The sequence below is a fragment of the Lysobacter sp. Root690 genome (genome assembly GCF_001427785.1).
GTDB lineage: Bacteria > Pseudomonadota > Gammaproteobacteria > Xanthomonadales > Xanthomonadaceae > Lysobacter.
In genome coordinates this window covers 414-57684 of record NZ_LMHM01000012.1, presented here as the reverse complement: position 1 = coordinate 57684, position 57271 = coordinate 414, and the positions used below count along the sequence as shown (strand labels likewise).

Below are 57271 nucleotides of genomic sequence, written 5' to 3'. Positions count from 1 at the left end.
TCGAACTCGACATTGAAATCGACCTGGCCGTAGGTGTCCTTGCTTTCGGTGGAGAACACGCCGTTGTTGCCCATCCAGCCGTTGGTCAGGCCGCCCGAGGGACCCCAGTTGGCCGGATTGCGCGCGGCGTCGGGGTTGTCGAACTTGATGCCGCGGTTGATGTCCCAGCTGAAGCCGCCGTTGTAGACCGGCTCGATGAAGTACTGCGCCAGGTTTTCGTTTTCCGACTTGCTGCTGCCGATCTGGCCCTTGAAGCCCCAGCCTTCGCCCTTGAACGAGGTGCGCAGGTCGATGCCCTTGGTGACCACTTCCGACTCGCGCACGTTGTTGTCGTAGATCACCGTGCCGCCGAGCGGATCGGCGTTGGCGTTGGAATGGCCGCTGGTGACCACGCCGTTCTTGGCGTCGCCGAGCTGGTTGACCGCGCCGACGGTGCCGTCGTTCCAGGTCAGGAAGCTGTACAGCGACTGGTTGTAGTTGTCGAAGTTTTCCTTGATGTACAGGCCCTGCAGATCGATGTTCCACTGATCGTTCGGCTGGAACTGCAGATTGACCACGGCGCTGTCGCGCTTGCGGTGCTGCTGGAACCAGGCCGCGTTGATCGAGTTGGGCACTTCCGCGTTCGGGTCGAGCCCGGCGCGCGCGGCGTTGGTGAAGGTCGAGGCCTTGGCGTAGCCGAAGATCTCCAGGCCCTGACGGTCGACCTGTTCTTCGTAGTGCTGCGCGGCGACGGAGATACCGAAGTTTTCCTGCGGGTTCTTCCAGCTGTACAGCACCGAGGCGCTCGGGCGGCCCTTGCTGCCCTGATCGCTGTAGTTGTAGCTGACCGAGCCCGCGACCGAGTTGGCGTCGAGGTCGAGCGGCTTGCGCGTGTGCATCAGCACCGTGCCGCCGAGGCTGCCTTCGGTGATGCGCGCTTCCGACGACTTGATGATTTCCAGTCGGCCGAGGATTTCCGGCGCGAGCAGGGTGTAATCGAAGCCGCGGTTGGGCTGTTCGCCGTACAGCCAGATCGCCTGCGCGACCGGGTGGCCGTCGAGGAACGACAGGTTGAGGCTCGGATCGGTGCCGTCGATGCTGACGCGTTCGCCCTGGCCGAAGCGACGATCCAGGGTCACGCCCGGAATCTGCGACATGGCTTCGGCGACGTTGGTGCTGGCGAACTTGCCGATGTCCTCGGCGGTGATCGCTTCGGACACGGTCACGTTGGCCCGCTTGGTGTCGAGCGATTTTTCCAGGCTCGCGCGGATGCCGGTGACCACGACGGTGTCGAGATCGGTGGCTTGCGAGGCGGCGGCCGGGGCCGCGTCCTGGGCGAACGCCAGGCCAGGACCCATCAACAGGGCCGTGACGATGCTGGCAGACAAGATGGTCTTGCGCGCTTTCATTTTGTTCCTCCCTCGGGCGGTGATGGCTGTGCGATCGTCCGGGGAACCGGTTCGTCGCCAAGTCCGGTGTTTTGACTGCGGGTGCGGTGATGCGATCCGGTCGCGGCGAGCGCCGTGTCCGGGGTGTTGCGGTACTGCCGCCTTCGATGCGAATCCGCGATGGCGCGCGCGCCGCGATCGGCGCGCGCGGCGGTTTCGCATTTACTGCATGGGGTGCCGCGGCGCGGGCTCGGCGTCGGCCGCCGTCTGCGCCAGGTGCTGCAGGTACCAGCTCGCCGCGCCGATCACGCCGAGCCGTTCGTTTTCGATCAGCCGCACCGGCACGCGTTCGAGCACCGGGCGCATCACGCCCTTGTCGAGCATGCGCGGGTGGAACTGGCTGTCGGGCACGAAGTCCTTGAGTTGCGGCAGGATGCCGCCGGCGATGAACACCGACTTGGCGCCGCTGATCACGGTCAGATCGCCGATCACGCTGCCGAGCAGCGCGCAGAACGTCAGCACCGCTTCGCGCGCGATCGCTTCGCCGCGACGCGCGGCGTCGGTGATCGCGGCCGGCGCGCGCAGCGAGGCGTCCACGCCGCTGAGCGTGCACAGCGCGCTGTACAGATTCACCAGCCCGGGGCCGGAGACGAAATATTCGGTCGGTACGTGGGTCTGCCCGCGTTGCTGGGCCAGACGCAACATGTCGGCTTCGCGCGCGTTGCCCGGCGCGAACGCGGTGTGGCCGGCTTCGGTCGGCAGCACCACGGTGCTCTTGCCATGCGGAATGCGCACCGCCGCGCCCAGGCCAGTGCCCGGGCCGATCACCAGCACCGGGCCGGCGGTGGCGTCGGAGTCGCCGACACCCGGCGTGAGCAGGGTGGAATCGGCCGGCGCCATGCACTGGGCGGCGTTGGCGTTGGCCTGGAAATCGTTGATGACCAGCACTTCGTGCAGGCCCAGTTCGCTGCGCAACTGCGACAGCGAGATGCGCCAGGGAAGATTGGAATTGACCACCTCGTCGTCGAGCACGACGCCGGCGGTGGCGATCACCACCCGGTCCACGCCCACGCCGTTGCCGGCGATGAACTCGGCCAGGATCGCGGCCAGCCCCGGGTAATCGGCGCACACGTACTTGCGGTGGGCGAGCACGGCCACGGTCGAATCGCCGCCGCTGCCAGGACGCACCAGGCCGACTCGGGTGTGGGTGCCGCCGACATCGGCGGCGATGAAGCTGCCCGCGGACGCGTTCACGGCCGGGGTGAGTCTGGGTGCGGCGCTCATGCGTGTCCCTTCCAGCGGCGCGGCGCGACGCGCGACGCTTGCGCGTCGATCGGTCCATTCGCGATGCGTCCCCGCGGCACGGTCGTCGTTGCGACCCGTGCCCCTAACAGCGTGTCCCACTGCATGCGCCCTCCACGGCTGCCCATCGGTTTCCCCTGGCGGCGCCGAGATTGCTCCGGGTTTGACAACGTTGTCAACAGCGCCGTCAGAAACGCCCATCCGGTCGCGCAATCGTGGATTTAAGACGCCATTTCGTGGTGCGCCGCAACATACGTCCGCGCGTCGTCGATCACGGTATGGCAGGGGTTTCGAGGCTTTTTTACCGCCCGCGCTGGCGTGGGCCGCGGACTTGTGACAACGTTGGGCGGTCGTTTGTCGTACCGGTCAAGCCGGATGACTGCGAGACGTGGCGGGCGGTCCCCGCTGCTCTGGGAGGGGAGTCACATGTCGGTTTCCAACGCCAACGCTCAGCCGCGGTATCTGGGCTCGATCGCGATCATCGGCGCGCTGTTCTTCGTGTTCGGTTTCGTCACCTGGCTCAACGGGCCGTTGATCGCTTTCGCCCAGCTCGCCTTCGATCTCGACGAGGTCGGCGCGTTCCTGGTGCCGATGGCCTTCTATCTTTCGTACTTCTTCCTCGCGGTGCCGTCCTCGGCGATCCTGCGCCGCACCGGCATGAAACGCGGCATGGCGCTGGGCCTGCTGGTGATGGCGATCGGCGCGGCGGTGTTCGGCGAGTTCACCACCCAGCGCTGGTACCCCGGCGCGCTCGGCGGACTGTTCGTGATCGGCGCGGGCCTCGCGGTGTTGCAGACCGCGGTCAATCCCTACATCAGCATCCTCGGCCCGATCGAGGGAGCGGCGCAGCGCATCGCGGTGATGGGCATCTGCAACAAGGTCGCCGGCATCCTCGCGCCGATCGTGCTCGGCACGATGGTGCTGCACGGCATGGGCGATCTGGCCGAGCAGGTCAAGGCGGCCGATCCGGCGACCAAGGCGCAGTTGCTCAACACCTTCGCCTCCAGCATCCACGGGCCGTATCTGATGATGGCCGGGTTGCTGGCGCTGCTCGCGGTCGGCGTGCTGTTTTCGCCGCTGCCCGAGCTGCGCGCGGCCGAGGCCAACCGTTCCGCGTCCGATGGCGCCGGCGACAGCGGCAGCCTGCTGCAGTACCCGCATCTGTGGCTCGGCGCGCTGTGCATCTTCGTCTACGTCGGCGTGGAGGTGATGGCCGGCGACGCGATCGGCACCTACGGCCACAGCTTCGGATTGCCGCTCGACAAGACCAAGTTCTTCACCTCGCTGACCCTGGGCGGGATGCTGGTCGGTTACGTGGTCGGCCTGATCGTGATTCCGCGCTTCATCTCGCAGGAGCGCTACCTGAGCCTGTCGGCGGTGCTCGGCGTGGTGTTGACGATCGGCGCGTTCGCGACCCACGGCTATGTGTCGGTGGGCTTCGTGGCGGCGCTGGGCTTCGCCAACGCGATGATGTGGCCGGCGATCTTCCCGCTCGGCATCCGCGGGCTGGGCCGGCATACCGAGGTCGGTTCGGCGGTGATGATCATGGGCATCGCCGGCGGCGCGGTGGTTCCGCAGCTGTACGCGGTGCTCAAGCAGCACCTGGATTTCCAGCTGGTGTTCCTGCTGCTGATGGTGCCTTGCTATCTGTACATCCTGTACTTCGCCCAGGCCGGGCATAAGGTCGGCCTGCGCGATCGCCGCGGCGCTTCGGCGGACGCGGTGGCGGCGTCTTCTTCGAATTGAGGTTGCGGGGGAGAGCAAGAGCAAATCCCCCCTGGCCCCCCTTTTTTAAAGGGGGGAACAGCCGCGGTGATCGGGATGTTCCGGCACTGCCTGGAGCGGCTCGAGGCGACGTAACCCAACGCTCCCAACGAATCCATATCGAAGAATCCCCCCTTTAAAAAAGGGGGGCAGGGGGGATTTGCTCTTTGCCGCACAGCTCAAGCAACAATTCCCGTTCAGCCAAGGCCGCGAACGAGCGGTCAACTTTTCACCAAACCGTTTCAAACGCCGGCCCCGTCGCAATCGCCGCTGGTCGCTGCGACTGCGCTTCGGTATCGTGGGCGTAATGAATGCGCCGCCTCCCCACGCCGGCGCGGTCGCGCCTACCGGTGCGCAGACCGCGCGCGCGCTGCGTTACCTCGTCCGTGTGCCCCTGTTGCTGTGGCATGTGCTTATCCACCTGCCGCTGTTGCTGCTGCTCACCTCGCCGCTGACCGCGCAATTGCCGATCGGCGCCGAAACCCTGGAACACCGTTTGATCCGCGCCTGGTCGGCCGGGCTGATGCGGATCTTCGGTTTCCGCCTGCGCCGGGTCGGCACGCCGCTGGCGGGGGCGACCCTGTTCGTGGCCAACCACGTCAGCTGGGTCGACATCGAGATCCTGCACAGCCAGCGGATGATGGGTTTCGTCGCCAAGCGCGAGATCGCCAGCTGGCCGGTGGTCGGTTGGCTGGCCGCGCGCGGCGAGACCATCTTCCATCACCGCGGCAATACCGAATCGCTCGGCGGCGTGCTGCACGAAATGCTCGCGCGCCTGCGCGCGGGCCGCTCGGTCGGCGTGTTCCCCGAAGGCGGCACCCGCGGCGGCGGCGAGATCGGCCCGTTCCATGCGCGCATCTTCCTGGCCGCGGTCGAGGCCGGCGTGCCGGTGCAACCGGTGGCGCTGCGCTACGGCGAGCACGGCGACGCCCAGGCCGTGGTCGCGTTCCAGGACAAGGAAAGCTTCTTCGCCAATTTCCTGCGCCTGCTCGGCGAACCTGGGCGGCTGGCCGAAGTGCATTTCCTGACCCCGATCGCGCCCGGCGAAGCCGACGGTCGCCGTCGCATCGCCGAACTGGCGCGGCAGCGCATCATCGAGGCGATGGCGAGCTGAGACCATGCTGACCGCTGCCGATTACGCGCCACCGCGCTGGTTACGCAATGCGCACGTGCAGTCGGCGCTGGGATCCAGCCCGCTGCGCCGGCGGCACGCGGAACGGCGGCTGGCGCAGGTCGGCGCGCATACCCAGCCGCATCTGATCGAAACCGGCGACGGCGTGCGCCTGCACGGCCTGCACAGCGCGATGCCGGGGGTGAAGGCGCGCGGTCTGGTGCTGTTGCTGCACGGCTGGGAAGGCAGCGCCGATTCCAACTACATGCGCCTGACCGCGGCGCGCCTGCTCGAGGGCGGGTTCGAAGTGTTCCGGCTGAATTTCCGCGACCACGGCGACACCCATCACCTCAACGAAGGCCTGTTCCACTCCAACCGCATCGAGGAAGTGGTCGAGGCCACCGCCGAGATCGCCCGGCGTTTTCCGCTGCGGCCGTTATCGGTGGCGGGCTATTCGCTCGGCGGCAACTTCGCCCTGCGGCTGGCGCTGCGCGCGCCGCAGGCGGGCCTGCCGCTGACCCACGTGGCCGCGGTGTGTCCGGTGCTCGATCCGGGCCGGACCATGGCCTCGATGGAGTCCGGCTTGCCGCTGTACCTGTGGTACTTCGAGCGCAAATGGCGCGAATCGCTGTCGCGCAAGCGCGCGCTGTTTCCGGGCGTGCACGATTTCGACGACCGCACCCTCGGCCTGAGCATGCGTCCGCTGACCCAGTGGATGGTCGAGCGGCATACCGACTTCGGCACCCTGGAGCGCTATTTCGAAGGCTATTCGGTCGCCGGCCCGCGCCTGGCGCAGGTCGAGGTGCCGGTGAGCATCCTGATGGCGGTCGACGACCCGGTGATCCCGGTGGCCGATTTCAACGATCTGGAATTGCCGGCGCATTCGCGGCTGGAAGTCGCGCCGTGGGGCGGGCATTGCGGGTTTTTGGAGAACGCGCATCTGGATGGGTTCGCCGAGCGCTGGATCGCGGATCGGATGGAGTCGATGGCGTCGGGGTGATGCCGCGGCGCGGTCCGGCGCTTGCCGACGGGGCCGCGTGTATCTTGCCGCCAGCCACCCGCGCCGAGCCGCGAGCATGCACGCCATGCACAGGCAGCGCGGCGGGTTTGACTATCTTTTCAGCCGTGGGGAACACACCGGTATGCGAATCGATGCTCCGAAGTGCCTGCTGTCGGCCGGTCTGGCGACGATGCTCGCGAGCGCGGCGGTCGCCGCCGCGGAACTTCCGCAAACGCCGGCCGAACGCGCCAAGCTCTACGCCGACGCGGTGGCGCAGGCGCAGCAGCGCTACGCCGAGTCGCTGCGGGCGCAGCCGCTGCTGAAGCCGCAGTCGCGGCCCTGCGACGTGTTGCTGGCGGCGACGATGCCGTCCGAGCGCACCCAATGGAACTGGAGCGGCGCGTGCAAGAACGGCGCGGCGGAAGGCAGCGGCATCGCGGACGTGTACTTCGACGGCAAACACAAATGGCGCTATGTCGGCGCCATGTCGGCGGGCGAACGCAGCGGCGCCGGCGAGATGCTCAGCGCGTCGGGTTATCGGGTCAAAGGCGAGTACGCCAAAGACGAGCTCAATGGCCAAGCCTATGTGGTCGACGTCGATTGGCAGACGGTCGGCACCATCACCTATGTCGACGGCACCCGCGAAGGCCCCGCCTGGTACGCCAGCGGCGACGGCAGCGGCTCGCAAGGGCGGCATCGCGACGGCATCCAGGTCGATGGCGTGCGTTATACGTACGAGGGCGGCGTCGAAAAAGTCGGCAAGTGAGTCGCCGTCGCTCAGGCGCTATCGGCTGAGGCAGGTCGCGCATTTCAGCGCCGGTCCGGGCCGTCGATACATCCGTCCCGTCAGGCCAGCAGTGCCGTGCCCGCGGGCCTTGGCGCCGAAGCCGGAAAAGGCGCAAATCCGCGCGCGCGCCTACAATCGCCTCTCTTATTCCCGCGCGAAGCACTTCTCATGTACGAATCCATCCTCGATGCCCTGCGCCGCGGCGCGGCGGCTCAGGCGCTGAGCGCCGCCGAACAGGCGGTGTCGGCCGACCCGCAAGATGCGACCGCGCACCGCCTGCATGCGGCCGCGCTGCGCTTGAACGGCGATCGCGAAGGCGCCGTGGCCGCGCTCGACCGCGCCATCGGCATCACCCCGGAAGACGCCCAGCTGTACCTGGAACGCGCCGGCGCCCAGCTCGACGGCCGTCAGCTCGACGACGCCCAGGCCTCGCTCGCGCGCGCGATCGGGCTCGATCCGAACCAGTTCCCGGCTTACATCATGAAAGCCCAGCTCGCGATCGTGCGCGGCGATCTGGACGAGGCCGAGCGCCTGGGCCGCACCGCCGCGCGGATCGCGCCGGAGCACCCGCAGGTCAGCACCATCGAAGGCGTGCTCGCGCTGCGCCGCGGCGACGCCGACCGCGCCCTGGCCGTGCTCAGCCACGCCTCGACCCTGGCCCCGGACGATCCGCAGGTGCTGCACGGCCTGGGCTTCGCCTACCTGGCCAAGGGCCACCTGGCGTTCGCCGAGCAGGCCTTCACCACCCTGGCCGAGCGCCATCCCGAACAACCGACCCTGCAGTTGCTGATCGCCGACCTGCTGCGCCTGCAGCAGCGTTTCGGCGACGCCGCCGACCGCATCGCCGACCTCGCCCAGCGCGACGATGCCGGCTTCGGCGTGAAGCGTTGGGCCGGTGAACTCGAGCTCGACGCCGGTCGTCCCGAACGCGCGCTGCCGCTGCTGCGCGCCGCGTTCGATCAACATCCCTACGACCCGCGCACGCTCAACGGCATCATCGCCGCCTGGCGCAGCCTGGACGACGCCGACGGCGCGCGCGAAGCGCTCGAAGGCGCGCTCGCGCAGCATCCGCAAGCCGCCGATCTGTGGCGCGCGCGGCTGGTGCTGGAACCGTTCGGCGACGCCGCCGCGCTGGCCGTGATCGATCGCTGGCAGCAGGCCATGCCCGGCCATATCGCCGCGCTGGAAGCACGCGCGGCGGTCCACGACCAGAGCGGCGAACATGATGAGGCCGTCGCCATCGCCCACCGCATCGTCGAACTCAGTCCCGGCGACGTGCGCGCCGAGATGCGCATCGTCCAGGCCCTGGCCGAGCGCGATCCCGACGCCGCCGCCGAGCGCATCGAGCGCTTGATCGGCATGGCAGTGGACCCGCAGGTCAAGCGCGAACTGCGGCAGATGCTCGGCCGCAGCCTGGATCTGGCCGACCAGCCCGAGGCCGCCGCGGCGACCTGGGCCGAGCTGCATGCCGAAGTCGTCGACCAGCGCCTGCCGTTCAACACGGTCAGCAAGCGCGGTGGCGTCGAATGGCCGGCGCTGGCGCCGGTCGCCGACGGCACCCGCGGCATCCTGCTGCTGTGGGGCGCGCCGGGTTCGCGGGTCGAACGCATCGGCCAGGTGCTCGGCGCGGTCGGCGCGCCGCTGCTGGTCGACCGTTTCGGCGGACAGCCGCCGAGCGATCCGCTGCAACGTTACGGCTCGGTCGACGAACTGCTCAGCGGCGCATTGGACCCGGCGTTCCTGGTCAAGATGTACCGCGCGGCGCTGCCCGCGCGCGGCGTCGGCGACGGCCCGGTGTTCGACTGGCTGCTGTGGTGGGACAACGCCCTGCTGCGCGCGATGCGTCCGTATCTGTCCGAGGCGCTGCTGCTGATCGCGGTGCGCGACCCGCGCGACATGCTGCTGGACTGGCTGGCTTACGGCAGCCCGACCCCGTACGCGCTGCCCTCGCCCGAACAGGGCGCGCGCTGGCTGGCGCAGACCCTGGAGCAGGTCGCCGACCTGCACGAGGGCGATCTGTTCCCGCACAAACTGGTCAAGCTGGACGAAACCGGCGACGAGCCGACCGCGATCGCCCAGGTCCTGGCCGACGCGCTGCGCGTGCAGGTGTCGTTGCCCAACGGCCTGAGCCTGCCGCAACGTTTGCCCGACGGCCGCTGGCGCCAGTACGCCGAGCCGCTGGCCGAAGCGTTCGCGCTGCTGGCCCCGGTCGCGCGCCGCCTCGGTTACCCGCATACCTGAGTGCGTTCCGGCCGCATCGCTGCAACACAGCGATGCGGCCCATCGCGATCCACGGCCACACGCGGATGCGATGCTCGCGGTCCGGGCCGATCCGCGAACCGCCCGGACTCGTTCAACCGGACTCGTTAACCGGACCCGATCCGAACCCATCGAAGGAATCTCCCGATGCGTATCCACAGCACCAGCTTCCAGCACCGCCAGCGCCTGCCGGCCGAGTTCGCCGCCGGCCAGGCCACCGCCGACGGCTTCGGCTTCGCGCCCAACCGCAATCCGCATCTGGCCTGGGACGAGGTCCCGGAGGGCACGCGTTCGTTCGTGCTGCTGTGCATCGACCCGGACGTGCCGACCGTGCCCGAACTGGTCGGCCGCGCCGACGTGCAGATTCCCGAACACCAGGTGCGCGCCGACTTCATCCACTGGGTGGTCGCCGACATCGCCGCCGAGGTGCGCGAGATCGCCGCGGGCAGCTGCAGCGACGGCGTCACCGCGCACGGCAAGCGCGATCCGGCCGGGCCGCAAGGCGCGCGCCAGGGCATCAACGATTACACCGGCTGGTTCGCCGGCGACCCGGACATGGCCGGCGACTATTACGGCTACGACGGTCCGTTCCCGCCGCCCAATGACCTGCGCCTGCACCGCTATTTCTTCCGCATCTTCGCCCTGGATGTCGAGCGCCTGCCGCTGGACGCACGCTTCACCGCCGCCGATGCCTTGAATGCGATGCACGGCCACGTGCTCGGCGAGGCGACGATCTACGGTACCTATTCGCTCAATCCTTCGGTCAAGGGCTGAGCGCATGAGCGCGAACCGCGTCGCCATCGTCACCGGCGCCAGCCGCGGCATCGGCGCTGCGATCGCGCGTGAGCTGTCGGCGCAGGGCCTGTCGCTGGTGCTGACCGCGCGCTCGCGCGCCGAACTCGACACGCTGGCGGCGCAGTTGCCGCAGCCGGCGTTGGCGATCGACGCCGACCTGTCCGAGCCGGCCGCCGCCGCGCGTATCGTCGAGGCCACGCTGGCGCATTACGGCCGACTCGATGTCGTGGTCAACAATGCCGGCGCGACCCCGCGCGGCGATTTTCTCGGCTTTTCCGACGCCGACTGGGACGCGGGTTTCGCGCTCAAGTTCTTCGGCGCGGTGCGCCTGTGCCGCGCGGCGTGGCCGGCATTGGTCGCCAGCGGCGGCGCGATCGTCAACATCGCCGGCATCGGCGGACGCACCGGCAACGCCGAGTTCGCGATCGGCGGTTCGGTCAACGCCGCGCTGCTGAACCTGACCAAGGCGCTGGCCGATCGCGGGGTCGGCGACGGCGTGCGGGTCAACGCGGTCAATCCCAGTTCGATCGCGACCGAGCGCACCCAGGTGCGGATCGATGCGATCGCCCGCGAGCGCGACCTCGAGCCCGCCCAGGCCGCGCAGGAACTCGCGCGCAAACTCGGCGTGGCGCGCTTCGGCGAACCGGCCGAAATCGCCCGGGTGGTGGCGTTTCTCGTCTCCGACGCGGCCAGCTACATGCAGGGCGCGATCGTCGATGTCGACGGCGGTCAGACCCGCACCCTGTAATCGCCGCCGCGCCATCCGCCCGCGCGTGCGCGCTGGTCCGATGAGGCGCTGGATTAGAATCGACGCCATCGACGAGGAACCGGCGCAATGGACGACAACCAGAACCCTTACCACGCGCCGCAGGCGGAAGTGCGCCGGGCCGAGCGCGTGGCGCAGTTGGTCACCGCCAGCCGCGGCCAGCGTTTCATCCACTACCTGATCGACACCCTGGCCTGCTACGCGATCATGTTCGCGGCGATGCTGGTCTACGTCGGCATCGGCGGCGAGGCCGTGGTGACCGCGATGCAGGAGCCCAACCCGCTGCGCAACGTGCTGATCAGCGTGACGATGATCCTGGTGTACTACGTGCCGATGGAAGGCATGTTCGGGGTCACCCTGGGCAAGTTGGTCACCGGCACCCGCGTGGTCGACGAACAAGGCCGGCCGCCGAGCTGGGGCCAGGTGCTCGGCCGCACCTTCGCCCGACTGATCCCGTTCGAAGCGTTCTCGCTGCTGTTCTCGCGCGACGACCGCGTCTCCGGCTGGCACGATCGCCTGCCCAAGACCCTGGTCGTGCGCAGCCGCTGAGCGGCGTGTGCCGCCGCGTGTCGGTCGCGGCACGCAGCCGGTCCGATGGCCGCCAAAGCCCCTTCGATGCCGCCGGTTTTGCGCGTATAACGCTGGCTGCATGGGGGCCGGTGCCCGCCTGTTCGCCGAGGGGGCTCGCGTCGGACAGCGGGTCGGGCCGCCGCCTGAGCGCCGGTTCGATGGCCGATCCATCCGACCCGCGAAAACCGGACGCGTAAACCGACCCGCGTACAGCAAGGAGAGCGACGCTTGAACGACAGCCATAATCCCTACCAAGTGGTCCCGCGCAGCGTCGATCCGTACGCGGCGCCCGCCTCGTCGCTCATCCATGAGGTCGAACTCGAGCCGGCCGGGCGCGGCCTGCGTTTTCTCAACTACCTCATCGATTCGCTGGCGCTCGGTTCCACTATTGGCTTCGTGTTGGGCGTGCTCGGCGCGATTCCGCGCGATCCGATCGCTTTTATGTTTCTCAACATCGGCGCGACCTTCGTGTACTACACGATCATGGAAGGCGCGTTCGGCGTCACCCTGGGCAAGCTCGCCACCGGCACCCGCGTGGTCGACGAGAACGGCGATCCGCCCACCTGGGGCCTGGCCATGATCCGCTCGCTGTGCCGCTTCATTCCGTTCGAAGCGTTCTCGTTGCTGTTCTCCGGCGAACGCCGCACCGGCTGGCACGACAGCCTGGCCGGGACCTTAGTGGTCAAGAAAATCTGATCGCCGCGTTCGATCCACCACGAGAGCCGACATGCTGGAAAATCCCTATCGCGCGCCGCACTCGGCGGTGGTCGATCCCGCCGCGCCAACCGAGCTGATCCCGGCGGAACGCTGGCGCAGGCTGCTGACGTTCGTGGTCGACTATTTCCTGATCAACCTGATCATGGCCTCGATCGAGTACGCACTGAGCTTGTGGTTGCTGCCGCCCGGACAAGTGATCGTCAATCGTCCGGCCGCGTACACGCTGGTGATGCTGTTCGTGAGCGCGTCGATCTACTACATCCCGCAGGAAGGCCTGTGGGGCGTGACCGTCGGCAAAGTGCTGACCGGAACGCGGGTGGTCGACGAACACGGCCGCCCGCCGGGCTGGCGCAAGGCGATCAAACGCACCGTGGGCCGGTTCATTCCGTTCGATGCCCTGGCGGTGCTGCTGACCGCCAGGCGCCGTGGTTTCCACGACGCCTGGCCTAATACTTATGTGGTGCGTCGTCGCTGAGGATTTGAGCGACGACTTGCGCGACAAGTCGCGGTGATGCGCCTTCGCGCGCGGCTCAGTGGCTCGGCGGCGGCACCATCTCGCTCTCGACCACCATGTCCAGCACATACGCCACCGACGGCGCGTCGGCCGGCGGATTCTTGATCTGGAACTTCTTCACCCGCACGACATTGCGTATGCCGGCTTCGTGCTTGTAGCCCTCGATGTCCTGGTACAGGAAATGCCATTCGTCGCTGGGCTTGAGCGCCACGCCGTTGGCGTCGTAGCTGCGCTCGCGCACCCACAGGCATTGGTGATCGCGCATCAACGGATGCGGGCAGGCGCGGCGCTGCGCATCGACTTCCAGGAACACGGTCGCGCCGGCGCCGCCGTAGCGGGTTTCCGCGGTCGCTTCGCCGCTGAGGTTCAAGGTGCCGCCCGAGGCGGTGGTCAGGCGCAGACGCGGCTGCGGCGCATCGCCTTCGATCGCGAAGGTGTTGCGGCCTTGCAGCTGCTGCGAGATCGCCGTGTCCATCTGCATCAGGCGCGGATCCTGGCAGGCCATCAGCGTGGTCTGGAATTCTTTCACCTCCAACTGCGCGCCCTTGATCGTGTACTGCGCGCCGACGTGATTGCAGCCGCCCGACACGCCCAGCCGATCCTTGACGAAGCTCAGGGTCAACGCGTACTTGCCTTCGCGCTGCAGCACGGCGATCGGCTTGCCGGCTTTATCGGTCGCGGTTTCCACCGTCCAGCGGTAGCCGCCCAGGTCGATCGAGCCGTTAGACGGGGCGGCGGCGGGCGAAGCCGATTCGCTGGGCATGGCGCTGTCCTTGGCGTTGGCATCGCGGTTGTGCGACGGCGCGGCGCAGGCGGCGAGCAGCGCGGTCGAGAGAGCGGCGGCGGCCCACAGGGCGGCCGGACGACGAGGGGAAAGGCGCGAGGTAGTCATGAGCGAGGATGATCCGTGCTGCGTTGCGAAGACTGGATCAACGTACCGAAACGCGCGATGGGGTCGGTGACGGGTCGGGCGCATTCAGCCGCGAGCCAGCGCGGAATTGAACTGCGATGCGGCGCGCGTCATCGCCTCGACGCGGGTCACGGCTCGCGCGGTTTGGCGAACTTCTGCGCCAGCTCGCGCTGCGCACGTTCCAAGTCCAGACCCGCATCCGAGTCCGGCTCGGCCGCTGCGTCGTCGTCTTCGCCGTCGAACTCGCCCTCATCGGCGAGCACATCGTCCAGATGCGCGAGCAACTGCGCGACATCGACCGCGGCGCTGTGCATGCGCTCGTTCGGAAACACGCCCACCACCACGCCGGCCTCGGCCATCGACGCGGCGGCGCGATCGCGCCACGCGCTCAGTTCGCGCTCGGCCGGCGCGTAGGTCTGCAACTGCGGCGCGCGCACCAGGCAGGCGCGCGCGGTCGCCGCCGACGGCCACGCCGGCAACAATTCCTGACCGTCTTCGTCGAACAAGGTCAGCACGAATTCGCCCGACACCGCGACCCAGAACTTGCCGGTGCGCGCGACCGATTCCAGGAACGCGGCATAGCGCTCGGCGCCGGACAACTGCACGTAGTCGAGCAACTGCTGTTCGGCGAGGCGGTCTTGTTCGTTCATCGATGCGGTTCCGGTGCGTGGATCAAAGGCGTCGCGCTCAGCTGCCCGACGGCATCAGCAGCAACAGCGCCGCGCCGAATGCGACGCGGTACACCGCGAACGCGGTGAAACGATGGCTCTGGATATACCGCAACAGCCACTTCACCGCGATGAAGGCGGTCACCGCCGAGGCGATGAAGGCCACCGCCAGCGCGCTCCAGTCTTCGTTGGCCGCGGCCGGCGTGCCGAGCACGTGCATCAGCTCGTAGCCGCTGGCCGCGAACATGGTCGGGATGCCGACCAGGAACGCGAACTCGGTCGCCGCCGCGCGGCTGGTGGTGCCGGCGAGCAGCGCGATGAAGATCGTCGCCGCCGAACGCGAGGTGCCCGGAAACACCCCAGCCACGACCTGGGCGATGCCGACCAGCGCCGCCACGGTCCAGGTGATCTGGCTGCGTTCGCCGAGGGCGGCGGCGCGCTTGGCGGCGAAGTGCTCGGCCGCGACCATCCACACACCGCCCAGCACCAGTGCCCAGGCGATCGGAGTGACGTGGTCGGGCAAGGTGAAACCGGCCTTCTTGACCGCGATGCCGAGCACCGCGGTGAGGCCGAAGGCCAGGCCGAGCTTGAGCAGGTAGTCGAGGTTGTCGCGCTGGGTGAAACCGGTCGCCAGCCCCCACAGGCGCTTCCAGTAGATCACCACCACCGCGAGGATCGCGCCGGCCTGGATCGAGATGTTGAACAGGTCCGAGCGGGCGCCGAGCCAGTGCTGGGCGATCAGCAGATGGCCGGTGCTGGAGATGGGCAGGAATTCGGTGATGCCTTCGATGATGCCCAGGAGCAGGGCGGCTAGCAGGTCGGTCATTGGGGCCGGGATTCGAGATTCGGGAGTCGGGATTCGCCACAGCGAGGGGCGAGTCGGCGGGCAGGATAGCTGAAACGCCATTGATCCAAGTTGGTGCGGATCGAGTTTGTAACGCACCAACTTGGATCATTGCTGCGTCGCGTCAAGATTTAGTTCTATACAAATCATGTACTTGGAGAATATGGAAACTTGGCACGCGGTTTGCATCCTGTAACGGCAGGCGGCTCCAAAGCCCTCGTGTCGCACGAATCTCCAATCCCAAATCCCCAATCTCGGATCCAACCCATGTCTCTCGAACACGTCGAAAAGCTCGTTAAGGACCACAAGGTCGAATTCATCGATCTGCGTTTCACCGACATGCGTGGCGTCCAGCACCACGTGACCTTCCCCAAGTCGATCGTCGAGCCGGCGCTGTTCGAAGACGGCAAGATGTTCGACGGCTCCTCGATCAGCGGCTGGAAGGGCATCAACGAGTCGGACATGATCCTGCTGCCCGACCCGTCGACCGCGTACCTGGACCCGTTCACCGCCGATCCGACGATCGTGCTGACCTGCGACATCCTCGACCCGGCCACCATGCAGGCCTACACGCGCGACCCGCGCGGCGTCGCCAAGCGCGCCGAGGCCTACCTCAAGTCCAGCGGCGTCGCCGACCAGGCCTTCTTCGGTCCGGAGCCCGAGTTCTTCATCTTCGACTCGGTGCGCTACGCCAATGAAATGGGCCACACCTTCTTCCATGTCGATTCGGAAGAAGCCGCGTGGAACTCGGGCAAGGAATACGAAGGCGGCAACAGCGGCTACCGTCCGGGCGTGAAGGGCGGCTATTTCCCGGTTGCCCCGCTCGACTCGCTGCACGACATCCGCGCCGAGATGTGCAAGACGCTGGAACAGGTCGGCATCGAAGTCGAAGTGCATCACCACGAAGTCGCCAACGCCGGCCAGTGCGAGATCGGCACCAAGTTCAACTCGCTGGTCGCCAAGGCCGACGAGCTGTTGACGATGAAGTACATCATCAAGAACGTCGCCCACCGCAACGGCAAGACCGCGACTTTCATGCCCAAGCCGATCGTCGGCGACAACGGCAGCGGCATGCACGTGCACCAGTCCTTCGCCAAGGGCGGCGTCAACCTGTTCTCCGGCGACGGCTACGGCGGCCTGTCGCAGATGGCGCTGTGGTACATCGGCGGCGTGTTCAAGCACGCGCGCGCGATCAACGCGTTCACCAACTCGGGCACCAACAGCTACAAGCGTCTGGTCCCGGGCTACGAGGCGCCGGTGATGCTGGCGTACTCGGCGCGCAACCGTTCGGCGAGCTGCCGCATTCCGTACGTGGCCAACCCGAAGGCGCGCCGCATCGAAATGCGCTTCCCCGATCCGATCCAGTCGGGTTACCTGACCTTCGCCGCGCTGATGATGGCCGGCCTGGACGGCATCAAGAACCAGATCGATCCGGGCGCGCCGAGCGACAAGGACTTGTACGACCTGCCGCCGGAAGAAGAGAAGGGCATTCCGACCGTCTGCCATTCGCTCGACCAGGCGCTGGAAGCGTTGGACAAGGACCGCGAGTTCCTCAAGGCCGGCGGCGTGTTCACCGACGACTTCATCGACGGCTACATCGCGCTGAAGATGCAGGAAGTGACCAAGTTCCGCGCGGCCACGCATCCGCTCGAATACCAGATGTACTACGCGATCTAAGGGAGATGCCGTGTATGTACATCGGGTCTTCGGATCGGCGGATGTCCGGCCCGGTCCTCGCGGACCGGGCGCTCACCGGGCCGGAATGCGCTTCAACGCATTCCGGAAAACTCCCGGTTCGCCCACTCGAATACCAGATGTACTACGCGATCTGACGCCATGAACCGTTTCGCCTTCCCGCCACCCGCACGCATGCCCGATCGCCCGCGCCGCTTCGATGCGGCGCGGCGGGACGCCACGCGGCGGCGCGAGACGGCGATGCGCGACATGCGATGAAACAGCACACGGCCCGGGGCTAACGCTCCGGGCCGTGTCGCTTCCAGGGACGAAAACTTCAACCACGGGCGACGCCACGCGCCCATCCGCACGACGACGCGCTTCGGCCGCCGTCGCGGGACCGTGTTTGCCTGAAAAAAGCACGACACAAAACGCAAAGCGCTTCAGCGACGCAAGCAACAAGTCAAAACACAGTCGAAACAAGCACCACACACCGCGCGAACCAGGAACGCGACCCAAGCCAAATAGAGCCCAAGCCGTTCCGACACGCACGAACACCGCAACGACGATCACGCAGGAGGAAAAACCCAAGACGCAGGCGCGGACCGCAGAGTCCGACCGCGCGTCCAGCTCCGGTTCCGGACCACGCACGAATCGCAGCGCAACACCGCAGCAATGACCGGGGAGGGGCCACCGCTTATGAGGAGCCTGCGTCATGTCGTCTCATCTCAAGACTGAATACGCTTATGCCGTCGCCAAGGCGACCACGGGCGTCAATGCCGAATCCGTTGGCGCGAACTCCGCTGGCCTGACCGTCATCGGGCTCAAGGGCGCGCTCGTCGCCGCGCTCGCGTTGTCCGCCATCGCGGCCGGCAACGCGCAAGCCGGCACCACCGGTTCGATCAGCCTGACTTCGGACTACCTCTTCCGCGGGGTCTCGCAGACCAATCAGGAACCCGCCTTGCAAGGCGGCATCGAATACGCGCACGACAGCGGTTTCTACGTCGGCGCCTGGGGCAGCAACGTGAGCTGGTTGTCGGACACGGTGGTGATCGGCGACAACATCTCCAGCAGTCTGGAACTCGACGCCTATCTGGGTTATCGCGGCAAGGCCGGCGAGATCTTCTCGTACGACCTCGGCGTGCTGACCTACTACTACCCCGGCGACTACCCCGGCGGCTTCAACAGCCCCAACACCACCGAGATCTACCTGGGCGGCACGCTAGCGCCCAGCGACACGGTGTCGGTCGGCTTGAAGTATTCGTACGCCGTCACCGATCTGTTCGGTTATGCCGACTCCGACGGCAGCGGCTACCTCGACGCCAACCTCAACTGGACCTTCCAGCCGACCTGGACGCTCAACCTGCACGGCGGCAAGCAGTGGATCGAGCACAACGAGGATTTCGAATACACCGACTGGAAGCTCGGCGTGACCAAGAGCTTCGAAAGCGGCTTCTCGATCGCGGCGGCCTACAGCAGCACCGATGCCGAAGAAGCGCTGTACACCAACGCCCACAACAACTTCCTGGCCGACGACGCCTTCACCTTGACGGTGAGCAAGGCGTTCTGACCGCGCCCGCTCCCAGACCGCATCCACCCATCACGAACCACGGAGCTGCGAGATGAAACTGATCATTGCGATCATCCGCCCGTTCAAGCTCGACGAGGTGCGCGAGGCGCTGACCGAAGTCGGCGTCTCGGGCATCACCGTCACCGAAGTCAAGGGCTTCGGCCGCCAGAAGGGCCACACCGAGCTGTACCGCGGCGCCGAATACGTCGTCGATTTCCTACCCAAGCTGAAGATCGAATGCGCCGTGCCCGACAGCCTGCTCGACGCGGCGCTGGAAGCGATCCAGAACGCCGCGCGCACCGGCAAGGTGGGCGACGGAAAAATCATCGTCCTTCCGGTCGAGAACACGGTGCGCATCCGCACCGGCGAACTCGACGACGACGCCCTTTGACTCCACGCCTGCGAGAGACGACATGAAATACGAAACGATGCTCGACCCCCGCTCGCGCGAGCGGGCGTTGCGAACCCTGGCCTGGAGCGCGCTGCCGATCGCCGCGTTGCTGGCGCTGGGCCCGGCGCACGCGCAGGACGCCGCGGCCGCCGCCGAAGCGGCCAAGCCCGTCGTCGACAAGGGCGACGTGGCCTGGATGCTGACTTCGACCCTGCTAGTGTTGCTGATGACGGTGCCCGGCCTGGCCCTGTTCTACGGCGGCCTGGTGCGCTCCAAGAACGTGCTGTCGGTGCTGATGCAGGTGCTGGCGGTGTTCTCGCTGATCGTGCTGCTGTGGGTCACCTACGGTTACTCACTGGCGTTCAACGGCGGCAACGCCTTCATCGGCAATCTCGACAAGTTGTTCCTCAAGGGCGTGAACAAGGAATCGCTGGCGGCGACGTTCACCGCCGGCGTGTCGCTGCCCGAGTACGTGTTCATCGCTTTCCAGTCGACCTTCGCCGGCATCACCGGCGCGCTGATCGTCGGCGCCTTCGCCGAGCGCATCAAGTTCTCGGCGGTGCTGCTGTTCTCGGCGATCTGGTTCACCTTCGCCTATCTGCCGATCGCGCACATGGTCTGGTACGGGCCGGACGGCTATCTGTTCGCCAAGGGCGCGATCGATTTCGCCGGCGGCACGGTGGTGCATATCAACGCCGGTGTCGCCGGCCTGGTCGGCGCCTACTTCGTCGGCAAGCGCGTGGGCTACGGACGCGAGGCGATCAAGCCGCACAACGTCACCTTCACCATGATCGGCGCGTCGTTGCTGTGGGTGGGCTGGTTCGGCTTCAACGCCGGTTCCAACCTGGAAGCGACCGCGGGTGCGGCGCTGGCGTTTCTCAACACGCTGCTGGCGACCGCGGCCGCGGCGTTGGCCTGGAGCCTGGTCGAGAAGGTGATCAAGGGCAAGCCGTCGATGCTCGGCGGCGCGTCGGGCGTGGTTGCCGGCCTGGTCGCGATCACCCCGGCCTGCGGCACGGTCGGTCCGTTCGGCGCGATCGCGATCGGCGCGATCGCCGGCGCGGTCTGCGTGTGGGGCGTGCACGGCCTCAAGCGTTTGCTGCGCGCGGACGATGCGCTCGACGTGTTCGGCGTGCACGGCCTGGGCGGCATCATCGGCGCGCTGCTGACCGGTGTATTCAGTTCGCCGTCGCTGGGCGGCTTCGGCCTGGGCGCGGGCAACGACACGATCGCCGCGCAGCTCGGCGTGCAGGCGCTCGGCGTCGGCATCACCGTGGTCTGGTCCGGCGTGGTGTCGGTGATCGCGTTCGCGCTGGTGAAACTGGTGGTCGGCCTGCGCGTGCCGGAGGAAGCCGAACGCGAAGGTCTGGACATCACCACGCATGGCGAAACCGCGTACGAAAATTGATCGCGCCGGTATCGATCAAGCGCGATGCTTCAAAGCCCCTCTCCCGCGCGCGGGAGAGGGGTTGGGGTGAGGGAATACACGGCGTGAGGACAACGCAGCACAATCCTGTACTGCCTTCACCAACCCCTCTCAATCCTTCGCTCACTTCGGTCACCGCAAACAGGACCGAGCTTCTACTGCCGCGATATATCAGCGACGCGACTGCTCAACCCATCGCATCGAACCGCAACTCGCCGTCATAACCGCAACTGAGCAGCCGCCCGTCCGCCAGTTCGATCGCGTCGGTAGCGAAGTTCGCATGCCGGCGCTCGGCCGCCGCCGCGTCGCGCTCAAGCGACCACAGCCGCACACGCCCATCCTCGCCACAGCTGACCAGACGTCCGTCGTCCAGCCAGCGGACCCGGCGCACCGCCGCGTCGTGCGCCCGCCAGTCGCGGAGCGCGACGAAGCGATCGCCATGCAGTTCGAACACCCGGATCCGCCCGTCGATGTCGCCGATCGCGATACGACGCGACGCGGGCGAGTCGGCTGATGCCGGATCGACTCGTGCATCGACACTACGCAATGGCGCCGTTCCGCTCCACATATTCAGATAGCTCCGCGAGTGCGCATCCCACAACCGCAGCTCGCCGTCCTCCGACGCGCTGATCAGGCGATGCGCATCGAGTTTGCACAACGACCACACCCAGCCGCGATGACCGCACAACTCGCCGACAGCTTCGCCATGCGGCGTCCATAACGCGATCCGCGCATCGGCGCCGCCGCTGGCGAGTAGCCCGTCGTCGAGCCTGAGCAGCGACAACACCGCCGCATCGTGCGCGACGACTTCGCGAACGCACTCGCCGCTGCGCAGATCCCACCAACGCAGGCAGCGGTCGCGCGACACCGAGGCCAACCGATCGCCATCCAGTTCGCACACACCTAGCACCGACTGCCGATGACCCAGAAGGCGCGCCTGCAGCTCGCCCTCAGACGACCACACCCGGATCGCCGCATCGCGCCCGCTGCTGACGATTCGTCCATCATGCAGTCGCGCCAGGCTCCACACATAACCGTCGTGCCCCGGCGCGAATGAGGCCGATTCCGCAATCGGCGCCGGCGTCTCGCGCCGGTACAACAGATCGCTGCGCAGGATGTGTTTGACCCCGCGCGTCACCGCTTCGCCGGCATGCCACAGCGCGTGATCGAACACGATCAGCAGGCCGGCGCGCGGCCGCACCCGCGCGATCACCGGCGGCGCGTCGTCGATGCCGCCCTGCGGCCCTTGCGCATGGAACACGGTGTCGCCGCCGTCGAAGGCGTCGCCATCGGTCAGATAGATCATGAAGGTCAAACGGGTGCGTTCATCGGCGCCGCGATGGTGCACGCCGTCCTGATGGATGTTGAAGCGCTGGCCCGGCCGATAGCGGCACAGGCGCAGGCGTTCGTTGAGCGCGTGCAGACGCCAGCCCGCGCCGTCGGCGTCGACCAGCCGCTCGGGCGCGTAGCTGCGCAAGCGTTCGAACAGACGTCGCGCGAGCGCAGCGTCGTCGAGCACCTGGCGATCGTTGTTGCGGTAGGACGGCGGGTAATCGCTGCCGGCGCCGACGAAGCCGCGCGCTTCGGCGGCGTCGATCAGTGCCGCGCATTCCTCGGCGCTGAGAAAGCCGTGGACCAGCAGGCAATGGCCCATGGCCGCGGGCAGCGGATGCTCGGTCTGCAGCTTGGCGAGCGCGGTATCGAGCGCACCGACAAGCTGATTATCTTGGGCAGACAAAGGCCTGCCCGCCCGCGAGGGCTGGAGCGGTTGAACTGCGGCGTTCATGACTGGACTCGATAAGGCGGCGAACCAATGGGTTCGCCCGGCCGCGGCGATGCGCTCGCCGCCGACCTTACTCCGGGCCGCGCCGGCCGTCGAGGGTGGTGCACGACCCAGGCGCATCGATGCGCGCGGAAACGAATTGCAATCGCAAACCGCATTTCGCTCGTCACGGTGTCGAATGCCTTGATCGAACGCCGCGCGCGATTGCCGCGCCACTATCGGTTGCGTCGTCCACCGCATGCGCGATCGCGGTCCACGTCTTTCACATCCACCGTCGCAGTTACTTTTGCAGCGACACGATTCCGATGCGCGCCGCGCGCGATGGAGATTCCGAGTGCGCGCACACGATAGTGGCGTAGTCAATGCACATACTTACTAAAACGAAGTGCAATCCATGACCCGCATCAACGAATCGCTTGTGACGAATAACGGTTTATCCGTTGTCGAATAAATATTCCCGTCTAGGCTGCGTAACGCGGACATAGCGCTGTCCGCCGACACGTCCGGACGCACTCGCGCAAGACAGTCATTCAGCTCTATCGCGAGATGGGACCAGGACGGTTCCGCCGCATTCCGCGGCCAACGAAACCTCACGGGAGTTTCGCAATGACCTCGCAACTCAAGCCTCGCCTGCACCTGCTCGCGCTCGCCACTGTCGCCGTTCTCGCCGCCGCGCCGGCGTTCGCCGCCGACCGCGTCAATCTCACCAGCCTCGATCCGGATCGTCCGGTCGCCGGTTTCATCGTCGCCTACAAGTCGGGCACGCCCAAGAGTCTGGATCTGCAGCGTCAGCTCGATACCGCCGTGCGCACGCTCGGCCATAAAGACCTGACCATCAAGCACGTACGCCAGATCGCGACCGGCGGCGAACTGATCGAAGTCAACCGCCCGCTCGACATCGTCGCCGCGACCACGCTGATGCAGCAGATCGCATCGAACCCGAACGTGGACTACATCGAACCCAATTCGTGGTTCACCGTCGCGTTGACCCCGAACGATCCCAGCTATCCCTCGCAGTACGGCCTGAGCGGCACCTGGGGCATTCGCGCCAACACCGCCTGGGACAACACCTATCAGGGCCAGGGCAAGATCATCGCGGTGGTCGATACCGGCATCACCAGCCATCCGGATCTCGCCGCCAACCTGACCTCGCCGCTGGGCTACGACTTCATCACCAACGTCACTGCCGCCGCCGACGGCAACGGCCGCGACAGCGACCCGACTGATCCGGGCGACTTCTGCAGCCCGAATCCGTCGAGCTGGCACGGCACCCACGTGACCGGCATCGCCGCGGCGGTGACCAACAACGCGGTCGGCGTCGCCGGCACCGCGTTCAAGGCCAAGGTGCTGAGCGTGCGCGTGCTCGGCAAGTGCGGCGGCAGCCTGGCCGACATCGCCGACGGCATCACCTGGGCGTCGGGCGGCACGGTCAGCGGCGTGCCGGCGGTCGGCGCCAACAAGGCCACCGTCATCAACATGAGCCTGGGCGGCAGCGGCGCGTGCAGCTCGACCTTCCAGACCGCGATCAACGGTGCGGTGGCGCGCGGCGTGACCGTGGTCGTCGCGGCGGGCAACAGCAACGCCAACGCGGCCAACTTCCAGCCGGCCAGCTGCGCCAACGTGATCAACGTCGGCGCCACCACCTCGGCCGGCGTGCGCGCGAGCTTCTCCAACTGGGGACCGTCGGTGGACGTGGCCGCGCCCGGCCAGAGCATCCTGTCGACGCTCAACAGCGGCAGCACCACGACCGGTTCGCCGACCTATGCGAACTACAGCGGCACCTCGATGGCGGCGCCGTTCGTGGCCGGCATCGTCGCGCTGATGCAGTCCAAGCCCGGCGTCGATCTCACCCCGGCGCAGGTCGAGGCGACGATCAAGGCGGCCGCCAACGTGACCGCGTTCCCGTCGGTGCAGAACCCGGTGATCGGCTCGGGCATCGCCAACGCGGACAAGGCGACCGACGCCACGCCGTAAGCCAGTTCGGAACTGCAATCGCACTGGAGAACCCCGGCCACGGCCGGGGTTCTCTTTCGTGTCGCGTGCGCCCATAAGACTCTTGCCGCGAGATGCGCCACGCAGCGCTATCGTGCCCGCGCATCCGACACAGGCTTGCGCAATCCCTTGATGCATTGCGCAATCGCGACCGCGCGAATGCACGCAATGCGATAGCGATGACGAAGCGTCGCCGCGCGCGTCGATGCCCGACCTTCGTCGCATGCACCGCCCGTCGCGCACGCACCCGGGCGCATATCCCTCGCATGAATGCGCGTGGCGCGTGATTGCCATCACGCTCATGCAGGACGGATGTCGCCAACGCGCCGCATCAAGGATTGTTTCGCGCCGTCATGCTGCAATGCCGCATCGGTGTCTGTCGGTTGACAGCGCTGTCATGGCCGGGCTACAAGCTTCCCGCACGGCTATCGCGCCGGCTGCGCTCGCGCATGCGTCGGTCCGGGTCTCAAGCCCGGCAACACGATCGGTCGGCGGGGCCGGCCCCGGGGAGGGGAAGTTTCGATGAAGGTATCCAAGCGAGTGTGCGTTCGTGGTTCGGGCTTGAGTGTTGCGATCTTCGCCGCGCTGCTGGCCGGATCGGCCTGCGCGCAGGACGCCGCCGCGCCGGCCGATGCGAAGTCCGCATCGAACCAGCAGGCCACCGACCTGGATTCGGTGATCGTCACCGTCGAACGCCGCGAGCAGAGCCTGCAGAAATACGCCGGCACCGCGCAGGCGCTGTCGCAGGACGATCTGCGCGGCCTGGGCATCAACAATGAACTGCGCCAGCTGCAGGTCGCCGTGCCGGGCTTGAGCATCGCCAATCAGGAAGGCGCGACCGAAGTCTTCATCCGCGGCGTGGGCTCGTCCAACAACACCGAACTCGGCGATCCGGGCGCGGCGCCGCACGTCAACGGCGCCTACATCCCGCGTCCGCGCGGTCTGGGCGGCATGTTCTACGATCTGGAACGGGTCGAGATCAACAAAGGCCCGCAAGGCACGCTGCGCGGCCGCAACGCGCTGGCCGGCACGCTCAACATCGTGACCAAGCGGCCCGAACTGGGCGGAGCTTTCAGCGGCTATGTGCAGGGCGAAGTCGGCAACCGCGATCAGAAGGGCTACGAGACCGCGCTAAATTTTCCACTCGGCGAGTACGCCGCGTTGCGCTTCGCCGGCTATCACATCGAGAAGGAAGCCGGCTTCAACAACGCCGGCCTGTACCGGCATCTCAAGCCCGCGGGTATCCAGGACGACAGCGCGGGACGTCTGTCGTTCCTGTACGAACCCGACGACAAGCTGTCGGTGTTCGCGATGCTCGATGTCGGCCGCGAACTGGGCACCGGCTACCCCGGCGCTGGCGTATTCGAAGCCGCGCAAGCGGGCTTCAAGCCCGACGACATCGACATGCGCTCGGTGGTGTACCGCGGCGTGCAAGGCAAGGTCGACAACAAGCTGTGGGGCTTCCAAGGCACGGTGCGTTACGACTTCGGCAGGGTGAACCTGGAATACAACGGCAGCTACCGCGACGTCGATTATTTCCAGATCAACTCCGGTTCGGTCGGCAACACCTGGCCGGGTCGCGATCTGAGCCTGCGTCCGCCGGGCGCGCCGGCGAGCGCCGGCGGCATCGACTACGACGTGTTCAACACCAACTACCTGCAGGCGCGCTCGCAGGCGCAGACCCACGAACTGCGGCTGTCGTCCGACGACGACGCGCGTTTTCGCTGGACCACCGGCGGCTTCTACTTCCATGAGAAGCAGCAGGTCGGTTTCATGTCGCTGACCGACAAGGGCGCGTTCTACTCGGGCACCGAATTCACCATGCCCGACGTCGACGGCAAGTCGTGGGCGGCGTTCGGCGACGGCACCTTCGACGTCAACGAGCGTTTCCGGGTCAAGGGCGGCCTGCGCTACACCGAGGAAAGCAAGTCGCGCGACGGCATCGGCGGCAACTGGACCATCGGCCTGGGCGGCGACGGCGGCGTGTTCCAGACCCGGCTAGGCACCGAAGGCTTCAGGCCGACCCTGCTCGATCGTCCCAACTTCAACACCACCGGCCTGACCAGCAATGCCGACATGGCCCGCTTCCTGTTGCAGGGCATCGTCCAGGCCGGCGCGCGCGACACCATGCAGCAGCAGTTGCAGGGCATCGTCGACGGCAGCCGCCCGAACGGCACCTGCATCGATCGCCCCGACATCGGCGGCAACACGGTCGATTGCCCGGCCAACGGCCAGCACAGCTTCATCGCGCTCGGTATTCCGTCGGAACAGCACGGCGCCAGCGCGTTCGAATTCCTCGACTGGCGGGTGGGTTTCGAATACGACCTCAGCGATCGCAACCTTTTGTACGCGACCGTTTCCACCGGCCACAAGGCCGGCGGTTTCAACGACAGCTTCGACGTCAACGCGATCCCGGAGACGTATAAGCCCGAGAAACTGACCGCGCTGGAAATCGGCTCGAAGAACAGCTTCGAATTCCTAGGCCGCACCTCGACCTTCAACGTCAGCGGTTTCTACTACGACTACGCCGATCAGGTGTTCCAGGACCTGAGCGTGATCGCGTTCAATCCCGACGGCGAAGCCACCGGATTCGCGCTGGTCAATCGCAACGTCGGCAAGTCCGAGCTGTACGGCATCGAGGCCGAGAGCCGGCTGCGTTTCGGCGGCGGTTTCACTCTCGACCTCAATGCCTTGTACTTGCACACCGAAGTCAAGCGGGGCGTGGTCGCCGACGTACGCAGCCAGGACTTCGGCAACGGCGGCATCACCTCGCAGATCGACCTGGCCGGCAACGAGCTGCCGCTGTCGTCGAAGTTCACCTTCAATGCGCGCCTGCAGCACGCGATCGACTTCGGCGGCGGCACCTTCGATTGGCAGATCCTCGCGGCGTATCGCTCGTCGTTCTTCTTGACCCAGTACAACGATCGCGAAGTGACCTTTCTGCGCGATACCCAGGGCACGGTCGATCGGGTCGAGGATGCGGCCACCGCGGGTTTTCCGGACGAGCAGAAGGGCTTCACCCAGATCAACGCCGGCGCCGGTTTCACCACTCTCGACGGCGCCTGGCGCTTCGAACTGTGGGGCAGCAACCTGACCAACAAGGACGTATCCCAAAAGGCGCTGGTCGGTTCGGGCGTCAACGTGCGTTTCCTCAACGATGCGCGCAGCTACGGCATGAGGGTCCGTTGGAATTTCTGATCGCCACTCGCAGGCGTCCCGCTTCGCCGCCCCGGTCCGCGCACACCCCCACGGTGTGCGGGTCGGGGCGGCGGGGTTTTGTTGTGGGTGTTCTGCGTGGTGCGTCTTGCGAGGCGCCGGGTCGGCGTGGCTTCGTCACAGTGGCGGCGATGACAGCGGTTGCGATGACGATGGCGACGTGGCACCGAGTCGCCCACGCCCTTCCAAGCCGTCATTCCCGCGAAGGCGGGAATCCAGAGACTTCAGAGCAATACCTCGGTGAAGCCCTGGATTCCCGCCTTCGCGGGAATGACGGTCTTGAGAGATGCGAAACGACGGCTGAAAACGGCAAGTAACAAACCACCCCGCAACACCGCCCACACCCCGCGGAATTCCATGAAACTTCCCTTGCTCGACACCATCATCGTCCTGGTCTACCTCGCCGGCGTGTTCGCCCTCGCGCAATGGGTCTCGCGCGAAAAGGCCGGTCACGAGAAAACCGCCAAGGATTACTTCCTCGCCAGCAAGTCGCTGCCGTGGTGGGCGATCGGCGCGTCGTTGATCGCGGCCAACATCTCGGCCGAACAGATCATCGGCATGTCCGGCTCGGGCTATGCGTTGGGGCTCGCGATCGCGTCCTACGAATGGATGGCGGCGGCCACGCTCCTCGTCGTCGGCAAGTTCTTCCTGCCGATCTTCCTGCGCAACGGCATCTACACCATGCCGCAGTTCCTGCAGGAACGTTACGGCAACCGCATCCGCACCCTGATGGCGGTGTTCTGGCTCGGCCTGTACGTGTTCGTGAACCTGACCTCGATCGTGTGGCTGGGTTCGCTCGCGGTCGCGCAGGTCACCGGCATGGACCAGATGCTGGCGCTCGCGCTGCTCGGCCTGTTCGCGCTCGCCTACCAGTTGTACGGCGGGCTCAAGGCGGTGGCGTTGACCGACATCGTGCAGGTCGCGCTGTTGGTGCTCGGCGGGCTCATGGTCGCCGGCCTGACCCTGGGCAAGATCGGCGACGGCGCCGGCGTGCTGGCCGGTTTCAACAAGCTGATGGCCACCCACCCGGATCACTTCAAGATGATCCTGTCGCCGGACAATCCGCACTACAAGGACCTGCCCGGCATCGGCGTGCTGCTCGGCGGCCTGTGGGTGATGCACGTGAGCTACTGGGGTTTCAACCAGTACATCATCCAGCGCGCGCTCGCGGCCAAGGACCTGCGCGAGGCGCAGAAGGGCATCGTGTTCGCGGCCGCGCTCAAGATCATCCTGCCGGTCATCGTGGTGCTGCCGGGCATCGCCGCGCTGATGCTGGCGCCGGGCCTGCAACGCTCCGACGATGCCTATCCGGCGATGATGACGCTGCTGCCCAGCGGCGTGCTCGGCCTGGTGTTCGCGGCGCTGGTCGCGGCGATCGTCGCTTCGCTGGCGTCGAAGATCAATTCGGTCGCGACCATCTTCACCCTGGACTTCTACGCCAAGTACAAGCCGCAGGCGAGCGAGAAGCAGTTGGTGCGGATCGGCCGCATCGCCGCGGCGGTGTCGATCGTGATCGCGATCGTGACCGCGCGGCCGCTGATCGGCGGGTTCGATCAGGGCTTCCAGTACATCCAGGAATACACCGGCTTCTTCACGCCGGGCATCGTGGTGATCTTCGTGCTCGGCCTGTTCTGGAAGCGCGCCAACGAGGCCGGCGCCTTGGCCGCGGCGCTGGGTTCGTTCCTGTTGTCGCTGGCGCTGAAGTTCGCCTGGCCGGAACTGCCGTTCGTCAATCGCGTCGGCGTGGTGTTCCTGCTCGCGGCCGCGCTGGCGGTGATCGTGTCGCTGATGACGCCGTCGGGCGCCGGCCGCGACCGCATCCAGGGCGATGGCGTGAGCTTCGCGACGTCGCCGTCGTTCAATGTCGCCGCGGTCGGTGTGCTGGCGATCCTGATCGCGCTGTACGCGCTGTTCTGGTGACGACAGCGACGCGCACATCCGCGTCCAGGCGGCGCGCGTCCAGGCGCGCCGCGCTCGGCGCGGCCGCGCGTTACGGCATCCGTGTTATCGGCCGGCGCGACGCTTCAGCGTCGGCGCGGCGCGCGGCCCTTGCCGATCGGTCCGGTCGACTGGCGCAACTGCAGTTCGTAACCGGCGGTGATCATCTGGCCGCCGTCGGGCGCCTTGATCCGCTTGAACAACTCATGCGTGGCCAAGCGTCCCATTTCGCGGGTCGGCTGGCGCACCGTGGTCAGCGGCGGATAGATCTGGCGCGAGATCGGCGTGTCGTCGAAACCGCACACCGACACGTCGCCGGGAATCGACAAGCCCATTTCGCTGGCGGTGCGGATCGTGCCGGCGGCCATGTCGTCGTTGGCGGCGAAGATCGCGGTCGGCGGGTTGTCCATCAGCAGCAGACGCTGAGCGCAGATCGCGCCGGTGTCGTAGTGGAAGTCGCCTTCGATCACCAGGCTGGGGTCGTACTCGATCCCGGCCGCGGCCAGTCCGTCGCGGTAGCCGTTCAAGCGCCACTGGCTGGCGCCGTGTTCGGGATGGCCCTTGATGTGGGCGATGCGGCGATGACCCAGCGACACCAGATGCGCCATCATCTCGCGCACCGCGCGCTCTTCGTCGAGGACCACGCCGATGCGGCCGCCGCGCAGCTTGGGCGAGATGTTGGCGTAGGGAATGCCGAGCTGGCCGAGCCGCTTCATCAGGCCCGGGTGATCGGTCAGCGGCGGCGTCAGCACCAGGCCGTCGGCGCGCGAGTGCTGGATGATCTCGTCGACATGGGTCACGAACTTGCGCTCGCCGTAGGTCACCGGCGCGAGCATCAGGTTGTAGTGGTGCGCGATGCAGGCGTCGAGCATGCCGGCCTGCACTTCCATCAGGTAGTTGCTCGACGGGTTGTCGTAGAGCAAGGCGACCAGGTACGAGCGCTGCCCGGCGAGGCTGCGCGCGGACGGGTTGGGCCGGTACTGGAGCTTGCGCGCCGCGGCTTCGACGCGCTTGCGCGTGTCCTCGCTGACGTTGGGTTCCTGATTGAGCACGCGCGAGACGGTCTTCATCGACACGCCCGCCGCTTCCGCCACATCCTCGATGCGAACCCGCATAGCCGGTCGTTTCCCTTGTCGCGTGTTCTGCGTATTTTGCCAGATCGCGCGGCCAATACTGCCATCCATCGCGCAACCCCGCATCGGCGTTGCGCGCATATCGTCATTACGGTCACCAGGAGCACTGCATGAAGGCATCCACCCGCGGCCACGTGTCCGCCGTCGTTCCATCGATCCAAAGCCGCTGGCCGGCGCGCCGGCGGCTGTCCGGATGCCTGGCCCTGGCCTTGCTGTGTGGGCCTGTCGCGGCCGCCGACGGGGTCAAGCCGGAAGCCGCGAAGACCGCTTCGGCGACGATCGATCCCGCCCACTGGCCGGCGCTGAAGGCGCCGATCCCGCGCGACGCCAAGCTGGAAGCGCGGATCGCCGCGCTGCTGGCGAAGATGAGCGTGGAAGAGAAGGTCGGCCAGATCGTGCAGGCCGACATCAACAGCGCCACGCCCGAGGATGTGCGCAAGTACCACATCGGCTCGGTGCTGGCCGGCGGCAATTCCGAACCCGGCGGCATCTCCGAGCCGGGCGGCAATTACGCCGCCGCGCCGCAGGAATGGCTGGACATCGCCGACAAGTTCTACAACGCGTCGATGGACGCCAGCGACGGCAAGGTCGCGATCCCGATCATCTTCGGCATCGACGCGGTGCATGGTCACAACAACCTGATCGGCGCGACCTTGTTTCCGCACAACGTCGGTCTGGGCGCGACCCGCAACCCGGAGCTGATCCGCCGCATCGGCGCGGCGACCGCGGCCGAGGTGCGCAGCACCGGCATGGAGTGGACCTTCGCGCCGACCCTGACCGTGCCGCGCGACGATCGCTGGGGCCGCACCTACGAAGGTTATTCGGAAGACCCGCGGGTGGTCGCCAGTTACGCGGCCGCGGCGATCGAAGGCCTGCAGGGCAAGGTCGGCACCAAGCAGTTCCTCGACGGCTCACACGTGATCGCGTCGGCGAAACACTTCCTCGCCGATGGCGGCACCTTCGAAGGCCGCGATCAGGGCGATGCGAAAATCGGCGAAAACGAGCTGCGCGACGTGCACGGCGCCGGTTATCCGCCCGCGTTGAAGGCCGGCGCGCAGACGGTGATGGCGTCGTTCTCCAGCTGGCAGGGCCGCAAGATGCACGGCAACGCCGATCTGCTGACCGGCGTGCTGAAACAGCGCATGGGTTTCGACGGCTTCGTGATCGGCGACTGGAACGCGCACGGTCAGCTCGACGGATGCAGCAACGAAAATTGCGCGGCCGCGTTCAATGCCGGCGTCGACATGCTGATGGCGCCCGACAGTTGGCGCGGTTATTACGACAACGCGCTCAAGCAAGTGAAAAGCGGCGAGATCAACATGGCCCGGCTCGACGACGCGGTGACCCGGATCCTGCGGGTCAAGCTGCGGTTGGGCCTGTTCGAGGCCGGTGCGCCGTCCAAGCGCCCGCTCGGCGGCAAGTTCGAACTGCTCGGCAGTCCCGAGCATCGCGCGATCGCGCGCCAGGCGGTGCGCGAGTCGCTGGTGCTGCTCAAGAACGACAATCGGGTGCTGCCGATCTCGCCCAAGGAACGCGTGCTGGTGCTCGGCGACGGCGCCGACAACATCGCCAAGCAGTCCGGCGGCTGGACCTTGAACTGGCAGGGAACCGGGCTGAAACCGACCGATTTCCCCAATGCGCAATCGATCTGGACTGGTCTGCGCGAGCAGATCGAAGCCGCCGGCGGCCACGCCGAACTGGCGGTGGACGGCAAGTACAAGGACAAGCCCGACGTCGCGATCTATGTCTACGGCGAAGACCCGTACGCCGAATTCCAGGGCGATCTGCGCACGCTCGCGTTCCGCCCGACGCGCAATCCCGAGCTGGAGACGATCAAGCGGCTCAAGGCCGATGGCATCCCGGTAGTGAGCGTGTTGTTGTCGGGACGGCCGTTGTGGGTCAATCGCGAGATCAACGCGTCCGATGCCTTCGTCGCCGCATGGTTGCCCGGTTCGGAAGGCGCCGGCATCGCCGATGTGCTGCTCCGCAACGATCGCGGCGGCATCGCCCACGACTTCAAGGGCAAGCTATCGTACTCGTGGCCGCGCACCGCGGTGCAGGTGGCGAACGTCGGCGACAAGGAGTATTCGCCGCAGTTCGCGTTCGGTTATGGGCTGACCTATGCCAAGGACGCGAAGGTCGGCGTGTTGCCGGAAGATCCGGGCACGGCCGATATCGACCAGCGTTCGATGCAGTTCCTAGGCCGTGGCGCGTTGCCACGCGGCTGGACCTTGCGGGTGGATTCGCAAGGTAAGCAGGCGAATGCGATCAAGCCGCCGCTGGCGTCCGCCGACGGCGCGATCGCGGTGTCGGCGGTCGACTACAAGGCGCAGGAAGATGCGTGGCGGGTCGAGTGGAAGGGCGACGCCAAGGTCGAATGGGTCGCCGATACGCCGCTGGAACTGGTGCGCGAAACCAATGGCGACGTGCAGCTGCTGATCACGCTGAAGGTCGATGCGGTCGGCGCCGGCGACGCCAACCTGCTCGCCGCGTGCGGGCCGAAGTGCGAGGCGAAGGTTCCGTTCGGCGAGATCCTGCGCGGCTTGCCGCGTGGGCAGTGGCAGCGCATCGGCGTGCCGCTCAAATGCGTGCGCGCGGGTGGTGCGGACATGGGCAAGCTGATCGTGCCGTTCGGGTTGCAGGCATCGAAGGGCACGTCGATCACCTTGCACGAGGTCGCGTATGGAACCGACGCGGAGCAGGTGGTGGACTGCAAACGTCAGTAACCGGCGTAAGTAATGCGCGGCGGTAATTTTGCGGCAGCAATACCGCGCATCGCCGCGCATCCCCTCCGTCTCCCTCTCCCTCTCCCGCTCGCGGGAGAGGGCCGGGGTGAGGGCCAACGCCAACCACACCCCTGGACACTTTGTCCTGGGGCAGTTTGCCGCAGTGCCGCCGCGCGCCCGCGGGTTTAGGATGCCGCATGAACGCATCGATCTTCGCCCGACCCGTTCTCGGCGGCCCGACCGCCAGCGGCCCGGCTGCCAACGGCGTGATCGTCGACGACGACGCGGCCTACGCCGCGACCTTGCAGCGCAGTCTGGCGCGGCGCGGCATCGAAACCCGCACCGCAGCCGACGTACGCCAAGCGCTCGATCTGGCCCTCGCGCAACCGCCGGGCTTCGCCCTGATCGACCTCAAGCTCGGCGCGGAATCGGGTCTGCAACTGATCCGCCCGCTGCGCGAACTGCGCGCCGACATGCGCATCGTCCTGGTCACCGGCTACGCCAGCGTCGCTACCGCGGTCGACGCGATCAAGCGCGGCGCCGACGACTATCTGCCCAAGCCGGCCAGCGTCGCCGCCATCCTCGCCGCGCTGGGTCTGGAACCGCACGACGGATCGGCCCTGCCGATCGCGCCCGACACCATGACCCCGCTGCGGCGGCTGGAGTGGGAACACATCCAGCAGGCGCTCAACGACACCGGCGGCAACATCTCGGCGACCGCGCGATTGCTGGGCATGCATCGGCGTTCGCTGCAGCGAAAACTCGGCAAGCGGCCGGGGCCGGAGCGCAGTTCGATCGGGTTGTGACCGACGGCGGCACCGGCCTCGCGCTACGCTCATCGCGAAACCCGCCCGATCCATCGTTGTCACGGACGCTATCTGTAGGAGCGGCGCAAGCCGCGACCGCCATGCGGCCGTTGCGTCGTTGCCGGCCGAAAGCGGTTGTCACGATGGCCCGATAGCGGTTCTCGCCGTGGTTGCGGATTCGCGGTCGCGGCTTGCGCCGCTCCTACAGGTAGCGTCCGGCGCAGCGATGGTCGGCGACGATCGATTTTCGATTCGATAGTCCGTAAGTCGTCGACCTTGCGCTTCATCACCGCGCAACCCGCCCGATCCGTGGTCGCGACGATTGCTTCCTGTAGGAGCGGCGCAAGCCGCGAACGCCATGTGGCCGGTTGCTTGGTCGCGGGCCGAAGGCGGTTGCCGCGATGGTCCGATAGCGGGTTGCGCCGTGGTTGCGGATTCGCGGTCGCGGCTCGCGCCGCTCCTGCAGGTAGGGTTCGGCGCAGCGATGAAGCAATTTACGACTACGGCGCGCCCGCTCCCAACGGCCGTACCGGCGCCTGCACGGTCTGTTCACTGTGTTTGCCGCCCGCGTCTTCGAACACCAAGGTCAGCGTCACCTGCTCGCCGGCGCTCAGCGGCCGCTTCAGGCCGATCAGCATCACGTGGTAGCCGCCGGGCGCGAGCGCGACCGCCTGCCCGCGAGGCAGCGGCACCGCGGCGACTTCGCGCATGCGCATCATCTGGCCTTGCATCGCCATCTCATGCACTTCGGTGTTCTGCGCGACATCCGAACGCGCGCCGATCAGGCGCAGGTCGCGGCTCGCGGTCAGGCGCATGAAGGCGCCGGTGGCGGTCTGCTGCGGTACGGTCGCGCGTACCCACGGCGTGTCCACCGCGACTTGCGCGTGGGCGACGCCGGACAAGGCCAGCGAGAGGATCAATGCGGCGATCGGCTTAGTCATCGTCATGGGTGGGCTCACAGAATCTGGCGGAGGTCGTGCACGCAGTCGGGCGCGCTCTGTTCGTGGCGCAGGGCCAGGCGCAGCACGCCGTCGGCGTCGTAGACATAGCTCAGCGCGGAATGGTCGATGGTGTAGGTCGATCCGGTCGGCACCTTGGCGTAGATCACGCGGAAGGCCTTGGCGGTTTCGGCGATGCGCGCGGGGCTGGCGGTCAGGCCGAGAAAACTCGGATCGAAGGCCTGGGTGTAGGCGCGCAGCACCGGCGGTGTGTCGCGTTCCGGGTCCAGGGTGACGAACAGCACCTGCAGGCGTTCGGCGTCGCGGCCGAGCAGTTTGCGGATCTGCACCGCGCGGGTCAGCGCGGTCGGGCAGACGTCGGGGCACAGGGTGAAGCCGAAGAACAGCAGCACCAGCCTGCCGCGGAAATCGGCGAGCGTGCGTTCGCGTCCGTCGGGATCGAGCAGGCGGAAGTCTTTGCCGAAGTCGCGCCCGCTCAGGTCGATGCCGTGCAGGGACAGCGGCTTGCGGCCGCCACAGGCCGACAGCACGGTGGCGGCGGCGAGGCCGGTCAGCAGGCGCCGGCGCGCGAACGAACGCGGCAGGCGGGCGAGAACGGTGGGGCGGTCGGGCACGAGCCACCTCGTCGATGCGGAAAGCGGCATTGCAGCATCGGCGCGGGGTTGGCGGATGTGGCCGAGTGTCGCAGGCGGTTCGGTGGCGTTGTTGCGATAGGACTGGCGCGGGGGATCGATGGCTCGTGCTGCGTCCGCTTTTGCTCAATGCGGACGCATCGCCCAATACGTCGATGCAAGCGAAGCTTCAGTGCTTCATTGGTATCGCGATCTCGAAGATCGATATCGGTAATGCGCGCTGCTTACATGCTGCGCGTATTCGCCTGAAAGATCGCCCACCACTCAAGCGCCGAGGTGCGGCGCATCCCCGATATCCGGCGCTGCCATCGCTATCGCTATTGCTATCGATAAAACGCGTCGCTTAAATGCTGCGCGTATTCGGCTCAGGGATCGCGCATCACTCAGTCGCCGGGATGCGGCGCATCCTCGCTGTTCAGCACTACCATCGTTATCGATAAAACGCGCCCGATAAAACGCGCCGCGTACACGCCGCGCCGATTCGCCTCAAAGATCGCGCACCACCCAACCGCTCGGATGCGGCGCATCGTCGGTATCCAGCGCCGCCTGCGCGACCGCGTCGGGCGACTTGCCGTCGCGCCAGGCGGCGGCGATCGCGGCGAGGCGTTCGCGGGTCGCGCGGGTGTAGGCGCCCTCGAGTTCGTTCTGCGCATCGGCGGCGAGCTTCTGCGGGTACAACGTGCGCGCGTCTTCGCTGCGGTTGAGCAGGGCGACCAGATGCGACAGCGCGCTGCGGAAGGTCGCCGCGCCCAACGCGGTGCGTTGGGTGCGTTGCAGATGCCAGACCGTCAGGTACTCGACCGGACCGAGCAGGCGCCGCGGCGTGGCGCCGAAGAAATGTCCGGACAATGCGCTGACCGCGACCGGCCCGCTCGCGTCGGGCAGCCGGGTCGCGCCCCAGGAACTCAGCGCGCCGCCGGGCAGGTCCATGCGCCGCAACGCGGTGCCGAAGGTGTCGGCCAGCAGGCGCTGGGCGCGCGTGTCGTCGCTCTCGGCGACCACCCCGAGCAGGCGGATGAACAAGGGATAGCGGTCCTCGCCGAGGCGACGCACGACCCGCTTGAGCACGGTCAGGCGGTACTCGGGGTCGCTGTGCGCGGCAAGCGCCGAGATCAGGCGATCGGCGCCAGCGCGCAGGGCTTCGGCGGAGGGAGCGGTATCGTTCACGGAACAACGCGGATGGCGGCGATGACGGCTAGCCTAGCGCAGGCGCGCTGCTTCACGGCGGGCAGGTCCACGGCGCGCAGGCGGGTTTGCGGATGAGATGGATGCCGCGCCGGACTCAGGCGGTCAACGAATCCAGCACCGCGTCGGCGCCGCGATCGGCGGCGGCGGACAGGTCCATCGAGCCGAGTTCGCTCTCCAGGCCTCTGTCGCCCGAGAGCAGGCGCTCGCCGGCGGGTACGTCGCGCCAGGCGTCGGCGTTGAGCACGGTCTCGCCGGCATCGACCGCGGGCGGGGCATGGGCCGGAACCGCTTCGGCGACCGGCGAGGCGTGCTGGACTTGCTGGTCCGGCGTCGTCTCGCGCCCGCGCAGGGCTTCGAGCGCGGCCTGGCTGTCTAAGCCGGTGCGGTCGATGCGCGAGTCGGGGCCGATGCTGCTCATGCGGGGCGGGTCACGGGTGAAGTCGGGGGGATGGAAGGAATGTAGCGCCGGGGGGTGACTCGGCCAACTCGGGGTGACCCTAGGTGGGCCGGGCGGTTCATGTCCTGCTTCACGCTAACCGGCGATGGACGGCGCGGATCGCGGTCAGGCGGCTCGAGAATACCTCGCTGGCCGTGGCCCGCGGTTTGCTGACACTCGCCACTTCCGCCTTGCGCGACGCGTGCTAGCCTCGTTCTCCCCTCGCTGCAAGGGCCGCGCATGGCGAAGGACCAGGGCGCCGACAAGACCGAGCCGCCCACCCAGAAAAAGATCCGCGACGCGCGCAAGGAAGGCAACGTCGCCAAGAGCAAGGAGCTGACCAGCACCGTGCTGATGCTCGGCTGGGTGGTGTGCGGCTGGATGATGCTCGACTTCATGCGCGCCAAGATGATCCTGCTGTTCGACACCAGCCTGAAGGCGATCAACCAGCCGTTCGGTGACGCCCTGCGCGAGGTCGGCGGGGCCGCGTTCGACACGCTGCTGTGGCTGTCGTTGCCGCTGCTGGGGATGGCGGTGTTCCTGGGCGTGGTGATCGAGTTCCTGCAGGTCGGGCCGGTGCTGAGCCTGGGCAAGGTCAAGCCGAGCCTGGACAAGATGAACCCCGCCGAGGGGCTCAAGAAGATGTTCTCGGTCGACAACCTGGTCGAGCTGGTCAAGTCGGTGATGAAAAGCTCGGCGCTGATCGGCATCGGCGTGTTCGTGATCTACAAGATGCTCGCCCAGCTGATGATGCTGCCGTACGCGCCGGCCGAGGCGATGGGTGCGGGCATCTGGTACGGCCTGGTGCGGATCGTGATCTGGACGATCTTCGTGTTCTTCTTCGTCTCGGCGATCGACGTGTGGTACCAGAAGTTCTCCTACACCAAGCAGTTGCGCATGAGCCGGCGCGACATCCAGCAGGAGGTCAAGGAGAGCGAGGGCGACCCGTACGTGAAGAGCCGGCGCCGGCAGTTGCATCAGGAGTGGTCTCAGCAGAGCATGCTCAATGCCGTCCGCCAATCCAATGTCGTCGTGACCAACCCCACGCATATCGCCATCGCCCTGACCTACGAGCACGGCACCACCGACCTGCCGGTGGTGGTGGCCAAGGGCGAGGGCTATCTGGCCGAGGAGATCAAGCGCGCCGCCACCGAGGCCGGCGTGCCGATCCTGCAGAACGTGCAATTGGCGCGCGGGTTGCACGAGCATGTCGAACTGGACGACTACATCGGCAACGAATTCTTCGAAGCGGTGGCCGAGGTGTTGCACTGGGCCGAGACCGTGCGCCGTCTGCGCGACGGCGACACCAGCGCGCCGGAGTTGCCGCCGCCGTTGGAGTGATGGGGCGGGGCGAATGGCCTCACTGCGTATCCGTCTCCCCGAAGTCGCGCGCCATCCGAAGTGTGCGCCATCCCGATCTAAGTTCCCCTCAACCGAAGGGGTTCCCCCCTTTGCAAAAGGGGGCCAGGGGGGATTCGCTTTTGCTCTTGCTCCTCAGTTCCTAAACAGCAACAGCAAAAGCGAATCCCCCACGTCCGCTTCGCGGCCGTTCGCCCCCTTTTCCAAAGGGGGCAAAAGCCGAAGCCACACGGGCCAACATGAGCGAAGCGCGAAGGCGACTCGATGCGCCGCGACTCACCGCAACCGATCAGCCGCCAAACACCCGATTCAACGCATCAAGCAGCCCGCGATTGCCGGCCAACCGATCCAGCACGATCTCCACATACACGCCCAGCATCAGCAGAATGATCCACGTCGCCAGCCACGCCTTGATCGGCATGGTGATGGTGAACACGTTGAGCTGCGGCGCGAAGCGATTGACCAGGCCGAACGATAGATCGATCAGCAACAGCACCACCATCGCCGGCGCGGCCAGCACCAGCAGCGCGGTCATCAGGTAACTGAACTGGCCGACGAACAACTCCATGCCGGCCTGATGCAGGTTCGGGAAGAACGAATTCACCGGCCACATCGCGTAGCTCGACAGCAGCAGGTCGAGGAACACCAGGAACGCGCCGCTGGCCATGAACAGCCACGAGGCGAAGTGCGACAGGAAGTTGCCGTGCAGCGAGGCCTGGTGGCCTTGGATCGGATCGAACACCTGCGCCAGGGTCATGCCGACCTGGGTGTCGATGACGTTGCCGGCGGCGCTGATCGCCCAGAACACCATGCCGTAGCAAAAACCGATCGACACGCCGATGAACAATTCCTTGAGGATGATCGGCGCCCACGACAGCGTGCCCAGCTCGTTCAAGGGCACTCCGTTCATCGCCACCGGGATCGCGATGATCGCCAGGCTGACCATGAAGCTGTTGCGCACCAACGGCGGCATGTTTTCGTTGGTGATCAGCGGCAGCATCATGAACGCGCCGATCACCCGCGGCAGCACCAGTCCCAGCGCCAGCATGATGTTGCCGACCGAATCGAAATTCATCGGCGTGCGCGCCGCGCGAGCGTACCGCCGCGCATCAGTGCCGGACCATGCCCGGGAAATCGAGGAAGATGCGGTCGGCGAAGGTGTACAGGGTGCCGCCGATCATCGACGCGGTCACGAACAGCGTCACCACGATCACGGTGAATTTGATCGCGTAGGCGAAGGTCTGTTCCTGCAGCTGGGTCGCGGCCTGGATGAAGGCCACGACCAGCCCGACCACGGCGGCGGCGAGCACAGGCGGGCCCGACAGCAGCAGCGTCAGCCACAGCGCCTGTTTGGTCATTTCGAGCATGTCGCCCATAAGTGCCGGGATTCGTTATTGGAGATTAGGGATTCGGGAAAAGCGGGTCGGGGGAGGTTGGAATCGGACGGCGGCGGTTGCCGCTTGGTCGAATCTCGAATCTCCAATCCCGAATCCCGGCATTAACCGCCATACGTCAACACCAAGCCATGCACCAGCTTGGCCCAGCCGCCGATCAGCACGAACAGCAGCAGCTTGAACGGCAGCGACACGGTGGTCGGCGACAGCATCATCATGCCCAGCGACAGCAGGATGTTCGACACCACCAGGTCGATGATCAGGAACGGCAGGAAGATCAGGAAGCCGATCTGGAACGCGGCGGTGAGTTCGCTGACGGTGAACGCGGGGATCACCACCAGGAAATCGTTGACGCTGATGTCGGCGCGCGCGTTGGGCGGCAGCAGGCGCTGCGCGCTGCGCAGGAAGAACGCGCGCTCGGCGTCGCTGGAGTGCTTGATCAGGAAGTTGCGCAACGGCTCCTTGCCGGCGTCCATCATCTGCAGCAGGCGGGTGGTGTCCATCTTGCCGGTGCCGCCGAGCAGGGCCGATGGCGCGGCGGGCCGCTTCGCGCCGGCGGCCGGTGCCGCGGTTTGCGCGGTGGCGGTGTTCGTCGTCGTCGTCGCGGGCGCGGCGGCCGGCGCGGCCGGAACCGTCGCGGCCGCGGCCGGCGCGGTGGCTGCAGGCGCGGAGCCGGGAGTCGCGGCGACAGCCGGTGCCGGCGTGGTCGTGGCCGTCGCGGCACTCGGCGTCGTCGCGGCGGCGCCCGGCGGCTGAGCCTGCGTCGCCGCGGCCACGGTCGTGCCGCTCATGCGCGCGTTGATCGCGTCGTGGGTTTCCAGGATCACTGGATACATCACGTAGATCGACAGCACGATCGCCAGACCGTTGATGACCACGTTCGGCGGCACCTGCTGCAGGCCGAGCGCGTTGCGCAGCAGACTGAGCACCACCACGATCTTGGTGAACGAGGTCACCATCACCGCGACGAACGGCGCCAGCGCGAGGCTGACCACCGTGATCAGCACCAGCGCCGGCGAGAACGAACTGAAATCCATGGTTCAGCTCCAGGCGATCAAACGAACACCCAGGGTGTCGCCGACCGCGACGATTTCGCCGCGACCGGCGTCGCGGCCGTTGGCGCGGATCACCACGTTGGCGCCTTCCAGCCGCGAGGGCAGCGCGAACACGTAACCGGGCTGGAAGCCGGCCAGGTCCTCGTAACGGCATTCGAGCCGGCCCAGGTCGAATTCGAGGCGGACCGGAACCTCCGGTGCGTTGGGTTCGGCCGATTCGGGCGCGGCTTCGGTGTCGCTCATCGCGGAAGTCTCCTGATGCGTGGAAAGGGTCAACGGCGGGCCGTCGATGCGCCAGCCGTCGGCGACCGGCAGCAGCGGCCAGGCGTAGCCCGGCACCTGCGCCTGCACCGGCGGCGGACGTTGGTAATTGCCGATCACCAGCACGTCGCCGGGACGCAGCTGGCGCCATTGCGCGCGGCGCAGTTGCGGGCCGAGCCAGCGCAGCGCGATCGGCACCGGCAGATCGGTCCAGTCGCGGTAACCGCCGGAGTCGTCGTCGCGCGCGCGCTCGAACATCTCGGCGCGGAACAGCAGCCGTTCGACCCAGCCCGGCGGAATGCGCAGATGCCCGCGCACGCGCACCTGGCCGCCGCCGTCGGCGATGGTGAAGGCCAGCCACAGGCCGTCGAGGCTGGCGGCGCTGTGCGTTTGCAGGTCGTGCAGCGAGGTGTTGCCGTCGTCGACCACCGGGATCAGGGCGATGTCGAGCGCCTGACTCAGCCGCACCAGTTGCGATTCGTGCGCCAGGCTCCAGGCGAGCACGCGCGAACGGCCCCGGTAGTCGCTCCAGTGCAGGCCGGTGTCGGTATCGATCGCCAGCCCGCTGTCGAGCTGCAGCTTGACCCGCGCGCCGTCGCCTTCGAGCGTCACCACTTCGCCGTCGATCGCGCCGGCCTGGGCGAAGCTCAGCCAGCCGCCATCGCGCACCGGCCAGCGCTGCGCGGCGCCGAACAAGCCGCACAGCGCCTGCGCCTGCCACAGCGGCAGCGACGGCACCCGGCCGCGGATCGAACCGGCCTGCGCCTGCGCCGCGGGTTCGCAATTGTGTTCATGCCCCGTCATCGGGCCGTGCGATTCATCCATGGCCCAATGCCACCTTCATCAGCTCGGGCAGCGAGCGTACTCCGAGTTTGTTCATCATGTTCGATCGATGCAGCTCCACGGTCTTGACGCTGATGCCGAGCACGTCGGCGATGATCTTGTTCGGTTTGCTCGCTACGACCAAGTCCATGACCTGACGTTCGCGCGGGCTGAGCTTGGCCAGGCGATCGTCGCCCGCCTCGCTGCCGGCGTGATTGCGCGCATTGACGATGGCGGCGCGGATCGCGTCGATCACGGCCTCGTCGCTGAACGGTTTTTCGAGAAAATTGGACGCGCCCTTGCGCATCGCCTCGACCGCGAGCGGCACGTCGCCGTGCGCGGTCACGAACACCAGCGGCAGGCCGATCCCGCGCCGGCGCAGCTCTTCCTGCAGTTGCAGCCCGCTCATCAGCGGCATGCGGATGTCGGAGACCAGGCAACACGGCTCGGTGCCGTGGCGCTCGCCGGCATAGGCATCCAGGAACGCCGGCCCGGAGGCATAGGCCTGCACTTCGAAACCGGCCGTTTCCAGCAGCCACGCGGTGGATTCGCGAAAGCCGTCGTTGTCGTCGACCAGGTAGATGCGTGCTTCGGTCATCAGCGATGCTCTCCTTGCCGGCGCCGCCGGGCTCGTCGCGTTCGCGCGCTGTGCACTCTAAACGGCGACGCGCCGCCTGTGTCGCATGCACCTGGCGGCAGTTCGCGCGACGCGCACGACAGTCGGGGAAGCCTGGGCTGGGTCACGGGCGGATCCTTCGCGGCGAATCGGGCGTTGCACGATATGAACAGGTGGCCGACGTCATCGCTTGCGCCCGCGTCGCGCCGAGTTTCAGCGAACGCGACGGTATAACCCGGCGGACGGTGGTCGCGATGCTGACCTTTGTCATCTGTGATCGGCTTGCACCGGGTCGGGCTGGCGGCGCCGCCGTCGGACTACCGCGATGTCCGCGGGCGAGCATCAAGTGCGAGCCTCATAGCGCGGCAAGGTAAACCCGAACACGCTGCCGCCGCCTTCGCGCGGTTCGAAGAACAGCCGGCCCTCGTGGTATTCGATGATCGAGCGGCAGATCGCCAGGCCGATGCCCAGGCCGTCGGTCTTGGTGGTGAAGAACGGCGAGAACAGCTGGTCCTGCTCGGCCGGGCTGAGGCCGGCGCCGCGGTCGGACACGCGCACTTCGATCTGATCGTCGAGGTTCATCCGCGCGTCGATGCGCAATTCGCGCCGCGCCGCCGGGATTTCGCGCATCGCCTCGATCGCGTTCTTGACCAGGTTCAGCAGCACCTGCTCGATCATCACCCGGTCGGCGAACACCGGCGCGAGGTTCGCCGGCAGACCAAGATCGATGCGCAGTTGCAGGCGTTCGGCCTCCAGCCGAAGCAGTTCCAGCACGGTGTCGGCGATCCGGTTCAGCTCGTGCGCGTCGCGTCGCGGTTCGCGCGCGCGCACGAACTCGCGCACCCGCGAAATCACCGCCGCGGCGTGTTCGGCCTGGGTGCGCGCTGCTTGAAGCGCGCGTTCGACCTGGACCGGTCCGCCGGCCTGTTCGACCAGGCGCAGACTTCCGTTCAGATAATTCATGATCGCCGCGAGCGGTTGATTCAACTCGTGCGCGAGCGTCGCGGCCATCTCGCCGACCGACATCAGGCGCGAGGTGAACAGCAGTTTTTCCTGGCGGTTCTTGTGCGAGTCCAGGGTCTCGATGCGTTCGCTGATGTCGACCGCGGTCAGCACCTCGACCGGCGCGGCGGCGTGTTCGGCGCGGCCCCAGTGCAGTGCGTACCAGCGGCCGCTGTGCGGCGCCAGCACTTCGCGCGGACCGTCGTGCGAGTTCTGCGGCGCGCCGTCGCCGCCGTCGCCATGCAGCAGCGCCAGCAGCGCATCGCGCCTGATGTGCTCGGGCAGCGCGCCGAATTCCTCGCGGTAGCGCGCGTTGCCGGCGATCAGGACGCCGTCGGCGTCGAACATCGCGCAGGCGAACGGCACCGCGCCGAGCAAGCCGGCGGATGGGTCGATGGCGGCCGGAGCCTGCGTGGCGCGCTTGCCGGTGCGGGTCGTCTTGACGTTGCCCATGCTCACATCCATGCCATGGCGAGCGGCCCGACGACGTGAAGCCGCGGGCATCGGCGACGGCGCCGCGCCTGTCGGGACGCCGGGCTGTTACGGTATGTCGCCGCGATGGGCCGCGCTGCGCGCGCTCCCGCACCCACGTTCGAACCCTCGGTCCCGCACTGACTCGCCATGCCGATACTGCCCCTGCTGCCGCGTTGCGTAATCCGTTGTCTCGTCGTGCTGACCCGCGCATCGGCGCTGGCCTGCGCGCCGTTACTGGCGTTCGCCGCCAAGCCCGCGGCGCCCGCGGCCGCCGCCGCGCAACCGCCTTCGATGTTCTTCGAATTCATCTCGATCCTGCTGCCGGTCGCGGTGGTCATCGCCGCGCTGCTCGCGGTGCTGCACTACCTGCGCAAGCGCCATGGGTTGAGCGGGCGCGATGCGCCGCTGTCGATCCTGCAGATCCTCCCCGTCGGCCCCCGCGAACGTATCGTCGTGCTGCGCACGCGCAGCGGACGCGCGCTGGCGGTCGGCGTGGCCGGGCAATCGCTGAACCTGATCGCCGAACTCGACCCCGCGGACATCGCGCCGGCGGTCGCCGCGACGGTTTCAACCGCAACTGCTTCTGTGCCGGCCGTCGCAGCTTCGACCGAACACGAATCCTGAGCGTTCCGCGCTTACGTTAGTCGAACGCGATCACGCAATTGCGCACGAGTTCACAAAAACAGCGATGAATGAGCGCGAATGTAAGCCTTGGGGATCAAGGCGACGTGATTGTGCGGATCACGCACAACAACGTTTGCGTTCACACAACAGGTGACACTTAACACTTAGTATCGGCCGTCCGAACCGGCATCGTGTTTGAGGACAGCGCCATGCGTGGGTGCTCAGGGGTACATGGCAAAGCAGTGATTGCTTCCAGCGTTCGATACAGCGCAAACCCGACGACGATCGCAACCCGCGGCTTGACGCCGTGGAGTGGCGCGGTCGCCGCTGCGCGTGTCGGCGAGGTATCCCGGTCGCGCCGCATCGCCCCAGCCCGAACCCCTGCCCGATCACCCAGCGACAGGATGTGGGGCTGACCGAATGCGAGCATTGCTGAATTCCCTGATGGCCGCGCCGCCCGGCACGCTTCCGCGTCGCCGCGCCGGTTACAGCGACGTGGTCCTGGCCATGGGCGCGGTCACCATCATCGCGGTGATGATCCTGCCGCTGCCGCTGGCGATCATCGACACCCTGGTCGCGATCAACATCGCGATCGGCTTCGGCCTGCTGCTGATCGCGCTGTACATCCCCACGCCGGTGGCGTTCTCCAGTTTCCCCAGCGTGCTGCTGCTGACCACGCTGTTCCGGCTGTCGCTGTCGATCGCGATCACCCGCTCGATCCTGCTCGAGGCCAACGGCGGTCACATCGTTGAAACATTCGGCAGCCTGGTCGCCGGCGGCAACCTGGTGGTCGGCTTCGTGGTGTTCCTGATCATCACCGTGGTCCAGTTCATCGTCATCGCCAAGGGCGCCGAGCGCGTGGCCGAAGTCGCCGCGCGCTTCACCCTGGACGCGATGCCGGGCAAGCAGCTGTCGATCGACTCGGACCTGCGCGCGGGCATGCTCGACAAGGACGAGGCCAAGAAGAAGCGCCGCCTGCTGGAAGTCGAAAGCCAGCTGCACGGCAGCCTCGACGGCGCGATGAAGTTCGTGAAGGGCGACGCCATCGCCGGCATCGTCATCATCATCATCAACCTGCTCGGCGGCCTGGCCATCGGCGTGCTGCAGAAGGGCATGCCGCTGGCCGATGCGACCCACACCTACAGCATCCTGACCATCGGCGACGGTCTGGTTTCGCAGATTCCGGCGATCCTGGCGACGATCGCCGCCGGCCTGGTGGTGACCCGTACCGCCGGCGACGAAGACGACCGCCACCTGGGCGAATCGATCACCCGTCAGGTCACCGGCCAGCCGCGCGTGCTGCTGATCACCGGCTGCCTCGCGTTCCTGATGATCTTCGTGCCGGGCTTTCCGAAGCCGGTGTTCCTGATCCTGTCGATGGTGCTGCTGGGCTACGCGGCCTGGCGCTATCGCCACGGCTCGGCGGTGCTGCGGCGCGCGTTCAAGGTCCCCGAGGGCGAGCGCGGCGTCGACGAGAAGGTCATCAACGAAGACGAGATCGCGCCGCCTGCGCCGTTGCAGCTGGAGCTGTCGCCGACCCTGGCGGCCGCGTTCGGCGAACACGTCACCCGCGAGCGCATCGTCGACGTCGCCCGCCGCCTGCGCGACGAATACGGCGTGCCGCTACCGGTGCCGGTGATCAAGATCGCCGCCGATCTGGACAGCGGCGACGGCCTGGGTGGTTATCGATTGACCGCGTTCGGTGCGCGCATCGCGTTCGGGCGGTTGTCGCCGAACGCGCAGTTCCGTCCGGCCCGGCTCGGCGACGCCAACGCGCCCAAGCTGCCGGGTTTCTTCCCGCCGCTGGCGGGCGAGTGGACCGGCCAGGCCGGCGCCGATATCCGCGACGGCCTGACCACGGTGATCGAGCATTCGCGCGCGGCGCTGGAACGGCGCATGGGCAGCTTCATCGGCATTCAGGAAACGTCGAACCTGTTCGGCAAGATGCAGCGCGACTACCCGGACCTGGTCAAGGAAATGCTGCGCGTGGTCGCGCCGCAGCGGGTCGCCGACGTGCTGCGCCGGCTGGTCGAGGAAGGCGTGCCGATCCGCAATCTGCGCGATGCGTTCGAAGCGATCACCGATGTCGGCGGGCGCGAAAAGGACGTGGTGCTGCTGACCGAGTACGTGCGGGTCGCGCTCAAGCGCGAAATCGCCGACCGCTACGCCGACAGCGACCGCACCATGCAGGTGCTGCTGATCCATCCTGAATTGGAGGACCGTCTGCGCCAATCGGTGCGGGTGGCCGGCGGCGCGACCCAGCTGGCGATTTCGCCTGAATTGGCCGGGCGCCTGGGCAGCGAGGTGCGCGCGCACCTGGGCCGCCAAGCTGAAGGCGTTAAGCCAGTGCTGTTGTGTTCACTGGATGTTCGCCGTCATCTACGCAAGCTGCTGGAGATCGATTTCTTCGAACTGCCGGTGCTGTCCTATCAGGAACTCGCACCTGACCTGCGCATCGTGCAGGCAGGCCAGGTCAATGCCTGAGGAGCCCAGACGATGAATCTTCTCCGCCGTCATTCCCCCATTCACCGGTCGTCCGGCCCGCGCGCATCGCGCGTCCCGACCGTATGCGCCGCCCGCCGCGGCGGCGCCTGAGACAGGAGTCCGCCATGTCCATCGACGAACATCCGACTACATCCGACGACGGCGCCGTCGTTCCCGGCGCAGCCGACAAGAGCGCGCACGACGCCAAGCCGCACGACGGCAAGACCGACGTCCGTGGCGAAGCTCCCCGCAGCGAAATCCGCATCACCCCCGCGATCAGCGTGCTGCGCGTGGTCTCCGGCCTGCACACCGGCGCCAGCCGGCCGTTGTCGGCGCAGGAAACCGTGCTGATCGGAAGCAGCGGCGACTGCGACATCGTGCTGTCCGATCCCGGCGTGGCGCCGCGCCACGCGTTCCTGACTCGCATGGGCGGCACGGTCTCGCTGCGCGCGCTCGATGCGCCGCTGACGATCGACGCCCAGACCCTGAATCCGGGCGACCCGGCCGAGTTGAGCGCGATGCAGCGCGTCGACATGGGTGGCGCGTCGATCGCGGTCGGCGCCGCCGAAGACCCGGGCTGGGCGACGATGCTGCCCAACATGGGCGAGCTGGCCAAGCCGGCCAAATCCTCGATGCGCCATCTACCGTTGATCGCCGGCCTGGCCGCGCTGTCGCTGGTATCGGTGGCGATCGCCGCGGCGGTAATGCCGGGCTTCGAGAAAAAGCCCACGCCGAAGGAAGTGGTGCAGCCGCTGATCAAGGAATTCTCGATCGCCGGCGGCCGCCTGATCGAGAACGACGACGGCAGCCTGGTGCTGTCGGGCACGGTCAAGGACGCCACGGTGCGCGAGATGATCCGCAAGCGCCTGGTCACCGATGAAGTCGACGCGCGCCTGGACCTGCGCACCGGCGACGACATCGCCGGCGACGTGCGCGAGGTGCTGCGCAGCCAGGGCCTGACCACGCAGACGCGTTACCTGGGTAACGGCGATGTCGAAGTGATCGGCCGGTTCGAGAACGAGGACGTGTTCAAGCGCGCGGTCGCCTCAAGGGCGATGCAGGACGTCAACGGCGTGCGCCGGGTGATTCCGCGCAATCTCGCCGACGAAGGCCATCCGGCCGGGCCGACCGTGGCCGCGCCCGAGGTCAAGAAAGCCCCGGTCAGCGCCGAACCGACCCGGATCGTGCAGATTGTCCGCGGCGGCGCCAACCCGCACGTGATCGATGTCGACGGCCACGAGTACGCGGTCGGCGACGTGATGCCCGACGGCCGCAGCCTGATCGCGATCGGCGAAAAGGCCTGGGCGCTGAACAAGCTGACCGGCATGACCGACCAGCTCAAGGCGCAGCCACTGACCGCCGAGGAGCAGGCCGCCGCGGCTGCCGCCGCCAGCGGCGCCCCGGCGAGCCCGCCGAGTGCGACTGCGGCCCCGACCGCGACCGCGGCCAATGCCACCCCGGCCGCGCCCACCGCGCCGGTCAGCCCGGCCGCCACGCCCGCCGCGCGCCCACCCGCCACGCCGGCGGACAAGCGCAGCGACAATCCTTTCAGTGTCTCCGAGGCGCCCGCGAAACCGGCCGGGAGGCGGGAATGACCCCGACCACCCCCGGGTCAGCACTAGCTGGTTTCACGTGTGTATCACCGATTAAATCCATGATCGGCACCATGCATCCGCTTTAGGTCCGTACTGGGCCGTATGCAGTGCCGCATTCAGAGTTCCGCTTCATCCGTTGTTCCACGCCATTCAGCGGCCACGCCGCAACGAGCAGGAGAGACGTCATGAGCAATACGGTAAATCCGAACGCCGGCGGCACCGCCGGTCTGGTCACCAGCTTCATCGCCGATGTCAACAAGAGCAACACCGTCGGCAACGGCAAGAACGCCAGCGCTTCGTCCAACGGCGGCGGCGGCGGTGTCTCCGCCGGCGGCGGCGCGGGCGGCGGCAGCGGCAGCTGGTTCGAAGCGATGGCCAAGGCGTGGGGCTCGACCCTGGACAGCCAGGCCGGCCGCATCACCGAGCTGTCGGGCTCGATCGGCGGCGGCAACGACCAGCCGTCGGCGATGATCGCGTTGACCTCCGAGAGCCTGCGCATGCAGTTCATCTCCAACAACGCCTCGACCTCGATCAACAGCATCGGCGACGCGTTCAAGACCCTGGCGTCGAAGAACTGACGGCCGGGCGCGGCCCGACGTCGCCGCTTCCTGCCGCGGCGCCCGGATCTCGGTCCGGGCGCCGGCTGCGTCGAAGCGCCGCCATCGCACCGCGCACCGCACCGTCTGCTTTTTGATCGCCAGCCGTAATTTGTTGTTCGTTCGGACCCAACGCTCCAGGAGAAAGGGCCATGATCGAAGCCATTCAAGTCGCAGCCGAAGCCGCGCAGCCGGCCGCCGCATCGCCGGCGCAGTCGCCGCAGGCATCGGCGTACGACATCCGCGAGTTCGCCGCTGCATTCGACCGCGGCGCCTCGCCGACCTCGGGCGGTGCTCAGGCCGGCGCGCCCGCGCAAGCCGCGCCGACCGAAATGTCGCAGGGCACCCGCGCGGTGCTGGCCGCGCTCGACAATCTCAACGGCGGCGCCGACAAGATCGACGCGGCGACCAAGACCATGTCGGCCAACAGCGCCGATCTGACCTCTGGCGAGATGATCCAGATGACCATGCGCTGCCACCAGTTCATGTTCACCTCGCAGCTCACCTCGAACGTCGCCAACCGCACCTCGGACGGCATCCAGCAATTGTTCCGTCAGCAGTCCTGAGCAGTCGCTCGCAATCGGTACGCAATCACCACGGGGGATGCATGGGTAGGGCGTCAGGCTTCAATGCGTTACGAGTCATGGCGGCCCTGCTGGCCTGCCTGCTGATCGTCGGCTGTACGCGCACGCCGCTGTACAGCCAGCTCGACGAGCAACAGGCCAATGAACTGATGGCGGCCCTGCTCGATGCGGGGATTCCGGCCGAAAAGGACCCCTCGCCGAGCAAGACCGGCTGGGAGGTCATGGTCAATCGCGGCGACATCCCCTACGCGATGCAGGTGCTGACCTCGCGCGGTTTACCGCGGTCGAAGTACAGCTCGCTCGGCGACGTGTTCAAGAAGGAAGGCTTCGCCTCCTCCGCGCTGGAGGAAAAGGCGCGCTATCTGTACGGCCTGTCGCAGGAACTGCAGCGCACCCTGACCCGCATCGACGGCGTGGTCGAGGCGCGCGTGCATATCGCGTTGCCCGACCGCGATCCGCTCGGCGGCAACGTGCAGGACTCCTCGGCCTCGGTGCTGATCTTCGAACGCCCCGGCCAGAGCCTGCGCGATCGCGAGACCGACATCAAAGTGTTCGTCAAGGACAGCGTCGAGGGCCTCGACGACGTCAACAAGGTCACGGTCAAGTTCTTCACCGTGACCGCGCCGCCGAAGGCGCATCAAGGCGGCGGCCCGCTCAATGCGGTGATCGGCTCGATCGACCTGAGCGCGGTGATCATCGGCGCCGGCGTGCTGGTGGTGCTGGCGATCGTCGCATTCTTCTTCGGCCGCCTGCGTTCGCGCTTTGCTCCGGCCGCCGCGGCCGCGCCGACCAACGCACGCAGCGGGGTCTGGAACGGATGAGCGGCACGGCGGCGCTGCGGACGATCCTCTCCGAGGTCGATCCGAGCTGGCACGGCGACGGTCCGGACCGGATCGAACCCGAACTGCTCGCCGCCGCCCGCAACAGCGCGCTCGGCCGTCGCCTGCTCGGCCGCTGGCTCGCCGCCGGCGACGCGCCGGCCCTGCTCGCGCCGCAACCCGGCGAAGGCTTCGGCGCCGCCGCGCTGCGCTGGCCGCGCGCGCGGGTCGAGCGCCTGGTGCGCGATCTCGGCGCGCTGGCCTACGCGCCGGCGATCCGCGCCGAAGTACGGCGCGATCCGGTGCGCCGGCTCAAGCAGGCGCTCGACAACGCCTATCTGCTCGCGCTCGACAGCCTGGTCTGGGACGGCAAGGTCCAGGCGCAACTGGGCGCGCAGCTCAACGCCGAACTCGATGCGGCGCTGCGCGATCCCGACGATCGGTCGATGCTGGACCTGCTCGACCGCCGCGGCCGCGCCGAACTGCGGTTGTGGGCCGAGCGCCGCGACCCCGGTCTGGCCGACTGGTCGCGCCTGCTGCTGCCACGCGGGCTGCATGATCCGAGCGCGTCGCTGGTCGCGCATCTGCCGCCGGAAACGGTCGAACGCCTGCATGCCCATCACGGCGCCAGGCCGCTGGCGGCCTGAGCCGCCGCGTCGCCGCCGCTCATCGCACTCACCCAAGGACATTCATGCACGCCGATCCGCTCTCCGCCGACCTGTCGTCTTCCGCGTCCGCCTCGGCGGGCACGGGCCTGAGCGACGGTCCGCGCCGGATCGAACCGCAGCGCGCCACCGGCACGGTGGTGGTGTTCGAGCGCAAGCAATTCGAACGCGCGGTCGCCGGCACCATCGTGCCGGCCAAGCAGTGGAACGCGATCGGCGAACTCGATCAGACCCTGGCCCGGGTCAATGCGCTGTACGCCGAGGCCGGCGACGAGATCAAGCAGGCGCGCGAGGCCGGTTACGCGGCCGGGTTCGCCGAAGGGCTGGCGCGCGCGCAGCAACAGATGGCGCAGCAGCTGGCCGACCTCAACGAACGCCGCGCGCGCGTGCTCGCCGACGCCGGCAGCCGCGTCACCGAACTGGCCTGCGCGATCGTCGCGCGGATTTCCCCCGAATTCGACGCGCGCAGCGTGGTGCCGCCGCTGGTCATGCACGCGGTCGAAGCCGCGCAGGCCGAACAGTTCCTGCTGATCCGGGTGCACCCCAGCGTGCGCGAGGACGTCGCCAAGGGTTTGGGCCTGGTGCGCCAGGCGCATCCGGTGGTCGGGGTGATCGAACTGGTCGACGACGAAAGCCTGGACAAGCTCAGCTGCGTGGTGGTGTCGGAAGTCGGCGAAGTGCGCGCCGGCGTGGCCCAGCAGATCGAAGCGATCCGGGTCGCGCTGTCGGGCGCCGAATACGGCGCGGAGCACAGCGAATGAACCGCCGTGCGCTCGCCGCCGGGTTCGCCTGCCGTGTACGCGGAGGCGCGCGATGAGCAGCCTGCAGCGCACCATCCTGCAACCGGTCGCGGTGCCGGTGCCGCAACAGGACCCGCTGATCGCGGCGCTCGCGCGGGTGCCCAACGTGGTGCGCATCGGCAAGGTCGCCGAGGCCTACGGCACCATGATCCGCGCCACCGGCCTGAAGGCGATGATCGGCGAGCTGTGCGAACTGCGCAGCCCGCGCGACAGCAATTTCCGCCTGGCCGCCGAGGTGGTCGGTGTGTCGCGTCAATACACCTTGCTGACGCCGTTGGGCGCGCTCGACGGCGTCGCCCACGACACCGAAGTGATCGCCACCGGCCGTCAGGCCTCGGTGCGCGCCGGCGACGGTCTGCTCGGCCGCATTCTCGACGCCAACGGCGATCCCATCGACGGTCGCGGCGGGTTCGGCCCGACTGTGCAGATTCCGATCTATGCCGCTTCGCCCAATCCGCTCGCGCGCACCTTGATCGATCGCCCGTTCGCCACCGGCGTGCGCGCGATCGACACGGTGATGACCGCCGGCGTCGGCCAGCGCCTGGGCATTTTCGCGGTCGCCGGCGGCGGCAAGAGCACTTTGCTCGGCATGCTCGCGCGCGGCGGCGACGCCGACGTCAACGTGATCGCGCTGGTCGGCGAACGTGGCCGCGAGGTCAACGAATTCATCCAGGACAACCTCGGCGAAGCCGGCCTGAAGAAATCCATCATCGTCGTCGCCACCTCCGACCGGCCCGCGCTCGAGCGCAGCCGCGCGGCCTGGGTCGCGACCGCGATCGCCGAGTATTTCCGCGACCGCGGCCAGCGGGTGATGCTGCTGGTCGACTCGGTCACGCGCTTCGCCCGCGCCTTGCGCGACGTCGGCCTGGCGATCGGCGAACCGCCGGCGCGGCGCGGCTTCCCGCCGTCGGTGTTCAGCGCCATGCCGCGCTTGTTCGAACGCGCCGGCAACAACGACAAGGGCAGCATCACCGCGTTCTACACCGTGCTGATGGAAGGCGAGGACGGCGACGATCCGGTCGCCGAGGAAGTGCGCTCGATCCTCGACGGCCACATCGTGCTGTCGCGAAAACTCGCCGCGGCCTATCACTACCCGGCGATCGACGTGCTGACCAGCCTGAGCCGCACCATGCCGCGAGTCGCCGACGACGGCCACCAGCGCGCCGCCGGGCAACTGCGCAAGTACCTGGCCAAGCACCAGGACATCGAACTGCTGCTGCAGCTGGGCGAGTACAAGCGCGGCAGCGACGCCGAGGCCGACATCGCGATCGAGAAGATCGAACCGATCCGCAAGTTGCTCAAGCAGTCGGCCGGCGATCTGGCCGACTACAAACAATCCGTCGACGCGCTGCGCAGGTTGTTCGGATGAGCCGTTATCCGCTGCATACGCTGCTGCAACTGCGCTCGCACCGGGTCGAGACCGCGCGCGGCGTGGTGATGGAACGCCAGCGCCAGGTGCAGGCGCGGCGCGACGCGTGCACCACGATCGAGGGCGAGATCGCCGACCTCAATCGCGAACGCGCCGGGCAGCGGCTGCGCCTGCTCGATCCGCCGCCGCCGGGCGTGCCCTGGCCGATGGCGATGTCGCAGCGCGAATCGCATATCGATCATCTCGGCGAACTCGCGATCGCCGCGCATCAGCGCCTGCTCGACGCGCAAGGCAAGCTGCGCGAAGCCGAAACCGCGCTGGACGAAGCGCGCAAGGCCTTCTTCCGCGCCCAGGCGCGGCTGGACGCGCTGGAAAAGCGCAAGGACGTCTGGCGCAAGGAACAACAGGCGGCGAGCCAGCGCCGCGAGGAAGCCCATTCCGCCGACCTGCTGATGGCCTCGCGCCAACAGTCGCAAGGCCCCTTCTGATCGAGGTCGCCATGAGCACGATCCGCAACAGCTCGCCTTCCGCCGATGCCGATGCCAAGCGCGCCGAAGCGGCCAAGCAGGCCGAACAGGCGCAGCCCACGCGCGCGCCGACGCGTCAGCCGGCCGCGCCCGAATCGGTCGATCAGTTCCGCAGTCTGCTGCAGCAGCGCCAGGGCGGCTTCGCCCAGGCCGGCACCGCCGGCAAGGACGAAGGCCTCGCGCGTCTGCTCGGCCAGAGCGAAAGCGCCGCCGACGGGGGCAAGATGACCGCCGAACAGGTGCGCGCCGAAGCCGGCAACGCGGTCGCGCGCAAGCAGGCGGCCGGCGAGCGCGCGCACGAACACCAGCGCCAGTCGGTCGGCTTCGAGCGGGTCGACAGCGCGCCGCCGCCGGCCGAAAGTTCGGCGATGCTGCAGGCGCAGTTGGCGATGCGCGACACCGCGATGCAACCGCCGGCCGCGCAGCCGACCTCCAACGCCAGCGCGTTCGCCGACCTGATCGAGCGCCACGTGCGCCAGCTCGCGGTCAGCAACGGCGGCGCCAGCGGCGAACAAGGCCAGGTGTTGCTGCGCCTGTCCGATCAGACCCTGCCCGGCACCGACCTGCTGCTGACCAAGACCGCCGAGGGCTGGCAGCTGCGTGCCGACTCGCGTTCGCGTTCGAGCTACGACGCGATCCGCGAAGCCGGCCCGGAGCTCGCGCGCCGTTTCGCCGAACGCAACCTCGGCGAGCTCAGCATCGATCCGCATTTCCACGACTGACCTCGCCGCGCGAGGCTCGTGTCCGCGCCGTGAGCGCGCGGATGTTTCCTTCACCCAACCCGATGGACCGCCAACGCCATGACTCAAGCGACCGCCGACGACCAACGCCGCCAGCTGAGGGCTTCGTTCGAAGACCTGTTGCAGCAGCAGCCCGACCTGAGTTCGCAGGACCGCGCCTTCCTGCTGAGCAAGCTCAACGAGGCCCTGGACAAGCAGGACCTGGATGCGCCGATCCAGATCGATCCCGAAGGCATGCGCCGCGACTGGGCCGCCGCGGTCGACGCGCTGATGCCCGACGCCGACGCCAGCGAACGCGAGTTCCAGATCCGCCGTTTCAACGACACCCTGGAGCCGCTGCGGCGCGACGCGGTGCAGGACGCGCTGGAATACGGCCGTCGCCTGCGCGAGGACGGCGAGATCGCCGCGGCCGAATGGCTCAACGAGCGCAACGCGCAGCGCAAGAAGCGCAATACCGCGGCCGCGGTCACGAATTCCGCGGCCGGCGGCGGCAACAAGAAGCCGGCGCCGCGTAATCCCTGGGGAAATGGCGGCTAAGCGCACGTATTGCACCCGCCGGCACCTAGGGTACGCCATAGCTTGTAGGCCCCCGGGCCCGGCGGGAAGATGGAATCCAGAAACAGGGGCGGTTCGCGGCGAGATGGCAGAACGGCTCTATCTCTCACACCGAAATGAATTTTGGAGAACGACATGAGCAACGACGTCAACGCCCTCTTCGTCAACTCGTTGGCCACCCAGGAAGTCCGCGGCAAGACCGAGGAAGCCAAGGCCAGCGGCGGCAAGGGTTGGCTGTATGCGATCGCCGAGCTGACCGGCAAGCTGGCCGACAAGAAGGCCGATCAGATGACCAAGGCGATCGAAGGTCTGCCGGCCGACGCGAAGCCGAGCGACATGCTGAAGACGCAGGCTGAAGTGTCCGAGTTCCAGCTGATGATGAACACCTTCACCAACGTGGTGAAGACCCTCGGCGACAGCCTGGGTCAGGCCTCGCGCAAGGGCTGATGCCGCGTTCGCAAGCCGTCGCGAAAGGAGCGAAGCTTGGCTTCGCTCCTTTTGCGTTTCTGCGCTATGGGTTTGCGGCTGTCGCCTCGTTCGCCCGCGCTCGTGTCGACGCCCGCGATGCCACTCACGACCGAGGCTGTGGCGTTCGTTTCGCGCTTGGCTCGATCGCGCTGGTGCTCAGCGGCGCGGTCGCGGCGCAGGACTATCAGCCGCAGATGGACGGGTTCAACTCGACCATGGACTCGATGCAGAGCGTGGCCGGCACCGCCGCGGTCAATGCCGCGATCAAGCGTTCGTTGAGTCAGCGCTCCGGCGCGGCGGCGCCGGCACCGCGTCCGCAGGTCCAGCGCGGCGTGGGCGCTTCGAAGTCGCCTGCAGCCGCCGCTGGTGCCAGCACCGCCGACCTATCCTTCCGGCGCGATCCGACTACCACCGAACGCGTGCGCGCGGCCTTGATCGCCGCGATGGCCAAGCAAAGCCGCGGCGTCGCCGACGACTTCGCGCGCCGTTCGGCCAGCGCCGAATACCGCCAGCGTTTCGCCCGGGTCCTGCCGGCGCAGGGACTGGCCAACGACAACCTCGCCGATGTCGCCGCCTATCATGTCGCGGTCAACTGGGCCTTGGCCCATCAGGCACCGTTGCCGAGCGGCGCGCGCCTGGTCGCCTTGCGCAATCAATTGCGCGGTTCGCTGGCGCAGGGCAGCACCTTGCCGGAACTCGCGCCGCAACGCCGGCAATGGGTCGCCGACGATTTCCTGTTCCGGGCCTTGAATCTGTCCGAACGCATCGACGCCTTCGCCCGCCGTCCCGAGCCGGACACCCAGGCGCAATTCGCGCGCGCGGCGCGCGAGGATATTCGCCGGACGCTGGGTATCGATCTGCAGAATTATCGTTTTACCGCTCAGGGGTTGGTGCAGTAGCGTCGATTGGTGGCGTACCGGATCTCGCGCCTGCGAGGCCTTGCGGAGCGCTTTTCTTAGTAGGGTTTCAGCCCGGACGCCTTCCGCTCCGATCGCGATGATCTTCATGGCCCGATCGAACGATCGCGCCATTCGTTCGATGGCCCTGTAGGAGCGGCGCAAGCCGCGACCGCGCCATGACGACCACCTCGCAACCTGCGCCGTAGCCGAATTCTCGCGGTCGCGGCTCGCGCCGCTCCTACAGGCAGGCCATGTCGCTTTTGCTTGGGCTTGAAGCCGCGCAGTTCATCCAGCGCTGCGAAGCCACTACTTCGCGAGAA

The 57271-nt window shown here is 67.5% G+C and carries 52 protein-coding genes (1 of these 52 running past the window's edge); 34 read left to right on the top strand and 18 right to left on the bottom strand.

All coding sequences use genetic code 11. The features are described from left to right. Together ASD86_RS08155 and ASD86_RS08150 are read right to left on the bottom strand one after the other, a co-directional pair. Positions 1–1388, bottom strand: the 5' portion of a protein-coding gene (locus tag ASD86_RS08155) for a TonB-dependent receptor (protein WP_056109327.1). 1285 nt of this gene lie to the left of the window's left edge; 1388 of the gene's 2673 nt are visible here — the first part of the coding sequence; the start codon lies at positions 1386–1388; its stop codon lies beyond the left edge, outside the window. A 201-nt stretch (positions 1389–1589) separates the two neighbouring features. Beyond that, the gene (locus tag ASD86_RS08150) at positions 1590–2651 is read right to left on the bottom strand and encodes a glucokinase (protein WP_056109325.1); all 1062 of its coding nucleotides are present in this window, start codon (positions 2649–2651) and stop codon (positions 1590–1592) included. 444 nt (positions 2652–3095) lie between these two features. On the opposite strand from ASD86_RS08150, the gene ASD86_RS08145 reads away from it, so the two are divergent. The 10 genes from ASD86_RS08145 (at position 3096) to ASD86_RS08100 (ending at position 12913) form a co-directional block, all read left to right on the top strand. Next, positions 3096–4415, top strand: coding sequence for a sugar MFS transporter (locus ASD86_RS08145; RefSeq protein WP_056109323.1), 1320 nt, complete (start codon positions 3096–3098; stop codon positions 4413–4415). Between the two features lie 325 nt (positions 4416–4740). Continuing rightward, positions 4741–5547 (top strand): lysophospholipid acyltransferase family protein, encoded by an 807-nt coding sequence (locus tag ASD86_RS08140; protein WP_082578287.1) that lies wholly within the window; start codon positions 4741–4743, stop codon positions 5545–5547. A 7-nt stretch (positions 5548–5554) separates the two neighbouring features. Beyond that, the gene (locus ASD86_RS08135) at positions 5555–6544 is read left to right on the top strand and encodes an alpha/beta fold hydrolase (RefSeq protein WP_056110614.1); all 990 of its coding nucleotides are present in this window, start codon (positions 5555–5557) and stop codon (positions 6542–6544) included. Positions 6545–6686: 142 nt separating this feature from the next. Next, complete coding sequence (locus ASD86_RS08130) at positions 6687–7310, top strand: hypothetical protein (RefSeq protein WP_056109321.1); 624 nt, start codon at positions 6687–6689, stop codon at positions 7308–7310. Positions 7311–7499: 189 nt separating this feature from the next. Next, entirely contained in the window at positions 7500–9572 is a 2073-nt protein-coding gene (locus tag ASD86_RS08125; protein WP_056109319.1) for a tetratricopeptide repeat protein, read from the top strand. A gap of 165 nt (positions 9573–9737) precedes the next feature. Further along, positions 9738–10364, top strand: coding sequence for a YbhB/YbcL family Raf kinase inhibitor-like protein (locus ASD86_RS08120; RefSeq protein ID WP_056109317.1), 627 nt, complete (start codon positions 9738–9740; stop codon positions 10362–10364). A gap of 4 nt (positions 10365–10368) precedes the next feature. Continuing rightward, positions 10369–11133 carry an SDR family oxidoreductase gene (locus ASD86_RS08115; protein ID WP_082578180.1) on the top strand — a complete coding sequence of 255 codons (765 nt, stop codon included), beginning with the start codon at positions 10369–10371 and terminating at the stop codon, positions 11131–11133. Positions 11134–11220: 87 nt separating this feature from the next. After that, on the top strand, positions 11221–11700 hold the full coding sequence (locus ASD86_RS08110) for an RDD family protein (protein ID WP_056109315.1): 480 nt from the start codon (positions 11221–11223) through the stop codon (positions 11698–11700). Positions 11701–11949: 249 nt separating this feature from the next. Continuing rightward, positions 11950–12417: an RDD family protein gene (locus tag ASD86_RS08105; protein ID WP_162253629.1), complete on the top strand. Its 468-nt coding sequence runs from the start codon at positions 11950–11952 to the stop codon at positions 12415–12417. A gap of 31 nt (positions 12418–12448) precedes the next feature. Further along, positions 12449–12913 carry an RDD family protein gene (locus tag ASD86_RS08100; protein ID WP_056109312.1) on the top strand — a complete coding sequence of 155 codons (465 nt, stop codon included), beginning with the start codon at positions 12449–12451 and terminating at the stop codon, positions 12911–12913. A gap of 55 nt (positions 12914–12968) precedes the next feature. Here the strand turns inward: ASD86_RS08100 and ASD86_RS08095 are convergent, their stop codons facing one another. From ASD86_RS08095 to ASD86_RS08085, 3 genes are all read right to left on the bottom strand, one after another. Further along, a complete protein-coding gene (locus ASD86_RS08095) occupies positions 12969–13844 on the bottom strand; it encodes an META and DUF4377 domain-containing protein (protein ID WP_056109310.1) in 876 nt (291 codons plus the stop codon). Positions 13845–13990: 146 nt separating this feature from the next. Further along, entirely contained in the window at positions 13991–14512 is a 522-nt protein-coding gene (locus ASD86_RS08090; protein ID WP_056109309.1) for a DUF2750 domain-containing protein, read from the bottom strand. A gap of 37 nt (positions 14513–14549) precedes the next feature. After that, on the bottom strand, positions 14550–15356 hold the full coding sequence (locus ASD86_RS08085) for an undecaprenyl-diphosphate phosphatase (RefSeq protein WP_056109307.1): 807 nt from the start codon (positions 15354–15356) through the stop codon (positions 14550–14552). A gap of 285 nt (positions 15357–15641) precedes the next feature. Here ASD86_RS08085 and glnA point away from each other — a divergent pair, with 285 nt between their 5' ends. The 4 genes from glnA (at position 15642) to ASD86_RS08065 (ending at position 20417) form a co-directional block, all read left to right on the top strand. Next, the gene (glnA, locus tag ASD86_RS08080) at positions 15642–17051 is read left to right on the top strand and encodes a type I glutamate--ammonia ligase (protein ID WP_056109305.1); all 1410 of its coding nucleotides are present in this window, start codon (positions 15642–15644) and stop codon (positions 17049–17051) included. 712 nt (positions 17052–17763) lie between these two features. Continuing rightward, a complete protein-coding gene (locus ASD86_RS08075) occupies positions 17764–18618 on the top strand; it encodes a TorF family putative porin (protein ID WP_082578177.1) in 855 nt (284 codons plus the stop codon). 52 nt (positions 18619–18670) lie between these two features. Next, the gene (locus tag ASD86_RS08070; RefSeq protein WP_036113360.1) at positions 18671–19009 is read left to right on the top strand and encodes a P-II family nitrogen regulator; all 339 of its coding nucleotides are present in this window, start codon (positions 18671–18673) and stop codon (positions 19007–19009) included. Positions 19010–19046: 37 nt separating this feature from the next. After that, complete coding sequence (locus ASD86_RS08065; RefSeq protein WP_304438431.1) at positions 19047–20417, top strand: ammonium transporter; 1371 nt, start codon at positions 19047–19049, stop codon at positions 20415–20417. Between the two features lie 205 nt (positions 20418–20622). Here the strand turns inward: ASD86_RS08065 and ASD86_RS08060 are convergent, their stop codons facing one another. Continuing rightward, complete coding sequence (locus ASD86_RS08060; RefSeq protein ID WP_056109304.1) at positions 20623–22173, bottom strand: 2OG-Fe(II) oxygenase; 1551 nt, start codon at positions 22171–22173, stop codon at positions 20623–20625. A 651-nt stretch (positions 22174–22824) separates the two neighbouring features. On the opposite strand from ASD86_RS08060, the gene ASD86_RS08055 reads away from it, so the two are divergent. Together ASD86_RS08055 and ASD86_RS08050 are read left to right on the top strand one after the other, a co-directional pair. After that, positions 22825–24192, top strand: a complete 1368-nt coding sequence (locus ASD86_RS08055; RefSeq protein ID WP_056109302.1) for a S8 family peptidase — start codon at positions 22825–22827, stop codon at positions 24190–24192. Positions 24193–24732: 540 nt separating this feature from the next. Continuing rightward, on the top strand, positions 24733–27408 hold the full coding sequence (locus ASD86_RS08050) for a TonB-dependent receptor (RefSeq protein WP_056109300.1): 2676 nt from the start codon (positions 24733–24735) through the stop codon (positions 27406–27408). Positions 27409–27650: 242 nt separating this feature from the next. Here ASD86_RS08050 and ASD86_RS28190 read toward each other — a convergent pair whose 3' ends face one another. Beyond that, on the bottom strand, positions 27651–27785 hold the full coding sequence (locus ASD86_RS28190; RefSeq protein WP_255357273.1) for a hypothetical protein: 135 nt from the start codon (positions 27783–27785) through the stop codon (positions 27651–27653). Between ASD86_RS28190 and ASD86_RS08045 the strand changes: the two genes are divergently transcribed. Further along, positions 27784–29346 (top strand): sodium/sugar symporter, encoded by a 1563-nt coding sequence (locus ASD86_RS08045; protein WP_056109297.1) that lies wholly within the window; start codon positions 27784–27786, stop codon positions 29344–29346. The two genes, ASD86_RS28190 and ASD86_RS08045, sit on opposite strands and share 2 nt — an antisense overlap. Positions 29347–29450: 104 nt before the next feature. Here ASD86_RS08045 and ASD86_RS08040 read toward each other — a convergent pair whose 3' ends face one another. After that, the gene (locus ASD86_RS08040) at positions 29451–30479 is read right to left on the bottom strand and encodes a LacI family DNA-binding transcriptional regulator (RefSeq protein ID WP_056109294.1); all 1029 of its coding nucleotides are present in this window, start codon (positions 30477–30479) and stop codon (positions 29451–29453) included. 128 nt (positions 30480–30607) lie between these two features. On the opposite strand from ASD86_RS08040, the gene ASD86_RS08035 reads away from it, so the two are divergent. Together ASD86_RS08035 and ASD86_RS08030 are read left to right on the top strand one after the other, a co-directional pair. Then, positions 30608–33223 (top strand): glycoside hydrolase family 3 protein, encoded by a 2616-nt coding sequence (locus tag ASD86_RS08035; RefSeq protein ID WP_082578173.1) that lies wholly within the window; start codon positions 30608–30610, stop codon positions 33221–33223. A gap of 197 nt (positions 33224–33420) precedes the next feature. After that, the gene (locus tag ASD86_RS08030; protein WP_082578172.1) at positions 33421–34029 is read left to right on the top strand and encodes a response regulator transcription factor; all 609 of its coding nucleotides are present in this window, start codon (positions 33421–33423) and stop codon (positions 34027–34029) included. 500 nt (positions 34030–34529) lie between these two features. Here ASD86_RS08030 and ASD86_RS08025 read toward each other — a convergent pair whose 3' ends face one another. From ASD86_RS08025 to ASD86_RS08010, 4 genes are all read right to left on the bottom strand, one after another. Continuing rightward, positions 34530–34976, bottom strand: coding sequence for a copper chaperone PCu(A)C (locus ASD86_RS08025; protein ID WP_056109293.1), 447 nt, complete (start codon positions 34974–34976; stop codon positions 34530–34532). A gap of 8 nt (positions 34977–34984) precedes the next feature. Continuing rightward, positions 34985–35602: an SCO family protein gene (locus tag ASD86_RS08020; protein ID WP_235567702.1), complete on the bottom strand. Its 618-nt coding sequence runs from the start codon at positions 35600–35602 to the stop codon at positions 34985–34987. A gap of 504 nt (positions 35603–36106) precedes the next feature. After that, on the bottom strand, positions 36107–36787 hold the full coding sequence (locus tag ASD86_RS08015; protein WP_056109291.1) for a hypothetical protein: 681 nt from the start codon (positions 36785–36787) through the stop codon (positions 36107–36109). 115 nt (positions 36788–36902) lie between these two features. Continuing rightward, on the bottom strand, positions 36903–37226 hold the full coding sequence (locus ASD86_RS08010; RefSeq protein ID WP_056109289.1) for a hypothetical protein: 324 nt from the start codon (positions 37224–37226) through the stop codon (positions 36903–36905). A 258-nt stretch (positions 37227–37484) separates the two neighbouring features. Between ASD86_RS08010 and sctU the strand changes: the two genes are divergently transcribed. After that, positions 37485–38585, top strand: coding sequence for a type III secretion system export apparatus subunit SctU (sctU, locus tag ASD86_RS08005; RefSeq protein ID WP_056109287.1), 1101 nt, complete (start codon positions 37485–37487; stop codon positions 38583–38585). A gap of 307 nt (positions 38586–38892) precedes the next feature. Here the strand turns inward: sctU and sctT are convergent, their stop codons facing one another. The 6 genes from sctT to ASD86_RS07970 all read right to left on the bottom strand — a co-directional run bounded on the left by sctT (position 38893) and on the right by ASD86_RS07970 (position 44206). Beyond that, positions 38893–39678 carry a type III secretion system export apparatus subunit SctT gene (gene sctT, locus ASD86_RS08000; protein ID WP_056109284.1) on the bottom strand — a complete coding sequence of 262 codons (786 nt, stop codon included), beginning with the start codon at positions 39676–39678 and terminating at the stop codon, positions 38893–38895. Between the two features lie 34 nt (positions 39679–39712). Beyond that, the gene (gene sctS / locus ASD86_RS07995) at positions 39713–39979 is read right to left on the bottom strand and encodes a type III secretion system export apparatus subunit SctS (RefSeq protein WP_056109282.1); all 267 of its coding nucleotides are present in this window, start codon (positions 39977–39979) and stop codon (positions 39713–39715) included. 122 nt (positions 39980–40101) lie between these two features. Next, the gene (locus ASD86_RS28260) at positions 40102–41034 is read right to left on the bottom strand and encodes an EscR/YscR/HrcR family type III secretion system export apparatus protein (protein WP_304438428.1); all 933 of its coding nucleotides are present in this window, start codon (positions 41032–41034) and stop codon (positions 40102–40104) included. Positions 41035–41037: 3 nt separating this feature from the next. Continuing rightward, a complete protein-coding gene (sctQ, locus tag ASD86_RS07980) occupies positions 41038–42138 on the bottom strand; it encodes a type III secretion system cytoplasmic ring protein SctQ (RefSeq protein WP_082578170.1) in 1101 nt (366 codons plus the stop codon). Then, positions 42131–42733 (bottom strand): response regulator, encoded by a 603-nt coding sequence (locus ASD86_RS28255; protein WP_056109278.1) that lies wholly within the window; start codon positions 42731–42733, stop codon positions 42131–42133. Before ASD86_RS28255 ends, sctQ begins: the two co-directional genes overlap by 8 nt. A gap of 360 nt (positions 42734–43093) precedes the next feature. Next, on the bottom strand, positions 43094–44206 hold the full coding sequence (locus ASD86_RS07970) for an ATP-binding protein (protein WP_162253628.1): 1113 nt from the start codon (positions 44204–44206) through the stop codon (positions 43094–43096). A 168-nt stretch (positions 44207–44374) separates the two neighbouring features. Between ASD86_RS07970 and ASD86_RS07965 the strand changes: the two genes are divergently transcribed. From ASD86_RS07965 to ASD86_RS07900, 14 genes are all read left to right on the top strand, one after another. After that, on the top strand, positions 44375–44851 hold the full coding sequence (locus ASD86_RS07965) for a flagellar biosynthetic protein FliO (RefSeq protein WP_056109273.1): 477 nt from the start codon (positions 44375–44377) through the stop codon (positions 44849–44851). Positions 44852–45280: 429 nt separating this feature from the next. Then, complete coding sequence (locus ASD86_RS07960; protein WP_200957222.1) at positions 45281–47335, top strand: FHIPEP family type III secretion protein; 2055 nt, start codon at positions 45281–45283, stop codon at positions 47333–47335. Positions 47336–47460: 125 nt separating this feature from the next. Continuing rightward, positions 47461–48930: an FHA domain-containing protein gene (locus tag ASD86_RS07955; RefSeq protein WP_162253627.1), complete on the top strand. Its 1470-nt coding sequence runs from the start codon at positions 47461–47463 to the stop codon at positions 48928–48930. A 185-nt stretch (positions 48931–49115) separates the two neighbouring features. Beyond that, positions 49116–49508 carry a hypothetical protein gene (locus ASD86_RS27395; protein WP_194735187.1) on the top strand — a complete coding sequence of 131 codons (393 nt, stop codon included), beginning with the start codon at positions 49116–49118 and terminating at the stop codon, positions 49506–49508. A gap of 170 nt (positions 49509–49678) precedes the next feature. After that, positions 49679–50092: a hypothetical protein gene (locus tag ASD86_RS07945; RefSeq protein ID WP_056109267.1), complete on the top strand. Its 414-nt coding sequence runs from the start codon at positions 49679–49681 to the stop codon at positions 50090–50092. Between the two features lie 77 nt (positions 50093–50169). Further along, a complete protein-coding gene (sctJ, locus tag ASD86_RS07940; protein ID WP_056109264.1) occupies positions 50170–50931 on the top strand; it encodes a type III secretion inner membrane ring lipoprotein SctJ in 762 nt (253 codons plus the stop codon). Further along, entirely contained in the window at positions 50928–51575 is a 648-nt protein-coding gene (locus ASD86_RS07935; protein WP_056109262.1) for a hypothetical protein, read from the top strand. Before sctJ ends, ASD86_RS07935 begins: the two co-directional genes overlap by 4 nt. A 44-nt stretch (positions 51576–51619) precedes the next feature. Further along, a complete protein-coding gene (locus ASD86_RS07930; RefSeq protein ID WP_056109261.1) occupies positions 51620–52354 on the top strand; it encodes a FliH/SctL family protein in 735 nt (244 codons plus the stop codon). A gap of 52 nt (positions 52355–52406) precedes the next feature. Next, positions 52407–53762 carry a FliI/YscN family ATPase gene (locus tag ASD86_RS07925; RefSeq protein ID WP_082578167.1) on the top strand — a complete coding sequence of 452 codons (1356 nt, stop codon included), beginning with the start codon at positions 52407–52409 and terminating at the stop codon, positions 53760–53762. Further along, complete coding sequence (locus ASD86_RS07920) at positions 53759–54250, top strand: hypothetical protein (protein ID WP_056109258.1); 492 nt, start codon at positions 53759–53761, stop codon at positions 54248–54250. The genes ASD86_RS07925 and ASD86_RS07920 overlap by 4 nt, the downstream gene beginning before the upstream one ends. Positions 54251–54261: 11 nt before the next feature. After that, entirely contained in the window at positions 54262–55011 is a 750-nt protein-coding gene (locus tag ASD86_RS07915; protein WP_056109256.1) for a hypothetical protein, read from the top strand. A 78-nt stretch (positions 55012–55089) separates the two neighbouring features. Then, positions 55090–55566 (top strand): hypothetical protein, encoded by a 477-nt coding sequence (locus tag ASD86_RS07910; RefSeq protein WP_056109253.1) that lies wholly within the window; start codon positions 55090–55092, stop codon positions 55564–55566. 153 nt (positions 55567–55719) lie between these two features. Beyond that, entirely contained in the window at positions 55720–56031 is a 312-nt protein-coding gene (locus ASD86_RS07905; RefSeq protein ID WP_036113420.1) for an EscF/YscF/HrpA family type III secretion system needle major subunit, read from the top strand. Then, positions 56031–56951: a DUF6683 family protein gene (locus tag ASD86_RS07900; protein ID WP_343123601.1), complete on the top strand. Its 921-nt coding sequence runs from the start codon at positions 56031–56033 to the stop codon at positions 56949–56951. The genes ASD86_RS07905 and ASD86_RS07900 overlap by 1 nt, the downstream gene beginning before the upstream one ends. The last annotated feature ends 320 nt before the right edge of the window (positions 56952–57271 follow it).

Coding starts and splice junctions, on each gene's coding strand:
- ASD86_RS07965 (WP_056109273.1), top strand. CDS start 44,375: ATGCCGATACTGCCCCTGCTGCCGCGTTGCGTAATCCGTTGTCTCGTC.
- ASD86_RS08075 (WP_082578177.1), top strand. CDS start 17,764: ATGTCGTCTCATCTCAAGACTGAATACGCTTATGCCGTCGCCAAGGCG.
- ASD86_RS07930 (WP_056109261.1), top strand. CDS start 51,620: ATGCACGCCGATCCGCTCTCCGCCGACCTGTCGTCTTCCGCGTCCGCC.
- ASD86_RS08115 (WP_082578180.1), top strand. CDS start 10,369: ATGAGCGCGAACCGCGTCGCCATCGTCACCGGCGCCAGCCGCGGCATC.
- ASD86_RS07935 (WP_056109262.1), top strand. CDS start 50,928: ATGAGCGGCACGGCGGCGCTGCGGACGATCCTCTCCGAGGTCGATCCG.
- sctQ (WP_082578170.1), bottom strand. CDS start 42,138: ATGGATGAATCGCACGGCCCGATGACGGGGCATGAACACAATTGCGAA.
- ASD86_RS08025 (WP_056109293.1), bottom strand. CDS start 34,976: ATGACGATGACTAAGCCGATCGCCGCATTGATCCTCTCGCTGGCCTTG.
- ASD86_RS28190 (WP_255357273.1), bottom strand. CDS start 27,785: ATGGAATTCCGCGGGGTGTGGGCGGTGTTGCGGGGTGGTTTGTTACTT.
- ASD86_RS08150 (WP_056109325.1), bottom strand. CDS start 2,651: ATGAGCGCCGCACCCAGACTCACCCCGGCCGTGAACGCGTCCGCGGGC.
- ASD86_RS08110 (WP_056109315.1), top strand. CDS start 11,221: ATGGACGACAACCAGAACCCTTACCACGCGCCGCAGGCGGAAGTGCGC.
- ASD86_RS07920 (WP_056109258.1), top strand. CDS start 53,759: ATGAGCCGTTATCCGCTGCATACGCTGCTGCAACTGCGCTCGCACCGG.
- ASD86_RS07970 (WP_162253628.1), bottom strand. CDS start 44,206: ATGGGCAACGTCAAGACGACCCGCACCGGCAAGCGCGCCACGCAGGCT.
- ASD86_RS08125 (WP_056109319.1), top strand. CDS start 7,500: ATGTACGAATCCATCCTCGATGCCCTGCGCCGCGGCGCGGCGGCTCAG.
- ASD86_RS08100 (WP_056109312.1), top strand. CDS start 12,449: ATGCTGGAAAATCCCTATCGCGCGCCGCACTCGGCGGTGGTCGATCCC.
- ASD86_RS27395 (WP_194735187.1), top strand. CDS start 49,116: ATGAGCAATACGGTAAATCCGAACGCCGGCGGCACCGCCGGTCTGGTC.
- ASD86_RS08095 (WP_056109310.1), bottom strand. CDS start 13,844: ATGACTACCTCGCGCCTTTCCCCTCGTCGTCCGGCCGCCCTGTGGGCC.
- ASD86_RS08140 (WP_082578287.1), top strand. CDS start 4,741: ATGAATGCGCCGCCTCCCCACGCCGGCGCGGTCGCGCCTACCGGTGCG.
- ASD86_RS08120 (WP_056109317.1), top strand. CDS start 9,738: ATGCGTATCCACAGCACCAGCTTCCAGCACCGCCAGCGCCTGCCGGCC.
- sctJ (WP_056109264.1), top strand. CDS start 50,170: ATGGCGGCCCTGCTGGCCTGCCTGCTGATCGTCGGCTGTACGCGCACG.
- ASD86_RS07955 (WP_162253627.1), top strand. CDS start 47,461: ATGTCCATCGACGAACATCCGACTACATCCGACGACGGCGCCGTCGTT.
- sctU (WP_056109287.1), top strand. CDS start 37,485: ATGGCGAAGGACCAGGGCGCCGACAAGACCGAGCCGCCCACCCAGAAA.
- ASD86_RS07945 (WP_056109267.1), top strand. CDS start 49,679: ATGATCGAAGCCATTCAAGTCGCAGCCGAAGCCGCGCAGCCGGCCGCC.
- ASD86_RS08070 (WP_036113360.1), top strand. CDS start 18,671: ATGAAACTGATCATTGCGATCATCCGCCCGTTCAAGCTCGACGAGGTG.
- ASD86_RS08090 (WP_056109309.1), bottom strand. CDS start 14,512: ATGAACGAACAAGACCGCCTCGCCGAACAGCAGTTGCTCGACTACGTG.
- ASD86_RS08045 (WP_056109297.1), top strand. CDS start 27,784: ATGAAACTTCCCTTGCTCGACACCATCATCGTCCTGGTCTACCTCGCC.
- ASD86_RS08130 (WP_056109321.1), top strand. CDS start 6,687: ATGCGAATCGATGCTCCGAAGTGCCTGCTGTCGGCCGGTCTGGCGACG.
- ASD86_RS08050 (WP_056109300.1), top strand. CDS start 24,733: ATGAAGGTATCCAAGCGAGTGTGCGTTCGTGGTTCGGGCTTGAGTGTT.
- ASD86_RS07910 (WP_056109253.1), top strand. CDS start 55,090: ATGACTCAAGCGACCGCCGACGACCAACGCCGCCAGCTGAGGGCTTCG.
- ASD86_RS08055 (WP_056109302.1), top strand. CDS start 22,825: ATGACCTCGCAACTCAAGCCTCGCCTGCACCTGCTCGCGCTCGCCACT.
- sctS (WP_056109282.1), bottom strand. CDS start 39,979: ATGGGCGACATGCTCGAAATGACCAAACAGGCGCTGTGGCTGACGCTG.
- ASD86_RS28260 (WP_304438428.1), bottom strand. CDS start 41,034: ATGGATTTCAGTTCGTTCTCGCCGGCGCTGGTGCTGATCACGGTGGTC.
- sctT (WP_056109284.1), bottom strand. CDS start 39,678: ATGAATTTCGATTCGGTCGGCAACATCATGCTGGCGCTGGGACTGGTG.
- ASD86_RS08010 (WP_056109289.1), bottom strand. CDS start 37,226: ATGAGCAGCATCGGCCCCGACTCGCGCATCGACCGCACCGGCTTAGAC.
- ASD86_RS07925 (WP_082578167.1), top strand. CDS start 52,407: ATGAGCAGCCTGCAGCGCACCATCCTGCAACCGGTCGCGGTGCCGGTG.
- ASD86_RS08035 (WP_082578173.1), top strand. CDS start 30,608: ATGAAGGCATCCACCCGCGGCCACGTGTCCGCCGTCGTTCCATCGATC.
- ASD86_RS08030 (WP_082578172.1), top strand. CDS start 33,421: ATGAACGCATCGATCTTCGCCCGACCCGTTCTCGGCGGCCCGACCGCC.
- ASD86_RS07900 (WP_343123601.1), top strand. CDS start 56,031: ATGCCGCGTTCGCAAGCCGTCGCGAAAGGAGCGAAGCTTGGCTTCGCT.
- glnA (WP_056109305.1), top strand. CDS start 15,642: ATGTCTCTCGAACACGTCGAAAAGCTCGTTAAGGACCACAAGGTCGAA.
- ASD86_RS28255 (WP_056109278.1), bottom strand. CDS start 42,733: ATGACCGAAGCACGCATCTACCTGGTCGACGACAACGACGGCTTTCGC.
- ASD86_RS07915 (WP_056109256.1), top strand. CDS start 54,262: ATGAGCACGATCCGCAACAGCTCGCCTTCCGCCGATGCCGATGCCAAG.
- ASD86_RS08145 (WP_056109323.1), top strand. CDS start 3,096: ATGTCGGTTTCCAACGCCAACGCTCAGCCGCGGTATCTGGGCTCGATC.
- ASD86_RS08085 (WP_056109307.1), bottom strand. CDS start 15,356: ATGACCGACCTGCTAGCCGCCCTGCTCCTGGGCATCATCGAAGGCATC.
- ASD86_RS07905 (WP_036113420.1), top strand. CDS start 55,720: ATGAGCAACGACGTCAACGCCCTCTTCGTCAACTCGTTGGCCACCCAG.
- ASD86_RS08040 (WP_056109294.1), bottom strand. CDS start 30,479: ATGCGGGTTCGCATCGAGGATGTGGCGGAAGCGGCGGGCGTGTCGATG.
- ASD86_RS08065 (WP_304438431.1), top strand. CDS start 19,047: ATGCTCGACCCCCGCTCGCGCGAGCGGGCGTTGCGAACCCTGGCCTGG.